The organism is Marivirga sp. (genome assembly GCF_051117495.1).
Taxonomy (GTDB): Bacteria; Bacteroidota; Bacteroidia; order Cytophagales; family Cyclobacteriaceae; genus Marivirga.
The window spans coordinates 1-57671 of the sequence record NZ_JBNPEF010000005.1 but is presented as its reverse complement, the minus strand read 5'-3'; the positions used below and the strand labels follow the sequence as shown (position 1 = coordinate 57671).

Sequence of the window (57671 nt, the reverse complement as noted above, 5' to 3'; positions counted from 1 at the left end):
AATGTTGTGCTTAATTTGCACAAAAACTTAAACATGAATATTACACCTACCGATTTTGATGATTTATATATAATCAAGCCTACTGTTTTTGAAGATTCCAGAGGCTATTTTTTTGAAAGTTTTCACCAAAAGAAATTTGAGGATGCCACAGGTATTCAATGTGAATTCGTGCAAGACAATCAATCCCGTTCTGTTTATGGTGTAATTAGGGGATTACATTTACAAGCGCCTCCAATGGCGCAAGCAAAATTAGTGAGAGTTTTAAAAGGGGAAGTTTTAGATGTGGTGGTAGATTTAAGAAAAGACAAGCCTACTTTTGGAAAATCATTTTCTATACACCTTTCTGCTGAAAATAAGCAACAACTGTTCATTCCAAGAGGTTTTGCCCATGGTATTGCAGTTTTAAGTAAGGATGCAGAATTCTTCTATAAATGCGATAATTATTACAGCCCTGAAAATGAAAGAGGCATCATGTACAATGACGCCTCCTTAAATATTGACTGGAAAATTCCTGCTGAAAAAAGAATTATCTCAGGTAAAGATCAAAAAAATCTAGCTTTTTCTGGCTTCGACCTTCTTTTTTAGGCCTTCTTTAGCTTCTCTGGTTTTGCGTTCGATTTTATCTAGGTATTGAAGGAATAAGCTAATGGCTATAATCAAGGCGGCTATGCCTAACCCAGTTAATCCACCGTAAAAACCTAATGCCAAAAGCCCTAAACTAGCAGGCTGAGAGTAAACCGTAAATCCATCTATTAATTCAAATTGAGGTTGTAGAAATAATTGTTTCTGAATTTCAAGCTTCTTTTCATAGGCTTTTCTTGATTCATTGAATACAGAAATTGGGTTTGTAGTCTGTTCGTCTGCCAAAATCACATTGTTAGAGCCATCCCTATCTCTCTCTCCCAACATTCTAAAATTTTTGAAAAGAATTTCTTTTAAGCTATCTAACTCAGATAATTCTTCTTCAATATTTTGAGCTTCAAGCTTTAGGTTATCATCTTGGATTTGAAGTCTTTTGCGCACATAAGGATTGTTCCTAAAATAATTCAATAAAGGTTCTTCTAGGTCATTGATCAGACTTCTATCTAAAACTTCAACATAAATCCTATAAGTGGATTTATTATCCATACTCAACCTTTCAACAAATCGGTTGATTACCTCCTCATCTTCTATTTCGCCTCTTAATTGTTCCTTGAAAATTTCTAACTCTATTACTTCATCCTCCGATACAAAAGGTTCATAAGAAAATCCAATAATATTATTGGCTGTAGTAGTATCAATTTTCAACACCTTAGCCAATTGAGTGCGGTTTTCCTCTTCCGTTAAAAGATCCAATTTGTCAATAGAGCTTTCCATTAAACGCCCACTTAAATAAGTCGATCTTAGTAAAATAGAACTCTTATAGACGTCTGGGGTAACAAAATGAACTATTATACCGCCAATTCCACCTAAAAATCCTAAAATGACAATCAGCTTGATGTTTCCAATAATCGCATTTTTAATCGCTACAATAAAAAGAATAATATTGAAGAAAATACTTTTGAAAAAATTTCCAATTGCGGAAAATAGTTCTCTCAAATCAATTTCATCTGAACTATTAGTATTTTGTGGTTTTTGATCTACTTCTGACATATTTAATAAAAATTTTTACAAATAAACGGAAGTTTTGGATACTATTGAAATAAATTTTGTAATGAATCCTTTATTCTGTTAGACAATCTTTATTTTTGGATTTAAATAAAAACCTTAAAACATTGAAAACTATCTTAATTACCGGAGGAGCCGGATTCATTGGCTCTCATGTAGTCCGATTATTTGTCAACCAATATCCTGATTATAAAATTATCAATCTGGATGCTTTAACCTATGCTGGAAATCTGGAAAACCTCAAAGATGTTGAGGACAAGCCGAATTATATCTTTGAAAAAGGAGACATAACGGATGAAGCTTTCATTTTTAAGCTATTTAAGAAATATGATTTCGATGGGGTAATCCATTTGGCGGCAGAATCTCATGTAGATCGCTCTATCAGCAACCCGCTTGAATTTTTGAAAACCAATATATTCGGTACCGTAACTTTATTAAATGCGGCCAAGGACAGCTGGAAGGATGATTTTGAAGGAAAGCGCTTTTATCATGTTTCCACGGACGAGGTTTATGGTTCAGTTGATGATGGCGGTTTTTTCACTGAAGAAACCTCATACGATCCACAATCTCCCTACTCTGCCTCCAAAGCGGGTTCTGATCACTTTGTAAGAGCCTACGCCAATACTTATGGATTGCCCATAGTAATAAGTAATTGCTCTAATAATTATGGGCCAAACCAGTTTCCTGAAAAGTTAATCCCACTTTTTATCAATAATATCCAAAATAACAAAGCATTGCCAGTCTATGGAAAAGGTGAGAACATCAGGGATTGGCTTTATGTGATCGACCATGCAAAAGCTATTGATTTAGTCTATCATAAAGGGAAAAACAAAGAGACTTACAATATCGGTGGTTTTAACGAATGGAAAAACTTAGATTTGATTAAGGTCATTTGCAAGACCATGGATGAAAAGCTTGGCCGGGATGCTGGAACTTCCGAAAAGCTGATTACTTATGTGAAAGACAGAGCCGGGCATGATTTGAGATACGCAATTGATGCCCATAAAATAATGGATGAGTTGGGCTGGAAACCAAGCCTCCAATTTGAGGAAGGGATTTCCAAAACCATCGATTGGTATTTGGACAATGAGGACTGGCTGAAAAATGTCACTTCGGGCGCCTATCAAAAGTATTATGATGAAATGTATAAAGAAAGAACCTAGATATTAGAATCTAGACAATTAAACAAGAATCAAAGCTCTAAAAAACCAGGCTAGACTCTAGGTTCTTAAATCTAAAAATCTAATAAAATGAAAGGAATAATATTAGCAGGAGGATCGGGAACAAGATTACACCCATTGACCATCGCATTGAGCAAACAACTCATGCCGGTTTATGACAAACCCATGATCTACTATCCACTTTCCACTTTGATGCTAGCAGGCATAAAGGATATTTTAATTATTTCCACCCCTGAACACACAGGTCTTTTCAAACAATTATTGGGGGACGGTTCACAATTGGGTTGCCATTTTGAATATGCCGTACAGGAAAAACCTGAAGGCTTGGCTCAAGCTTTTATAATAGGAGAAGAATTTGTGGGTAATGATGATGTGGCCCTCATTTTGGGCGATAATATCTTTTATGGCTCTGGTATGTCCACTTTATTGCAATCTAATAATAAGCCAGATGGTGGGATTGTTTACGCATATCACGTTCATGACCCTGAGCGATATGGAGTAGTGGAATTTAATAAAGAAGGCAAGGCTATTTCCATAGAAGAGAAGCCTGAAAACCCAAAATCATCTTTTGCAGTGCCGGGCATTTATTTTTATGACAATAGGGTGATTGATATTGCTAAAAATATTAAACCAAGTCCAAGAGGTGAGTTGGAAATTACCGATGTGAATAAAAAATATTTGGAAGAAGGTAAATTAAAAGTAAGTGTTCTCAACAGGGGTACCGCTTGGTTGGATACGGGTACTTTTTCTTCTTTAATGCAAGCCTCAGAATTTGTAAGGGTAATTGAGGAAAGACAAGGTCTAAAAATCGGCTGCATAGAAGAAGTCGCTTTCCGTATGGGTTTTATAGGTAAATCCCAACTGCAAAAACTAGCAGAGCCTTTAGTGAAAAGTGGATATGGAGAATATTTGATGCGGTTGATTAAGCAATCAAATTAATTTTTTTACTTTTCTTAAACTGTCAGGTTTTTCAAAATATAGTAGTGCTATAAATGGATTTTCATCTTTAAAACTAAGTATAAACCTGACAGGTTTCATAAATCAATATTCTTGAACACCATGGAAGTTTTAATAAGATAACTTTTGAAGCCCATCTCCGTAACCATAAGCTTTCCTTTTAACTTATGGCACAGCAAGATCAATCCTACAAAACCACTTTAGGTAAGGCATTTAAGACCATTATTTGGCCAAGAAGAAAATATATCCTAGTTGGCTTAATTCTTATTATAATCAGTAGAGCTGCCTCATTGGTTTTGCCAGGATCAAGTAAGATTTTAGTGGATGAAATTGTCCCCAATGGAGATTTAGAAATGCTAAAATATCTGATTTTTGCTGTGGTGGGGGCAATAGTCGTACAAGCAGTCACTTCCTTTGCGCTAACTCAAATATTAAGTGTTGAAGCGCAAAATCTTATAGCGCAACTGCGTTCCAAGGTACAATCCCATATTCTTAAACTTCCTATCCGATATTTTGATAATGCCAAAACTGGAGAGCTGGTTTCCAGAATCATGACGGATGTGGAAGGTGTCAGAAATCTGGTCGGCACAGGCTTAGCCCAAATGGTGGGAGGAATTTTAACATCAGTGGTATGTTTGGTCATACTTATTACCATTAGTCCCATGATGACCTTATACGTATTGGTTCCCGTAGCCATTTTTGGTTTCATTTCATTAAAAGCATTTGGAAGGATCAGACCTATTTTCAGAGAAAGAGGAAAAATAAATGCTGACGTTACGGGTAGATTGACAGAGACTCTCGGAGGAATTAGGGTGATAAAAGGATTTAACGCAGAGCTTCAGGAAATCAGGGTTTTTGCTGAAGGCGTAGATCGCTTATTTAAAAACATAAAATCCAGTTTGACCGCCACAAGTTTGATTACCAGTTCGGCCACCTTACTTTTAGGACTGGCTTCAGCTGGGATTATGGGAATTGGAGGATGGATGATCATGAACGATCAACTCACATTTGGGGATTTCCTTGCTTTTACCCTTTATTTGGGCTTTATGATTGCTCCAATAGTACAAATGAGCAATATAGGGAGTCAATTAACTGAAGCTTTTGCCGGCTTGGACAGAACTGAGGAAATTATGAATACGCCTGTAGAAACCGACAATCCTTATCGAACAATAGAATTAGATGACGTAAAAGGACATATCCAATTTAATAAGGTTTCTTTTGCCTATGAAGAGGATAAGAATGTAGTAAGAAATATCAGGTTTGAAGCATTACCCGGATCGGTTACTGCTTTTGTGGGTACTTCAGGTTCAGGGAAAAGCACTATTTCAGGCTTGGTTTCTTCATTCCTAAATCCTGATGATGGTAAAATTTTAGTAGATGGACATGATCTACAAAAAATAACATTGGATAGTTACAGAAGCAAGTTGGGAGTGGTTTTACAGGAAGATTTTCTTTTTGAAGGCACTATTAGAGAAAATATCTTATTTCCAAGACCTAATGCAACTGAAGCACAATTGATGAATGCTGTAAATGCTGCCTACGTAAATCAATTTACCGAGAAGTTTGAAGATGGGCTGGATACCCAAATTGGAGAAAGAGGCGTGAAGCTATCTGGCGGACAGCAACAAAGGATCGCCATAGCAAGGGCTATTTTGGCTGACCCCAAAATATTAATATTGGATGAGGCCACTTCAAATTTGGATACGGAGAGTGAGCACTTTATTCAGTCAAGCTTAAAAGAATTAATGAAAGGGAAAACCACTTTTGTGATTGCCCACCGCTTAAGCACCATCAGACAAGCTGACCAAATTTTGGTAATTGAAGATGGGGAAATAGCTGAAAGGGGTCAGCATGATGAACTTATTGCTAAAGAAGGCAGGTATTTTGACCTATATACCTACCAAGCAAGAATTTGATTTAAGTAATAGCACCATAAGTTCACTCATGTAGTAAAATTCTTCTCATAATTTACATTTCACGACAAAAACATGCATCTAAGGCAATTAAAAGTGGGTTGTATTATTTTTATATTCAAAATCGATAAAAAAGCGCTGTAGTATTTAGAAATAATATTTAACATTTTTTTCACATAAATTGAAATCCAAACAAATCTTACGCTATCAAAAAATACTACTTTAGTTTCTTTATATACAGCAAGTTATATTTGTTACATGATTTTCAATGTATTCAGAACAATAAAAAATTCACGCCTTAATGATAATATTATTAAGGGCGCTATATTCATCTTGCTATTCATAGGAATGCTAATCAAGTATTTATTGAATAGCTAAATACAACTTACCTTTAATCCTTATTCTGGAAAGGCTATATAAGCTTTGGCATATTTTTTGGTTACTTTTGCCTAATCAACAAAAAATATAGCCATGAAAAATCTTTTTAATTTTACCCTCGCAATAAGTTTATTATTTTTAGGAAGCTGCACATTCAACGGTCAAGACGGAGCCCCCGGCCCTCAAGGACCTAGAGGATCACAAGGACCGGCCGGTCAGGATGGAAAAGACGGTGAAGAGGCCTATGTATTTGAATATGTTGATTTAACATTTTCAGCTTCCAATGAATACAGTCTGTTATTAGAATTCCCTAGTGATTTTCAGATGTTGGAATCTGATAAGGTGTTGGTTTATTTTCTATATGATTATATAGAGGAGGATGATCTTGACATTTGGAGAGCTCTTCCGCAAACAGAATTCACAGATTTTGGCACTCTTATCTATAATTATGATTTTACAATTTTTGATGTGAACTTATTTTTAGATTCAAATTTTGACCTTAACTTATTAGGCGCAAGCTATACTGATAACTGGATTGCTAGAGTTGTTGTGGTTCCCGGGCAATTCACTAATGGAAGAGAGACAGATCCAGTGGATTATGAAGATTACAATGCTGTAATGAAATACTATAATTTATCAGATGAGGATATTGTAACTGTAAAATAGTTTAATCTTCTTTTAATTCTGCAAGGCAAGCTCAATATTGAGCTTGCCTTTCGTCTTTCAAAAACTTAACCTTATCTTCTAACCATTACAATTAATCTAAAAACACTATTTATTAAGGTCTTTTTTAATAATTAACCTTACATCTTCAACTATAATTAAAAGCCCTCATAATGTTGCTTTAAAATAGATTTCGATATATTCAAGATTATTTTCTTTATAAAATTTAATTAAAAGTTACAAATAAATTATCTTTCGGATTCAATTGGGGAATTATTAGTATATGGACGGCATTTTAGGTTTTTTTGATAACACAGAGCATATACTTTACAGTATTTTCGGGGCTGTTATCGTAATATTCCTCATTTTTGATTTGGGCTTTTTCAATAAGGACGCCAAAAAGGTTTCTTTGAAATCTGCCACCTACCAATCAATTTTTTGGATCGTAATATCTGTTGGCTTCGGTTATCTGATATATGAATACTATGGCGGTACTGTCGTAATGCTTGAATATTTTTCAGCATATGTAGCTGAGTATGCGCTTTCTGTGGATAATATTTTCGTTATTTTATTAATCCTTCGCTATTTCAAGGTTGAAGAAACTTATTATCATAAAATCCTTTTTTGGGGCGTATTAGGAGCTATTGTATTCAGGGCAATCTTCATATTCTTGGGAGCCTTTTTAGTAGCACAATTTCATTGGATATTATATATTTTTGGAGCTTTCTTGGTCTATAGTGGTGTTAAAATATTCATTCAAAAAGAAGAGGACGATTTAGATCCAGAAAAAAATGTGATTATAAAATTTGCCAGAAAGTACCTGAAAATAACTAAAGGCAATTTCAGTGGACAGTTTATTATAAGAAGGGGAAAGATGATTTTGTTTACCCCTCTATTTTTAGTGATTTTATTAGTGGAATCAACTGATTTGATTTTTGCTGTAGATTCTATCCCTGCAGTTTTTGCTATCTCGCAAAATGAATTCATCCTTTATACCTCCAATATATTTGCAATTTTAGGATTACGAGCTAAATTTTTCTTGCTTGCGGGCATAATTGATAAATTCTATTTATTACAAAAAGGTCTTTCATTTATTCTAATATTTATTGGGGCAAAAATGTTGTTGGAAATTGTTCATATTCATATCAACACACTCGTTTCATTTGGAGTAATTTTTTCTACTTTATTACTATCTATTCTACTTTCATTATTAATTCCACAACGGAAGAAAAAAAGCGATTTAGTTTAATCCTGAAAGCCTGAAGGGAAAGCACTTTTTGGAAGGACTTTCAGCAATAAGGGTAATGTTAAAAATGATCCGGGCAATGCAATTATCACAAAAGCAGGAATAGACTTAAGGATGTCAATCAATTGTATCCTCATCTTTTCTTTTTCTTCTTGCGTTAATTCATCTGTTTTAGATTTTTCAAATAAATACCAAAGTTCTTTACTTTCTTTAATCTCTTCCGCAATGCTTTCTTTATGCTTTTGAAGGACAAAAGATATCCGTTGGATAATAGTCTCACTTATTACTTGAAATGAATGTTTACTTTGTAGAAAATATACTTCTTTCCAATTTTCTATTACAAATGATTCAATGGCTATCAAACTGATATCTAATTCCTCATCTGATATCCCTAAACGCTTGGCAAGTTCACTTAAAAAAGCCCTTTCTTCCACACTTACCACTTTATCGGCCCATATCATTAAAATGGCAAGCTCTAGTACATATTTCTTTAATAACCATGTGTCGGCTTGCCTCAAATCAATTTGATCTAATGTAATTCCGTCCCTGAAAGCTTCTTTTGCTAATTTATTTTGAGATTTCGTCATGTTTGAAGACCCTAAAAAAGTAAAGAACATATTTTTCTCTTCTCTTTCAATTATTTGATTGGCATGTGCGGCAGCTGCTATGACTTTTAACAGTAACATTTTCATAGCATCTTTATGCCATTTCATATTGTGAAATTTCTCGGCCCTCCATTCTCCAAAATAATAAGTATCCAAAAAAAGTAAACTATTTTGAAAAAGACTTGCCCAAAAATGATCCCAACGAGATTTAAGAAAAAGCCTTTTATGCAGAATTTGTTCTGCAAATCTAAACTCATCTTTTTTTGGTTTACCAAAAATGAAAAATGTCTTTTTATTTATTTGCGGATCTAAAACAGTATAAAACTCCCCAATAGACTGACTCGTTTCCAAGTAAAAATCCTGCCAGTCATTTTTGGTTTCCGGTAATTGTTGCTGTTTTAAACTGGCACTATGCAGAAAACTCTCCAACAAGACTATTTTCATTTTCCCCAAACTGTTCCATCTTTGCTCTTTTGGATGACGAATACCCGGGGCATGAATCGGATGTCCATAAATCAAACCAGTGGGCTGTACTATTTTATAAAGTAAGCTATCCTGATCTTGAATTTGATATTGGTTTAAATCAATTGGATGTGGCCCTCTAAATTTTATGTACTCTTTTAACCAACCTTTTTCAGCAGGATTCATAAGCAAATATTTAGCTTTTTTCTAATTACATATAAATTAGCTAAATAAATCTACAATAGAAATTATGAAATTGTATTTATCAACTATCCACCAACTTTATACAACAAAATCATCCTGCAGGCTTGTATTTTGAGAGGCTGAAAATCTTTTGTGCATCCTTATTTTCCATCAGTTCTTGAAGTGTAACTTCCGGATTATTCTCCATATAGGATTTTACAATCTGCCAGCCTACCCAAATCCCTATTCTTCCGGGACATTCTTGGCTAATTTCAAAAGTTTTAGGTCTTTCCCCTATAAACTTGTTTTTCATGAAATGGCTGGTTTCATATAGCAAATCATTCTCTAAAAAGTTTGCCCAAATAATGTGTTCGTTCTTATTAATATCTTTCATTTCTTTAGCCGTGTAGCCAATCAATAATGAATCTGGTGTGCATGGGATGGTCATTTTGGTCATATAATAAGATTTGCCATAAAAAACCATGTCTGCTAGCAGTGTTTGATCCCTTTGATCTGTTTCATTTTGCTTTTGGGTAAGCAACAGCATGGTCATTGGAACGATATATTCCTTTTCGTAGCGCATTAATATATATTCGGGAACACCATTCGGAACATAGGCTGCGTCTGGGCCTAAGAAATAATCAGCCGCTATACTTATTAAACTATCAGAAACGAACAAATCCTTTTGCAGGCCTGCTAAAACTATTTCTAATTCTGGAACCGCCACCTCAGGGTAATAATGTTGGTAGTATTTAAAAGCCTGTTCAAATTCTGATTGTAATTCCGTAAAATCCCCAAATGTGTTTTTAACTTGCTGATAAAGTGTGTCCTTATATGCTGGGTTTGAAAAAATATTGACCATACTATTTGCTACAATTGAATCTGCACCGTATCTCCTCCTTTCGAAAAAGTAATCTGCCACAAATGGGTTTTCTTGAATAAATTCCATGGCATCATTTTGATTATCCAGCTCTACCATATCATCAGCAAGATTATTAAGAGGAATATTTAATTCCAAATTGGAAATATTTGGAGCTTCTTCGCAAAACTTATCTTTTTCTGAACAAGCGGAGAAAACAATCAAACAGATTAAAGAAGTTAGTATGTAATATTTATTACTTTGCATAAGTCATTAATTATATTTGTCTTGAATATCAAAACCCAAAATAAATGAAAAAATTGCTCTTTTCTGCCTTATTCCTTTTTTCAGTTTGCGTTGCGGAGGCTCAAGTGAGATTTGGATTTAAAGCCGCACCCAATATTTCTTTTAATAGAGTGGAATCGGAAGCGGACAATACTGATTTTAATACAGATGGTGTAGGTTTACGGTTCCAGCTAGGTCCAGTTTTCGATTTTGAATTTAAGGAAAACCACTACTTCAGTACGGGCATCATATTTACGTCAAAGCGGTCAACTTTTGTAGCTGATTCAATGAATACAAGCTATACTGAAAATTATAATCCACAATATCTGCAAGTTCCCATTACATTAAAATTATTCACAGAGGAAATAGGATTGGATAAAAAAATCTATTTCCAATTTGGTGGTACAGTTGATTTCATGACTAATAGTGAAGGTGAGGAAGAAAATATTGTACAAAGCTTTAAGTTTTTTGACTTGAATTCCTTATTGGCTATTGGTTTGGAATATGGAATTGGGATAAACACCAAAATATTTGGAGGATTAGTTTATCAAAGAGGCCTTTTGAATGTCATTAATGACAATCTTTATGGCGATAATTTTAAATTAAGAAATGATTTTGTTGGCCTGGAATTAGGGATTATATTTTAATCCCTTAGAGGCAGACTAACTACGTAATATTCATTTCTGCCAATCCTGATGTCATCATCTTGAATCCATGGATTATAAATTCTAAGCGTTTTATAGGAAGTATTTTGAGCTTTAGCATAATCTACCCAATCAGTGGAATTGCGGACTGTATCTGTTCGATACACATAAGGTTCGTATAAATGTTCTTTACTAATATCCAATCCGTAATCCTCAGGACTTTCAAAAATTTGTTTGATTGCCAAGATTCGGAATACGTAGCGTGAGGTTTCATCATTAAGCATTAAATCATAATAATTATCTACTTTTTGATTGTCTAAGGCATTCTGCATACCTCGCATTCCCCTATTGTAAGAAGCTGCCACTAAAGTCCAATTACCAAACTTTTGATAAGCCCTTTTTAAATATTTGCAAGCTGCTTCTGTTGATTTCACTGGATGATAACGTTCATCCACATCTCTATTGATTTCCAATCCGTATTCCTTTCCAGTACTTTTCAGGATTTGCCAAAACCCAACAGCACCAGCATAACTGGTAACATTTTCAAGTCCGCTTTCAATCAAAGCCAAATATTTAAAATCATCCGGAACCCCATTTTTTTTAAGTATGGGTTCAATAACCGGAAACCATCTGTTGGCCCTTTTAAATAAAAATATGGTGTTATTATGCCAATATGAATTGATATGTAATTCTTTATCTAAACGCTCTTTAACATCATCTATATGCAAAGGTACAGCTTCACCAGCAAGATCAATTTTTTCGGGCAATGGAATGGTTTTAGCGTTTTTAAAGGCAATTGGCTTAGTGGGTTCCATTACCGGTTTATGGATTTCATTCTCTCTTTGATTATAATTACCATAAAAAGCCACGATTAAAAAGGTGACCAGTGATGCAATTGATATATAAAGCGCAAATTTGCTATCTGACATAAAGTATTGATTCTATTTAAGAATTTAAAAGTTTGGAGAAAGCATAAATTGAGAGTAAAAGTTATCAATTACTTTTACTGCTTCGGTTGGTGTATCCACAACCGTGAATAATTCCATATCTTCTGAACTCACATTATTTTCAGCCTCAATTAAGGTCTCTTTTATCCAATCTATTAAACCAGACCAGAATTTTTTTCCTACCAATACAATGGGGAATCGACCAATTTTATGCGTTTGAATTAATGTTAAGGCTTCAAAAAGTTCATCCATTGTGCCAAATCCACCCGGCATCACCACAAATCCTTGTGCGTATTTTACAAACATTACTTTTCGAACGAAGAAATAGTCAAATGTTATCAATTTATCAGGATCAATGTAAATATTATTGAACTGTTCAAAAGGCAACACAATATTGAGCCCTACTGATTTTCCATTTTCACTTTTCGCCCCTTTGTTTCCGGCTTCCATAATTCCTGGACCACCACCGGTGATTACCCCATAACCATGGCGCACCAATTTAGCCGCCACTTCTTCTGCTATTTTATAATATGGATGATCGGGCTTAGTTCTGGCAGAACCAAAAACTGAGACACAAGGACCAATTTTAGCTAATTTTTCAAATCCATCTACAAATTCTGACATGATTTTGAAAATAGCCCAAGAATCAGAACTTTTAATCTCATTCCAATCCCGGTCCTTAAAAGCCTTTCTGATTTTATTTAATTCTAATTTATCTTCCTTATTTGATTCACTCATTATTTTAATTGTATAAGATTGATATAATATAATATATTTTTCGCTAAAAATTACTGAATAAGATTACTGATTGAATTCTTAATTTTCGGATTTAGCTCTTTTTTCCTCATAGTCAGAAGGTTTGCTTCGCTTCCATCTTTTATGAGTCCAAAGCCATAAATACGGATTAGCATAGATATCCGTCTCTAGTAATTTCATGTGCTTTTCTGTTATGAAGCCATAATCTGTATTTTTCGGTTCTTCAGTTATAATTTCTAGATCCACTTCATACTTAGAGCGTCCAACTTTTTGAACGTGAACGTAAATCGGTACCAAATCCAATTTTTTACAGAACTTTTCTGGGCCAAAAAACACACCTGTTTCCTGACCTAAAAACTGCATCCAATAAGCGTTATAACCATCATAAGGTGCTTGGTCAGCTGCAAAACCTAACATATAATGCTTATCTCTATATTTAGCTACTAATCTAGATACGTCATTTTTGGGGATAAGAATAGCTCCAGGAAAACGAGATCTGTTTTCTTTCATTAATTTATCCATCAATTTATTTTTCAGAGGCTTATATATTCCTAAACCAATTGGCTGGTTATGCTCCGTCATCATACATAAGCTGAGAACACCCCATTCCCAATTACCATAATGAGGCATAAGCATGGCAAGATTGCGTTCCTCATCTAATATGCTTTGAACCTCTGGAGTTATATTAACTTTCCATCTTTTCTTAATCTGTTTTGACGAAATACTAAAAACTTTAATGCTTTCAATCAATAGATCAGTGAAATGATAATAAAACCGATTGGCAATTTTTTCAATCTCCTTCTCGGATTTTTCAGGAAATGACTTCCTTAAATTATCCATAACCACTTTATAACGGTAAAGCTTCAATTTGATAAACAAAAAGCCTATAAAACTAGAAAGCCCATGATAGAACCAAAAAGGGATTATACTCAAAAGCCAAAAGCCAGCTTTTAAAAAATAGTATTTAACTTTCATCATTTAGTCCTGTAATTGAAGTTTTACCAAATTGCTGTAAGTGCCGTTTTCCGATTCCAAAAGTTCTTGATGTGAACCCTGTTCGGAAATCTGTCCCTCCTTCAAAACAAATATTTTATCTACTTTTCTAATGGTAGCCAAACGATGAGCAATAATAATTGTAGTTCTGTTTTGCATTAGCTCATCCAATGCCTGTTGAACCAAGTTTTCAGATTCTGCATCTAATGAAGAGGTTGCCTCATCCAGAATCAATATTTTCGGGTCTTTCAAAATTGCCCTAGCAATGGCTATTCTTTGTCTTTGGCCTCCAGATAACTTAACGCCTCTTTCGCCCACTAAGGTATCCAAACCTTCTGGAAAATCTTTTATGAAAAGCCATGCATTGGCTTTTTTTGCTGCTGTTATAATTTCTTCTTCTGTAGCTTCTGGTTTTCCATAAGCTATGTTTTCACGAATAGACCCCCCAAATAAAATGATTTCTTGAGGTACTATTCCGATATTTTGCCTGTATCCCGTAATGGGTAAATTCTCGATATTTTGTTCATCTACCGCTATTTCTCCTGAAGTTAATGGATAGAAGCGCATTAAAAGCTGAATAATAGTAGATTTCCCTGCTCCACTGTGCCCGACTAGGGCAACTTTTTCACCAGCCCCTACAGTTAAATTCAGACCTTTTAATACTTGAACATCTTTACGGGTTGGATAAGAAAATTGTACATCTTTAAATTCAATGGCTCCTTTTAAATGTATTTTTTCTTTTTCCTCTATTTTAAATTCTTCTTCCTCTTGCAATATTTCCATGACTCTTTCTGAGGCTCCAATGGCTTTTTGTATTTGGCCGTATAAATCACCTAAGCCGGCAATTGACCCTCCGATAAAAGTTGTATATAAAACAAAGCTTAATAAATCTCCCACACTCATGCTTCCATCTTGCACTAAGCTGGCACCGTACCATAACACTGCCACTATTCCACCGAACATTGCAAAGATGATAAAGGAAATAAACGCCCCTCTATAGGTGGCTGATTTTAAGGCCACTTTCACTACTTTGTCAAGTGATTTTCTGTAGCGCATCACCTCAGTTAATTCGCTGGTGAAAGCCTTTACGATATTGATAGATTGCAAAGTTTCTTCCACTATCACATTGGCAGAAGCCAGCTCTGATTGTGTTTTTTTGGACAGTTTTCTAATAAACCTTCCAAAAACCATAGCTGCGATGACTAAAACGGGGAAAGTGGCAATCATAAAAATTGCGAGTTTTGGAGTCGTATAAAAAATAATAATCGCTCCAATAATTAAAGTAGATACCTGCCTAATAAATTCTGCTAATGTAACTGAAAAGGTATCTTGCAAAAGAGAAACATCGGAAGTAATGCGACTCACTAATTCACCCACTCGGCTTTTATCATAAAAAGTCATGGGAAGACTCATCAATTTTTTATAGAGATTGGCTCGCATATCGGCCATGGCCCTTTCACTCACCTGAGCAAATAAAAATACTCGGAAAAAGGAAAAGAAACTTTGTACTGCCAGTATTCCGATAAGGATTAAAGCTACTGTATTGATCTCATTAAAAACACCAGATGATTTTCCTTGGGCCACATCCACTAACTTACCCATCACATAAGGGAAACCCAAAAGGGTGGTGCTGGAAATTAACAGGAAAAATAAGCCCGCTATGAAATAGCCTTTATAGGGCTTTATAAATTGAAAAACGCCTGTGAGCTTTTTAAAATTTTCTTTATTGAGTGGCTTTTTCTCTTCCTCTTTAAGCGATTCGCTCTTTCTTCTTTTTGCCATTCTTAATTATTGTCTCTATTGAAATGTTTATAACCCCGCAAAGGTACAATAGTTCTTTAATTAGGTTTGTTATAAGTAACAAAATTTGATTTAAAATTCTAATACAATTTTCAGGAAAGATGGATTACAGACAATATTAATTATTAAGTTAATGTCATTTGCTTTCATTTTTTTCTTTTTGTTTGATCAAAAAGAAACAAAAAATCAAGAAAGTTTAATGCTTCTGCCCTCAACGCCTACGCTGGCCTGCTAAACTTTCCTCCTTCCCGCTTTTCCGAGTTCCTCGGAAGTGGTCGGGTTAGATTTTTTTATCTTTTGTAGTATAATACATAGGCATTCAATTGGTATAAAACCAAATTTTTTTAAGTAAATAGAAAGCTAAGCCTAATCAAGAAGATAAAACACAAAAGCGGTCGACAAACAAAATAATTAAAATTTGATAATTACTGCCAATTTAAATTAAAACTAAGTTTGGATTGCACACTTTGCTAGAATTAGTCAGCAAATCCAGTATACCTACTATTTATGCGAAATAATAAAATTCATTATGATTAAAAGTACTTGTTTAATAATAATAAGGTAAAAACTACGCTTAATATTCCCACAATAATATGAATTGACCCATTTAGAAAAATGTCAGCATTTTTTTCCTTTTTTCCTCCATTATAGATTTCTTTAAATGCTCTTGGCTTCTTTCCTATTAAGGGACGGAATGCAAGTTGAAATATATAGACCAAAAGTGCTCCCCAAAACTCGAAAATAACTGAACCAATAAAACTATCCATAAAATGTAATTTTACACAATAAGTGAATAATAGTCAATTAAGGCTTGTTTTTAGCTTCGAACTTTTCTTTTCCTTCATCTAAAAAATCTACAAACTTACTAATGCTTCTTTCATAAGCTATAGGCTCAACCAATAATTCGCCATCAGTATCCAATAAAACATAGTAAGGCTGAGCATTATTGTTAAATCGGGTAATTTGAAAATCTGCATTTTGTTTACCAATAGATTTTTTTACTTTTCCATCATATTCACTGGTGTACCATTCGCTTTCAGGCAATTCGGTTTTTTCATCCACATATAAAGCCAGCATCACATAATCATTCTTCAACCGATTCAATACTTTCGGATCAGACCACACCCTAGCTTCCATCTCACGGCAATTAACACATCCATGACCCGTGAAATCAACAAAAATAGGTTTATTCTGCTCCTTTGCACAGGCTAATGCTTGTTCATAATCGAAATATCCTTTTATCCCATGAGGAAAATGAAGCATATCTCCATATTTTGGCTCTTCACATAGTTGATCTTCTGCACTTATTGCTCCTGAACCCCCACTATTTTCTCTGATCAATGTTGGCAAATCAAAATCATGGGAACTCATAGGAGGCAAATAACCGGATAATGCTTTTAAAGGCGCACCAAATAATCCAGGTATCATATACAATACAAAACTGAAAGTCACTAAGCTCAACATCAGTCTTCCAACCGATAATTTTTCAATCGGACTGTCACCCGGCAATCTCAATTTACCCAATAAATAAAGTCCAAGCATTGCAAAAATGACAATCCAAAGCACCAAATAAATATCCCTATCTAAAATTCCCCAGTGATAGACCTGATCGGCTATACTTAAAAACTTCAGCCCTAAAGCCAATTCTAAAAATCCTAAAACCACCTTTACTGAATTTAACCAGCCACCAGACTTAGGTAAACTATTTAACCATTCTGGGAATATGGCAAAAAGTGTAAATGGAATGGCAAAAGCTAAACTAAAAGCAAACATTCCTAATAGAGGTTTAATGACCATACCTCCTGCTGATTCTACTAAAATACTTCCTACTATTGGGCCGGTACAGCTAAATGAAACTAAAACCAAAGTAAAGGCCATAAAGAAAACGCCTCCTAAACCACCTTTATCGGCTTTAGCATCTACTTTATTGACAAAACTCGAGGGTAAATTAATTTCAAAAAGACCCAAAAATGAAAGCGCAAATATGAAGAAGACCAAAAAGAAAAACACATTAGGCACCCAATGTGTGCTAAGCCAATTGGCAAATTCAGGCCCATTAATTACGGCTATAATAGTTCCTGCTACAACATAAATGACGATAATTGAAAGCCCGTAAATAACAGCTTGACGAATGGCTCCTGATCTGGTTTTAGCCTTTCCAGTAAAGAAAGTTACCGTCATAGGAATCATGGGGAATACGCATGGCGTTAATAAAGCTGCTAATCCAGCTAAAAAAGCCACCACCATAAAGCCTAAAAGAGAATAAGGCGAGTTTGAATCTTTTTGCTGAAGATCAATTAGTTTTTTTTTACCTTCTGTTTCGGATTTATCGGTAGAAGTTTTCTCTTTTTCCTCAGCTTTTGTTGAGCCAACAGCAGGTTTTGTTTTTTCCCCGAAAGTAAACTCCTCATCAAAAGTGATGCATTTGCCATTTATTTCAGAACATACCTGATAGTTATTGGAAGCTTTAACTAGAAATGGGATTTCTTTTATGATAATTTTTTGCTGAAATTCTCCTTTTCCTTTAAAATAGGTATAGTCTCCTTCAAAAATTTCATCATAGCCTTTTGAGGGATCAACAGCAACCAAGCTGTCTAGCAAATCATAGGATTTATCCTCTTCAAACTCAAATTCTGTTACGATAGGGCCAAGATCAGGATCAAAATCTGATGAATACAAATACCAATTATCATCTATTTCCGCTCGGAAGGAAAGAGTAGCCGTATCACCTACTTCTAAATTTTCTTCTAAAATGGAGCTTTCCCAGCTAATGGGCTTAATGACTTGAGCAAAGGTGTTTTGCAAAAATAAACCCACCAAAAGTAGGCCGTAAACTAAATATCTCATAAACTTTTAATAACGCCTGTTCGTCTTACAAAACTAAAACACGAAGATAGTTAATTTTTGTTGGACGTAATGTAACTAATGTCATGCAGGCGATAAAACGTAAATGGTTAATTTTCTCAATTCTAGGATTGATATTGATAGGGGCTGGTTTAAGCTTGGCTATAGATGCCGGTTTTTACCGTATGCAAAACCCAGAAGGGTTGAACTGGATCTATTATGGAACCTTCGCTTTGATAGTATTTAATTCTGGGGTTTGCTTTTTTGGACAAGGAGTTATTTATAAAATTAAGTATGATCATATAATGGAAAAATAAATAATATTCAGAACTCCCTATCCACAAAAGCCCCACTTACAATTGATCTAATTCTTGATAATAATTTTTATTGCTGTCTAATACTTCCATTTATTAGCCAAAGCCACTAAAGACAACATAACCGGAACCTCTACCAGAACTCCCACAACCGTTACCAAAGCTGCCGGGCTTTGCAATCCGAATAAGGCGATGGCTACTGCCACTGCTAATTCAAAGAAATTGCTGGCGCCAATCATAGCAGCTGGAGAACAAACCGCATGTGATAATTTTAATTTTCTTCCTGCAAACCAAGCAATGAAAAATATAAAATAAGTTTGAAGAATCAGTGGAACGGCAATCAATAAAATGATAATTGGATTATCCAAAATATTAGGTCCTTGGAAAGCAAATAAAAGAATCAAAGTCAAAAGTAAAGCAATAATGCTAACGGGTTTGAATTTTGGTAAAAATACTTCCTGAAACCACTTTTCTCCTTTTTGGGCTACTATTATTTTATTGGTAATCACGCCAGCCACTAAAGGAATTACAACAAAAATAATAATGCTTGCTGCCAGTGTTCCATAAGGAATGCTAACATTAGTTATACCCAAAAGAAAGCCGACCAAAGGAATAAAAGCCACTAAAATGATGAGGTCATTAACCGAAACCTGCACTAAAGTGTAATTAGGGTCTCCATCTGTTAAGTATGACCAAACAAAAACCATGGCCGTACAAGGTGCAGCGCCCAATAAAATAGCGCCCGCTATATATTCACCAGCCATTTCAGGCTCAATAAAAGCTGAATACAAATGCTCAAAAAATATCCAAGCAAAAAATGCCATCGTAAACGGTTTTATCAACCAGTTAATTATAACAGTCATAATCAATCCTTTTGGAGCTTTTCCAACTCCTTTGATGCTTGAAAAATCGATTTGCAACATCATGGGATAAATCATCATCCAAATCAGAATAGCAATAGGAAGATTTACTTTATAAATTTCCATCTCGCTGAGAAAGGAAATGTCATCTCCAGCTAAATATCCTATTAAGATTCCAACTCCTATGCATAAGGCTACCCAAACGCTCAAATAGCGTTCGAAAAATGCCATTTTCTTTTTTCCTGATTGTTCCATCATGATTTTTTTAGATTAGAAAAAACATACAACATTTCTGTAGCGATCTGCGTGCTCCGCTCTTCATATTTTTGTTCCTTTTTTGGACTGTTGTCAAATACTTTGGGATCCTCATAATTCAAGGCTATTCTTTTTTCCGTCCCCGGAATAAAAGGACAATTTTCATCGGCATCAGAGCAAGTCATAATTGCAGCAAATCCATTTGAAGGATTAAAGGGATGGTCATATGTTTTGGAAAAAGCGATAATTGGATGACTTTCTGAGCTATATTTAACTGCGATTATTGGATTGTTTTCATTAGAAAGATGAATCGATTCAAAACCAGCTTCCTGTAGTACTTTTAAAACCATAGGATAGACCGCTGTTGCAGCAGTTCCTCCAGAATAACATTGTATTTGATTCAATTGAAAATAATCCGCCATTGCCTGTGCCCAGATTTGAGAAAGATGACTTCTGCGAGAGTTGTGAGTACAAATAAAATTCAGTGAAATATTGCTCCCCAAATTGATTTTCTCCTGTAAATATTCAATAAAAGGATTTAAAACTTCTTTTCTTTCAGCTGGGATAGATTCAACATCTATTTTTTCAATGTAGTCTGTAAGTTTCTGGAACATTTTTATAATGAATTAGGCAAAAAATCTATTATATCTTAAACCTGTCAGGTTTACTTGAATTTTTTATCATGATTTTCGGTCGGTGTGCTACCGACCGAGGTAGAATACATGGTTGGTGGCACACCAAGCATTTAAAGCTCGATTCAAAACCTGACAGATTTATTAAGTTTTTAACAACATCCACCACCTGGTTCACATGCATTTGCAGCTGAACCTGAAACATCTGCCAATTGTACTTTCTGTTTTGACTCAGGAATACCACATTTATCTTTTGCTAAACAATCGGTTTGAGTATTGACCAAAACAAAATGTGCTCCATTAAACTCCAAATTATATTTTCCAATGGTGGTTCCTTGATACTCAACCTCCACTTCCATATTCTCATCAATTCCTAATTTATCTTCAGATAATGTGATGATATCGTGAAGTTTTTGGGCACCAAGCCTATGGTCATAATCCCCAGCTTCCCATAATTGGAAATTCACGCTTTCCTCATTTCTCATGGTACCACCACAATCAATAAAATTGCGAGTAATGATCCCTACTTCTGTAACGTGAAAATGCGCTGGAACAAATTCTCCATTTGGTAATTCAAATTTTACTTGATCTAAATTAGTAAGTGCTGATTTGGTTTCTGAAAGTTTCATTTGATATGTTTTTTTAAGTTCTAACTATTTATTGTTATATTGCTATATTACGATTATAAAATACAAAAAAATATTAGCAGCAGTCCTGCTGATTAGGGTTTTGATATAAATCAAATATTCCGCTGAAAAGATTTTTCACCTCTTCCCATCTTTGAGGATTAATACAATAACTTACAGACACACCCTCAATAGTACCTTGAATAATGCCCACTTCTTTCAGTGCTTTTAAATGCTGACTAATGGTAGCTTGCGCCAATCCCAATTCAGATACCAAATGTCCATTTATACAGGCATTAGATTTCAATAAATACTGAATGATAGCCAGTCTTGCCGGGTGAGCAAATGCTTTGGCAACATTGGCCAAGTCATTTTGCTCTTCAGTGAATAAATCAGATTTCGTTACGCCCATTTTAAAAATATTATATTGCAATATTACGATGTATTATTCATAACGCAAAATATTACCTTGAGTTCATCAGTTCTTGAATTTTTTGATTAGTCCTACTTTGTCAAGTTAAATAACGATAAAAGAAAATCACCCCCTTTCATGTGTATATAATTTTTTAAAGTTGCCATCCCGATAAATCGGGACAGGCTATGTAATAGTCAAAGTTCAAATGCCAAGTCCACTAACCTTCAATGACCTGTTATATTCATTTCGGTTAATATGCAGAGGTTATGACTATTTCAGGTGTTTTCACTTGAAAGTTCCTGTGAGATAAAATTTATAAAGAAGTTAGTTGTTTAGGTGAAAACACCTAAACAGGGGAATTATATCAAGATCTGTCAGGTTTTTTCTAGCCTAAATATGACAAAGTAGGATTAGCATTAAATTGTTACGATATATTGAAATCGCAACCACATAATTAGATAAGCGTGTATTATTAAAATGATATATTTTTAACAATTTCTTCTCTGAGTAATTTATATACAGAGTACCGTATTCAAATTACTCAATTTTTTAATGATAAAGAGAATATGATAATATCAGTTTTATCCATCTTTGTTTTAGCCTTTTTGGTGCCATTGCTCCATAAATTTTTAGGCAAAAAATTATCATTTCTCCTTTCTATTGCCCCTCTTTCTATTTTTATAGTGCTTTTATATCATTACTTGACAGGAATATCTTCCCCACTAAGTGAAAGTTGGGAATGGAATTCTTATTTCAAGTTAGAATTAACCTTTTATCTGGATGGATTAAGTTTACTCTTTAGCCTTTTAGTTAGTGGAGTCGGGTTTTTAATTTACATCTATGCTGGTTTTTACATGAAAAATGCAGCCAACAGTGGTCGTTTTTTCATGATCTTAACATTCTTTATGGGTTCCATGCTCGGACTGGTTTTAGCCGATAATTGGCTCAGTATTCTTGTATTTTGGGAATTAACCAGTATTAGTTCATTTCTTCTCATTGGCCATAATCATGAGAAAAAATCTGCTCGATATGCTGCTTGGCAAGGATTTTTGGTCACTGCTTTTGGTGGATTGGCATTATTGGCGGGACTTGTTCTAATCGGTAATATTACTAATGAGTATAGCATTTCAAATTTAAGCCAACATCAGGAATTACTAACTCAGCATTCACTTTATATTCCCATTTTAATTTGTGTAGCGCTAGGAGCATTCACAAAATCAGCACAATTCCCATTTCATTTTTGGCTTCCCAATGCCATGGCGGCACCCACACCAGTCAGTGCCTATTTACATTCTGCCACTATGGTAAAAGCAGGGATTTATTTTTTCGCTAGATTTTCTCCCATTTTAGGAGGCACAACAGAATGGCAAATACTGCTTTCTGTTGTAGGTGGAATCACCATGATTACCGGTGCCGTTTTAGCCTTTAATTCCGATAATATTAAAAAGCTTCTAGCATATTCAACCATTAGTGCATTGGGGATTATGACCATGGCTTTTGGAATTGGTACGAAGACAGCTGTTTTTGCCGGAACAGTTTATATTATTGCTCATGCACTCTACAAATCCACGCTTTTCATGCTGGCGGGTATTTTGGATCAGCAAACTGGCACCAAAAAAATATCGGAATTCCCTAAAATGCTCTATCAAAAGCTCCCCATTGCTTTTGTACTTACTATTCTTGCTTCCTTATCCCTTGCAGGAATAGCTCCTTTTTTAGGCTTTGTTGCCAAAGAGTTGCTGTTGGAGACGACCTTACACAGCCCAATTTTATCAGCTTTTTTTACTGCTACATTGTTAATAACCTCCACATTATTTGTTGCACTAATGTTTGTATTAGTCCATAAGGCATTTTACAAGGGTGTGCAAAATAGAAAAGTCAAAGTCATCCCCAAAGCCATTTATTTAGCTCCGGCTGTCACCGCTTTGGCAGGATTAACTTTCGGGCTTTTTCCTGATACTTTATCGAGTTTAAGTTCTCTAGCTTCCATAAGCATGCAGCCAAATTTCGAAACAAAGCACTTGGCGCTTTGGCATGGGTTTAACACCGCATTTATATTAAGCTTAGTGTCCATTTTGGCCGGTGCAGGCTTATATTTTCTAAGCTTAAAAGTAAATTGGAATTTTAAATTGGGCTTTTTGAAAGCTCTCCAACCCTCAAAAATTTATGACTACCTGTTTAAAGGAGTGATTAGCTTAGGGAAATGGCAAACCACAAAAATCCAGACTGGCTACTTAAGGAACTATGCCATGATCACCATGTTGACTATTTTAGTTTTGACAGGATTTACTTTCTTATCTCAAGATGGAATCAGAATCAATACAGCTTCCATCAACATCTATGCTTTCGAATTAATTTTAGGCTTAATAGTGCTGTTGGCTTTAGGATTTACGCTTTTCACTCGCTCCAACATTTCTGCTCTTTTATCATTATCGGTGGTGGGCATTGCCATTTCCATTATATTTTTGGAAGCTGGTGCCCCTGATTTAGCCATCACATTTTTTCTGATTGACGCATTGACCATTACCATTTTTGTGCTTATTCTGCATAAGTTACCCAAAAAGATGTTTCGCAAAAAAAACTTTGCCAGAACCCGAGATGCCTTTATAGCTTTAGGGACTGGGCTTTTAATAAGTCTGATTCTTTTATCGATTACATTCGAGCCATTGAATTCAAAACTCAAGACATTTTATGCAGAAAACAGCTACTCTGTGGCCAATGGAAAAAATATGGTCAATGTCATTTTGGTTGATTTTAGAGTATTGGATACGCTGGGGGAGATTACCGTTTTAGCCATAGCCGCCTTGGGTGTTTTCGCCATTGTAAATTATACCAAAAACCAAAAACCGCTATGAACTCATTTATATTAAAAAATAGTGCCCGCATCATTGTGCCATTTATGTTGCTATTTTCTGTTTTTTTGCTCTTTAGAGGACATAATTTGCCAGGGGGTGGATTTATTGGTGGCCTGATGGCCGGAGCAGCTTTCATTTTAGATGCTTTTGCTTATGATGTTGTGCACAGCCTTAGAAAGCTAAGAATCCCGCCTACAAAAATTATGGCCTCCGGACTATTATTGGCAGTTTTTAGCGGACTTATAGGATTAATATCGGGAGACGGCTTTTTCAAAGGCTATTGGCTCAATATTGACATAGCTTTTCTACCAAAACTTGGAACTCCTGTGCTTTTTGATATTGGCGTTTATGCCTTAGTACTGGGAATGATCTTAGAATTGGTTTTACCCAACATTAAAAATGATTGATAGATGGAATTTCTTTTATCCATATTGGTAGGGTTATTATTTGCGGCAGGGATTTACCTTTTATTGCACAGAGATTTTGTGAAATTGGTAATCGGCATAGTCATTATGGGAAATGCTACGGCATTGTTCATATTTGTAGCAGGAAGAATAATTCGAGACAATGCTCCATTCATTCAGGAAAACGGAATGCCTCCTGAAAATTTTGCGGATCCGGTACCGCAAGCTCTGATTTTAACGGCCTTGGTCATTGGTTTTGGAATTCAAGCTTTTGCTTTAATCCTATTCAAAAAAGTATATGACCTCCCAAAAGTAGATGAAATCGATGATCTTAAAAGATAATTTAAATGGGAAACGAGAAAACCATCATTTTACTTCCATTAATCATACCATTAGTCACGGCTATCATTAGTCTTTTTTTTAGGAAAAATAAATCCATCAATAGCTTAATCTCAATAATTGGCAGTATTGTCCTAATCTTGGCCACTGCCTTTTTTATATTTCCACTCATTATTGAAAATGGTATCCTGACTACCCAAATTGCTGGCTGGGAGGCACCTTTTGGAATTACAATAGTGGTTGATATGTTTTCCGCCATGATGCTTACAATTGCTTCATTTGTGGGGCTCATGGTAAATATTTATGCTTTCCAAAATATTAATGACAGAAAAAAAGAATTCGGCTTTTTCGTTTTTTTTCATTTTCTGATGATGTCGGTCAATGGTGTGTTTTTAGCTGGTGATATCTTCAATTTATATGTTTGGTTTGAAGTTATGCTGATTTCCTCCTTCGTTTTGTTGGTATTGGGAAATGGAAAGGAGCAGTTAATTGCCACTGTTAAATATACTGTTCTAAGTTTTATAGCATCAGCATTTTTGTTGGTCGGAGTGGGAATGATTTATGGAATTACAGGCAGTTTGAATATGGCCGACATTGCCCTATTTTTTAAGGAAAATCCTGATGAACCCCTTCTAACGGTGACTGCCATTTTATTTATGCTTCCATTTGCCATTAAAGCCGCTATATTTCCATTATATTTTTGGCTTCCAGCCTCCTATCATACTCCTGACGTAAGCGTGACAGCAGTTTTCTCAGGCCTATTAACCAAAGTGGGTATTTATGCATTAATCCGATGCTTTACACTCATTTTTATACATGATGTTGACTATACCCATACGATTTTATTAGTTGTAGCAGGCTTTACTATGATCAGCGGGGTCTTGGGAGCTCTTTCAAAAATGGATATGCGCAGGATCTTATCATTTCATATTGTTAGTCAAGTAGGTTATATGGTTCTTGGTTTGGCACTTTTTACCCCTTTGGCAATAGCAGGTTCAATATTTTATATGATCCAGCATATATTGGCTAAAACTAATTTATTTCTGATTACTGGAGTGGTAGAAAAAATCAAAGGAAGTTCAAATTTAAATAAAGTGACCGGCCTTTATCATCATTTTCCTATTCTATCGATTATATTTTTATTGGTTGCCCTTTCTTTAGCTGGACTACCTCCTTTCTCAGGATTTTGGGCAAAATTCATATTGATTAAAGCGGGTTTTGAGGTGCAAGAGTATTTGGTGATTGTCATAGCATTAATCACAGGATTACTAACATTATTTTCGATGATGAAAATTTGGGTAAATTCATTTTGGGGAAAAGAACAAAAACAGCCGGATAAGTATTTAAATGAAAATGAGAGCAGTCTATTTAAAAATAATTTAGCCTTGCTTTTACCTGTATGCATGATGGCATTACTTACTTTATCCATTGGATTATTCTCTATGCCTTTGATGAAATTTGCAACCATAGCAGCAGAACAGTTGATGAACCCTGATGGATATATTGAAGCGGTATTGGGCTCCATAGATTAACAATCTCTAAATAAAACGTTAATAAAAAGAAATGCAAAAGACTTTATTACTACATATTATAATCAGTATAGGATCTTATTTAGGACTGCTTTTTTTAGCTGGTTTTAGCCTGTCAGGTTTTGAACATCTTATCCTTTTTTTCTCTATATTATTGATTTTATGGGCATTAACCTATTTATTCTATCGCCCATATTTCAATACTTTCAAAGCAGGCATTAATTTGGCTTTTTACTTTCTTAAGGAATTGATTGTTTCCAATTTCAAAATGATCTATTTCATACTTTCTTCTGGGCATAAATTCAAACCGGCTATATTGGAACTTCCCTTGAGTTTAAAGTCTGATTATAGCATTACGCTTTTGGCAAATCTCATAACATTAACTCCAGGCACCATCACTTTAGAAATAAGTAAGGATAAAAAATATTTATATTTCCATATAATCAATGTCCCAAACGAAAATTTAGAGGAAGCCAAACAAAAGATAAAAGATGGGTTTGAGAAAAGAATAATAAATATATCATCATGAGCTATTTTGAAATTTCTTTATGGGGAGCACTTCTGGCATTGGTAGTGGCATTATTTATTGCATTGATCCGCTTTATTTATGGTCCAACTTTTATGGATAGGGTAGTGACGTTTGATTTGATGACCGCCAACTTAATTGGCATTATTGCCATTTATGCCATCGTTTCGGATGACGAACTATTGCTGGATACAGCAATGGTTTTAGCCATGATTGGTTTCTTTTCGATTATTGCTTTTGCCTATTATGTTAAAAAAAGAACTGAAAAATGATTACTGAAATCATCATACTGATATTTATTTTTTCAGGTGTATTCTTGATGTTTATCGCTTCCTTGGGCTTGTTTAAAATGCCAGATTTATACACCCGGATGTCGGCCGTCACAAAAGCGGTTACTTTCAAAGTGGGATTAATTTTATTAAGTACTATGATATACTTTAACAGTTTTCCGGTAGTCCTAAAGGCTATTTTGATCATTTTTTTATTGCTATTGACCACTCCGGTTTCTTCACATTTATTGGGGAAGGAAGCTCACGAAAGAAAAACGCCCCTTTGGAAAAAGACCATAACGGATGAACTAGAAAAAAGAAAAAATAAAAAAGATTAGCCGTATTACTCTTCCTCCACATCATCATCATCATCTCCTTGCTCTAAGGTTTTATTGATCTCACCTATGATCATATTCAACTCCTCAGAGGGAGGTCCTAATTTTTGAAATAGATTTTTTAAATCATCCGGGTCATTAGAAAAATGGGAAATATTGATCAAGCCCATAATTCTAGCCAAAGGACCACGGACTTTATGAGCATTGATATTGGCATAATCTATAATCTGTCGGTTTTTAGAATCAATTAATTTTGACCGCTCTTCCACTAAAGCTTCCAAATTTCTATTGATCGCTTCATACTCCTCATTTTTTGCAATTAACTCCTCTTGGGTTTCTTCTAATTCTTTATTAGTAGATTTTAATTTTTTCTCGTATTTGGAATTACTTCTATTATACCACAACAAAGTTGAAGTGGAAAAAAATGCAACAAATAATGGGGGCAATTTAAAATCAGTGAAGTCGGTGACCAGTTCCCTCATTGCTTCAGGTGGCTCGCCATAATAAAGCAATAATTTATCTACAAAAAGGGTAACCATTAGGTAGTATATAAAGAATAAAACTATATATGGTTTATGCTTTTCAATATCAAACAAAAGAAAAGGCACTGAGCAAAATATTGCTCCTGCATATTGAAACCAGATGAATTGCCCAGGATAAAAATCTCCAATTAATATCGGAATACCCAAAAGTATTAGGCTTGGAAAAAACAGAAAAATGCTCTTTGATAGATTATATAACCGATTATGATTTAAAAAGGGGATCAACAGCATCAATACTAATACTCCCGCCCTTCTGTAAGCTGCCAAATAGTTTTCAGTAATAAAAACATCATTTAGCCCCACCAATAACATGACCGTTGCCAAAAACAGAGACATAGCATTTGTGAGAAACACTTTTCTCTTCTGGTCGTCATCCAATTGAGAATGGATTCCTGCATTGGTCCAGTTTTTTAAATTTTCCAGCAACTTTAAAGTTTAATTAAGATTAGTTGAACTTAATTTAAAAAATAATGTTGGCATTTCCCTAAAATTACGATTAACACAAGCTTTCTTTCTTTGAATTCGGTTTTTTATTCATTGGCTTTCCATTTTTTAGTACCTTTGCCGATTGTAACAAATAAAAAAATAAGTGACCTTAATAAAATCAATTTCCGGCATTAGAGGAACCATCGGAGGAAGAACGGGAGACGGATTAACACCCGTTGATATTGTGAAGTTTAGTAGTGCTTATGCCGCTTGGCTAAGAACCAAAAGCGATAATAATAAAGTGGTGATTGGCAGGGATGCCCGGCCCACGGGTGAAATGGTGTCAAAACTTGTATCGGCAACTTTGCAAGGCATGGGCATGCATGTGGTCGATTTAGGGCTTTCTACCACACCAACTGTGGAAATTGCCGTGGTTTTAGAAAAAGCGGCAGGTGGAATTATTCTTACTGCAAGTCATAATCCTGTTCAATGGAATGCTTTAAAATTATTGAACGATAAAGGAGAGTTTATATCCGGTGAGGATGGACAAGCTATTCTTGATTTAGCTGAAAGCGGTGACTATAATTTCAGTGAAGTAAAGAAAATCGGAAAATACACCACTCAAGATCATTACATCCAAAAGCACATTGATATGGTAATTGATTTGCCACTAGTCGATGTTGCCGCTATCCGTGAAAGAAAATTTAAAGTAGTGGTTGATGCGGTAAACAGCACTGGAGGAATTGCGATACCGAAGCTTTTAAAATCCTTGGGAGTTTCAGAAGTGAGAGAATTATATTGCTACCCTGATGGGAATTTCCCGCATAACCCAGAGCCTTTACCCGAGAATATTACCCATATCAGCAATGAATTGGCAAATGGTCAATACGATTTAGGCTTTGTTTTGGATCCTGATGTGGATAGATTGGCCATAGTAAATGAAGACGGAACTCCTTTTGGAGAAGAATATACTTTGGTGGCAGTGGCTGATTATATTTTAAGTCAGCAAAAAGGAAATACCGTTTCCAATCTATCAAGCACTCGTGCACTAAGAGATGTGACCGAAAAAAGAGGTGGCAATTATGAAGCTTCTGCCGTTGGGGAAGTAAATGTGGTAACCAAAATGAAGGAAACAGAAGCTATTATAGGTGGAGAAGGAAATGGTGGTATTATATATCCTGAATTACACTACGGAAGAGATGCATTGGTAGGTATTGCATTATTCTTAACGCATTTAGCCAAATCAGGAAAATCTTGCTCGCAGCTTAGAGCCACTTTCCCAAGTTATCATATTTCCAAAAACAAAATTGAATTAACACCTGAAATTGATGTTGATGGAATTTTAGAAGCCATTCAAGAGCGTTATAAAAATCAACCCATTAACACTATAGATGGTGTGAAGGTAGAATTCGATAAAGAATGGGTTCACTTGAGAAAATCCAATACAGAACCTATCATAAGGATTTATTCTGAGTCAGATTCCGAATCAAAAGCAGAACATTTGGCGCAAAAGATGATATCTGACATTAAAGAAATTATTTCATATAAAGAACATTAAATATTATGGCAGGCATATATTTAGATAACGCAGCAACTACCGCTTTGGATCCTGAAGTATTCGAAGCAATGAAGCCTTATATGCTGAATCATTATGGCAATCCTTCTTCTATTCATACCCATGGAAGGGAAGTAAGAACGGCCATCGAAAAGTCAAGAAGGACTATTGCCGAGTTACTCAATACTTCTCCTTCTGAAATATTTTTTACCTCTGGTGGCACAGAAGCTGACAATACCGCTTTAAGATGCAGTATTGAGCAAAAAGGAATCAAAAAAGTATTGACTTCCAAAATTGAACATCATGCCGTATTGCATACCTTGCAACATTTAGATCAGGCTGGTCATATTGAGTTGGATTACGTGCCTTTAGATGAAAACGGAAGCGTGGAAATTGAGGCTTTAAAAGAGTGGTTAAGCAAAAATCCTGATAGCCTTGTTTCTTTAATGCATGGCAATAATGAGATTGGCAATATCCTGGATATTGAAGAAGTAAGCTGGTTATGCAAACAATATGGAGCTGTATTCCACTCAGATACCGTGCAAACCATGGCACACTACAACCATGATTTACAGGAAATCAAAGCTCAACATATTGTAGGTGCTGCTCATAAATTTCACGGACCTAAAGGAGTGGGTTTTTTGTACATCAATAATGATCACAAAATCCATCCCTTTATTCATGGAGGGGCACAGGAAAGAAACATGCGTGGCGGAACAGAAAATGTTTATGGAATAGTTGGTTTGGCCAAAGCTATGGAAATTGCCTATAGAGATATGGAAGAACATCAAAACCATATCCAAGGATTGAAAGATAGAATGATTCAAAAACTAAAGGCTAAAGTTGAGGGCGTGGCTTTCAATGGTTTGAGTGCTGATCCGGAAAAAAGCCTTTACACAGTTTTGAATGTTTGTTTGCCCCCATCCGATATGAGCGATATGCTATTGTTCAATTTGGATATAAAAGGCATATCTGCCAGCGGAGGATCTGCTTGTAGCAGTGGAAGTGATGTGGGTTCCCACGTTATAGCTGAATTAGGAAAAGCCGCTGACAGACCAAATGTTAGATTTTCATTCAGCAAATACAATACGCAAGAGGATATTGATAAAGCTGTGAATGCCGTAGCCGAGATATATGAAAAAAAGACAGTTGGGTAGATACAAAATAGAACTTTTCCAAAGTTTGAGACTTTGGAAAAGTTGATTTTGAGTAATTACAATTTTAGTAAAGCTTTCAAAAATCCCATATTTTCGCCTTTTTCTTTTACTATCATCAAAGGTATATCACTATCGTATTTCACTACTTTTTCTGCGACACTTCCCAAAAGAATAGAAGCTAATCCTGTTCTTCCTTTAGAGCCCATTATTATCATATCAGCTTTCATGTCAGAGGCAAAACCAAATATTTTATCAGCCGGTGAATCGTCATTATCCAATACGAACTTACAATCTAAATCTTCCGGAAAATTATTTCTTTTGACAAAATCCCTAAAGTCAGTTTTAGCATGACCTTTCATGATGGTGGCAAATTCATCATAATTTTTACCGGTTTTATGATAGCCTGAGGGCACAGTATATACATTTACCAAAGTCAAACTTATATCTTTTCCCTCTGAGATGGCCACTGCTTCCTCTACTGCAAGTTTAGCATGCTTAGAAAAATCAACTGACACTACTATATTATTCAGCTTGAATTCAAAATCTTCCGGCACCATCATTAAAGAAGTTTGAGCAACCTTAGCAATTTTTTGAGGCACGATTCCACCGCCCTTCAATTTTCTTTTCCTGCCCATCACCATCATGTCAATATCCTTAATATTGACCCATTTCAGGATTTGCTCTGATGGATCACCCTCTTTAATTTCTACTACCTTTTCGCAATCATAATTAGTTTTCCAGGCAGTTTCAATTTTTTTTTGAATAGAATCAGCAATGGATTCATCACTTGGAGCCATCAAATCAGGATAGTTTTTTCTTAACTCTTCCGGTAGTTCTAAATTTTTTGATACATGAACAAAATACACCTTCTCACTTTTCAAAAATTCAGCTAAATGAGATGTATAACTTATCAATATATCATCCATTTCGGTAAGGTCGATTGCTACTAAAAGTCTTTCTATTTTATACATTTTCAATCAAGTTTTTTTCAATATTCAGTTGGTTGGGTAATTTAATAATTTATCTAACGAATTATAGCTGACATAGTGGTAATTTTGCCTTGCTTTTTTATAAATGTTCAGTGCTAACCTTTTGCCGGATTCAGATTTTATAAGTTCACCATAAATTGGCATCAGGAATTTTTTCCTTCCAGTATTTATTAAAAAAATTTCCATGGCACCATAGGCAGGTCTGTATTCCTTTTTTATTGCCAAAAGAATCCACTCCGTTAATATTTCTGCATTTCCATTATTGGTGAAATCAAACTTATTATCTAGCGCACTCACTTCATTATATCCAATGGAATCCGGTAATACATGAAAAAAGTGTAGATATTCGTGCGTGCTCCATTTTTCTGTATTTAAAGTATCAATATTCTCAGTAGTCAACCAGTCTGCTATTGATTCTTCCACTTTTTTAAACCTTTCAGAATTAGGCTTTGGCAAATTATCAGGTAATCCAGGACCATAAACCCAATTAGAAAATAAATTGCTTGGGGTTTCCAGTTCATTTACCCCAAATAAGTTTTGCTCCAGATATAATAGAAATTGTTCAGTATTAATACTGTTGAAGGCATGTTCCTTAAAATATTGCTTCAAAAATGCATCAAAATTTTCTCTTCCTGAGACTTCTTCCAATAACTTTAGAAAGAAATAGCCTTTATCATAAGCAATAGCAGTCATACCCACATCAGGATTTCTGCCATCTAAATCCAATTTCAAATGAGTATCTTTCTCATTTCCATTATTGATCAATTCCTTTGATTCTTCTTTAAGTTCTTTAAAGGAAATGGAAGCTAACATTTCAGCATAATCTTTCCCATAAAGCGCTTCCATGATGCGGTATTCAAAATAAACGGTGAAGCCTTCATTAAGCCAGAAATCATTCCAAGTGGTATTAGTTACCAAATTTCCTGACCAACTATGAGCCAACTCATGAGCGATTAATGAAACCAATGATTTATCTCCAGATAGAATAGTAGGGGTAGCGAAAGTCAACCTAGGGTTTTCCATTCCTCCAAAAGGAAAACTAGGAGGTAGGACCAAGACATCAAATTGCTCCCATCTATATTTTCCATAAAGATTTTCTGCTGTTTCTACAAAAGACTGTAGATCCTCTAAATCTGTTATGGCCTTTTCCATGGTAGTTGGTTCGGCATAGATTCCCGTATTGCTTCCCGTTTTATAATATTCCAAGTTCCCTACTGCCAAAGCCATTAAATAGGCAGGAATAGGCTGTTGCATTTTAAATCTATAATTTCCTATACTGTCAATTTTCTGAGGATTTTCAGCACTCATTAGCGCTAAATTTCCCTCTGGAACTTTCACATTTGCCTCATAAGTAAACCGAATGCCAGGTGAATCCTGAATGGGGATCCAAGAACGACATAAAATAGCTTGGGATTGGGTAAATAAAAATGGAGCATCCCCTGCAGTTTGTTGTGCGTTTAACCATTGTAAAGCTTCGGCATTTGAAGAGGTTTTGTATTGAATATTGATGGTTTTTGAATCTTTAGAAATAGGTATATGTAATGCTTGCCCTAAAATTTCGTCATATTCTTCCAATTCAAAATCCACAGTGTCATTTTCATTTCTCCAAACTTTTTCAATTTGCAGATTTTTGGTGTCCAGAATTATTTCTTTTGCATTGGGGTATTTACGAATATCATATTGTGCTACTGCTTTAATTATTTTGGTTTCAAAATCAATGTTAGCACTCCAAATTAAATGGGTTATTACAGCTTCTTTTGGATTTGCAAATGAATGATGGTCATTTTTTTCAAAATCGGTCGTAGCTATTCTATTGTTCTCCATTTCATTATTTTCATTACAAGAAAACAAGGCTAATATTATACAAAATAATAAAGCTGATTTTTTCATTATATAGTATGGATAAGTATTAAAATATCCTTTAAGTTTATAAAATTGTAAAACAAAGACTAAATTAGTTAAATGAAATTAGCTTATCTTAATAGTAATTCATTAACTTTAGTCAATACTTAATATTTTTATTTAAAGTAAAAAAACTAATAATTATCGAAATTTATAACAAGATTTTGAAGTTAACGTATTTTGTTATCATATTTGGCGGTATATGTTTAGAATGTCAGGCACACATCAGCGACCCACTGTAGTAATAGATATAGAAAAGGGGTTTTTTGAGATTTCAGGTTCTTCCATCCCGGAGAACCCTATGGATGTTTTCACTCCTATTTTCGATCATTTGAATCGATATTTGGAAAATCCTCTTCCCGTAACAGAATTACATTTCCGTTTAGATTATTTTAATACAAGTACCTCCAAACTAATGTTGGATATGATCCACAAAATGGAATCCTTGATTGATAAAGAAGGTAAAGAAGTGAAAATTAAGTGGTTCTATCGTGAAGCTGATGATGATATGATGGAGATTGGAGAGGACTTTGCAAATCTCTGCAGATTACCTATTGAGATTATTCCTTATAGTTAGACAGCCCCCAAATCCCCCAAAGGGGGATGAGCGCACGGAATATAGCCTTTAGTGATAAATAATATGTCAGATATTCTTATGTCAGGGCATTTGGCGGTTAAGGAATATTAAATCCCTAATGATTGATGTCCGATTTTTTCAAAGTCCCACATAAGCACAGAGTTGATTGTAACTTTGTGATCAAAATAGAAAAGCCTTAGGCTTTCATTTGGAGCTTACACTTCACCTAAAAACAGCTCCAACTTTTCAATAGTCACATGATCCATAACTACTATTTTGTACCATTTTGGATTTTGATGATTATCTGGAATTAATCCATATTTTTTACAAACGGCCTTCTTTAAAAATTGTGCTTTGATTGTGACTATGTTGGCATCAGGATATCGATAATATTCAATATTCTTATTTTTCAATGCCTTACATAACCATTCAGTTCTATGGTTTAAAACCAAAGTTTTCTCAAACCACCCATTCGGCCCATAAGTCATTAAAATCATCCAGATGGCTATTGCATTTGCCCCGGATCGGGAACCTATTAAAGTGAAATCCTGACCTTCCACATAACTGGCTTCTTGTGTATTAGCAAAATGCATCCAATTTTTGCGAATTAAGAAAATCCCGGTCCCATAAGGTGCCTGCAACATTTTATGAGCGTCTAATGTGATAGAATTTACATGTGGATTACTGAAATTCAGATTATTGTCTGGTTTTGCAAAAGGATAGAAAAATCCACCGTAAGCTCCGTCAATATGAAGTTTGAACGGTAATTTCTTTTCAGTAAAAGCATCCGTATAAACCTTGACATCATCTACCGAACCAAACATGGTGGTCATCATATTGGCCATAATGATAAAGTATTTTTTTCCATCTGCCTGAGCTTGAGAAATGGTTTTTTCCAGTGATTCTCGACTGATTGAACGGTCATTTTCATCTACAGCAACTTTGTAAAAATCAATCTGCAAAACATTAGAGGCTTTGGCGGAGGAATAATGTGCATCTGAAGAACTCATCAATGCAATCTCATCAATACTAGCTTGATGTTCTTGCATAAAATAATTTCTATAAATCCAAACTGCCTGCATATTGGCTTCGGTACCACCTGAAGCTACATATCCGTCATAATCAGTAGTGCAATGCAAAATATCTTCTGCACAAACTTTAATTACTTCTTTCTCTAGTTCCTGTGTACCTTTGAAAAAACTTTCTGATTCGCCTAAAGTATGGCAACCAATATGGTTAGGGTTATGAATTAAAGTGGATAAATAGGGAGCATCCTCCAAAAAGGGGGCGTTTTGATAGAACACCTTATCATCTAAATGAGAAGCAGGTAATCCAATAATATTTTCAGTATAATAATCTACATTTTCTGAAAGGGCAGAAAATATCCTTTTTCTAATCTCTAGCTGAGACAGTTTTTTCCACTTTTGCATGAATATGAAATTTTAATGTGTTTGAAATTGATCAGATTCCTCGTGCGGAGATCTTGGATAGGTTTTACAAAAATAGATATTTTAAATATAATTCCAATATCATATAATTTTGATTAAGGTTTTTCACAGAAAAACTAAATTTATAAATTAGCGTCAAGAACCAATCAATCTTAAAGAAATGAAATACAAGCTTGTCCCCTATAAAGATTATAAAATTGCGAGAATATCCTTAATTATTCTTAGCTCAATCGTATTACTAAGGACAATAGCATACGGTAGTGGAGCTTTATATGCATTAATCGAAAATTATTTTATAAAATAAGATGAAATACAAGCTTATACCCGAATCAAGATATTATCTATTATTAACCATTTCTATTTTTGTAGGTGCAATAATTTTAGCTTATGGATTGGGTTACCTCGCAGGAATGATATCGAAGCTATTTTAACCCTACTTTGTCAAGTGGGCACTGATGCTACCGATTTGTGTCTTCACAAATCGAACTTGTAGCTGTGTTAGAACTGTGAAGACACATCTCTTGGCGATGATTGAGGAATATGTCAAAGTAGGATTAATTAGTTGGAAAAATTCAAGAAAAGAGCATTTTATCGGTTTTTTGTTGGCTTATTTTCAGTGTTGATAATTGAATTCACCCTAAATCAGGACAAATATATTGATGCTTTTAATAAAGGGTATGAAAAAGCTCATCAATTAAATTTGAACCCAGATTAATACTTTCTTTAATTTTCAAAACCATCAAGCTTTAATCAGTTTAATGGCAGGTTATTTTTGTCCTTCGTAAAATTTCCTCTAATCGATTTTGAATTAAAAATCAGTGCTTGAGAAATCAAGCCCAATATTATCAGTAACCCTAACTCTAAATAGGATAAACTTGCATTACTGGTAACTATAGAGCGTGAATTATTATACAATGCTTCCCCTTCCTTCATTTGAATTTTTGAAAGCTTATTCAACAGAATTATATTTTTATTATATAAACTGTTTAATTGAGCAATTTCGAATTCAGGGTTTTCCTCTATAACTCTCAGTTGATTGTTATTTTTAAGCAATTTTTTAAAAACCTTCTGTTCTCCAACAGTTAAATAAGTGGTTTGATAATCTTTTAGCAAAAAATCAATTTCATTATTGATGGATGCAATTTCATTTTTAATTTCGGAACTTTGTTTTACTGTATATTGGGTAAGCAAATATTTTTTTTCATGTGTAGCTGAAGCTAATTTGAAAATATAATTTTCTACCACAAGCCTGTCCTTATAAACCGAACCAAAAGTTTCCCCTAGTTCATTTATGTTTTTATTTTCCCAACGATTGTTTACTAAAACTAATACTAAAATAATGATAAGAGCGGATGCCAATTTAAGCTTTTGTTGTACGAAATAGGAAAAATGCATAGTGCCTGAATTTTAAATAAAGATAAGATAGGTAATTCTTTAGACACTTAATAGTAAGAAAGCAAAAATAGTTACATACGTTAGAAAACAACCTCATTAAGGCTATAATCAAATTAAAGATGTAATTGTATTACTTTATTTTGATTATTACTTTTTCATATTACCGCAACCCATAAAAACTTAAAGCAATACTATCTCCTTCACTACTTCTTTCCCCAATTCTTCCCTAAATAAATGAATGATTTTTTCTTTGTTCATGTGAAGTTCTTGTTTGAGTGCACTGGATTCTACTGTAACAAAAAGCTTACTATCTTTCATGAAAACGCCTTTGGTTCTGCTAGCGATTGCCTTTCCCATTAATTTTGGCCACAGATTAACTACTTGCGTTTGATCAACTTTTCTGTTCAGGTGATAAGCGTCAAACATTTCATTGATTACCTGTCCAAGCGGGGTAGCTTCCGATTTCCTGATACTGGCGGGATGTGGATTTTTCTTTTTATACATTTTCTTTAGCTGTTAAGTCCAGTTCAAAAAATTTCTTCTCGGTGTTAATATCTTTCAAATACTCCTTACTTCTTTCAGGTCTGGCATCAGTCAGAAATATTTGACCGAATCTGCCATCTGCCATCATTTTCAATAAATAAGCAATTCTTTTATCATCTAATTTATCAAAAATATCATCTAGTAAAAGAAAAGGCTTCTGATTTTTGGAGGATTTCAAAAGTTCAAATTGCGCTAATTTTAGGGCAATAACAAATGATTTCTGCTGTCCCTGCGAACCAAACTTCTTAACAGACTTTCCTTCTGACAAAAACACATAATCATCTTTATGAATTCCCATAGTAGTCCTGCCTTGGCGGAAATCTTTTTGATGTTGCGATTTGAAATCCATCTGAAAGGAATTTGTTATACGGGTATCATAATTGATGCTAACTTCTTCCTGTCCATCGGACAAATCTTGATAGAACTTTTGAAAAATCGGCAAGAAATTTTGCATTAGTTTATTTCGCTCCTCTGAAATCTTCAAAGCCAAAGGAATCATCAATTCATCATAAGGAGCTAGTTGGTCAGTGGAAAATCTATTTTTCTCCAAAAAGGATTTCAATAATGCATTTCTTTGCTTCAAGAGATGATTGTATTTCACTAACAATTTTAAATATTCTTGATCGAGCTGGCAGAGTAAATTATCAAAAAATTTTCTGCGCATTTCACTTGCCTCTCTTACGATGTCTGTATCCTGTGGAATAATCATCACCAAAGGAAGTTTTCCAATATGCTCACTTAATTTTTCATATTCTTTTCCTGCCCATCTCACCATCTTTTTTTCACCCAAGCGGACTGCACAAAGCATTTCTACATTCTTATCTTCTACTTCAAAATTAGCTTTGATTGAGAAGAAACTCTCTTCATGTAAAATATTATCTTTATCTACCGCATTAAATGCACTTTTGGTGAACGCCAAATAATAAATAGCATCCAGCAGATTAGTTTTACCTATGCCATTTCGCCCCAAAAAGCAATTAATCCCATCCACAAATGAGAAATTTGCTTGCGGATAGTTTTTGAATTGGGCTAATCGGATATTTTGGAGCTTCATTTTTCGCACTTGTGGGTTTTTTCGTTATTTTCGCATCCCGTAACAATGGAAACAAAGTTAAGTTATTCTTTTGTGACGAGAGAAATACATCAAAAAAAGAAAAAGCATTATGGCTACAAAGAAATCAAAAACTGCCAATAAAAAGAGTTTCGATAAAGAAACCTATATGGAATGGTTCAGATCCATGTCCTTAATGAGAAGATTTGAGGAGAAGGCTGGTCAATTATATGGCCAACAAAAAATAAGTGGTTTTTGCCACCTTTACATTGGACAGGAGGCTTGCGTAGCCGGTGCTGTTAGTGCGTTGAAAAAAGGTGATAAGTACATTACGGCTTATAGAGATCATGCTCACCCAATTGGTTTGGGAACTGACCCAAAAGCGGTAATGGCAGAATTATTTGGAAAAGAAACAGGAGTGTCCAAAGGAAAGGGAGGCTCCATGCACATGTTCGATAAGGAAAACCATTTCTTTGGTGGTCACGGAATTGTAGGTGGACAAATTCCATTGGGCGCTGGTATTGCTTTTTCTGAGCAATATAAAGGAACCGATAATATCTGTATTACATATATGGGCGATGGCGCGGTTCGCCAAGGTGCTTTCCATGAAGCCTTGAATATGGCTATGAGTATGAAATTACCAGTGATTTTCGCTATTGAAAATAATGGTTATGCCATGGGAACTTCTGTAAAAAGAACATCTAATGTAACTGAATTGCATACTTTAGGTGAGGCTTACGATATGCCTTCCAAAGGAGTGGATGCCATGAATGTGGAGAATGTTCATAATGCAGTGGCAGAAGCTGCTGAAAGAGCAAGAAAAGGAGATGGACCAACTTTATTAGAGTTCAGAACTTATCGATACAAAGGTCACTCTATGTCTGATCCTGCTAAATATAGAACTAAAGAGGAGCTGGAAGAATACAAGGGGAAAGATCCTATAGAGCAGGCTAAAGAAGCTATTTTGAAAAATAAATATGCTACTGAAGAGGAGTTAAAAGAAATCGATAATCAAGCAAAGGAACAAGTGAAAGAATGCGTGAAATTTGCTGAAGAATCTGATTTCCCTCATGTTGATGAAGTTTACAGAGATGTTTACGCTCAAGAGGATTATCCTTTTATAGTGGATTAAATTCCGGTCGGTGAGCCACCGACCGGGGAAACCTATGCTTGCCGGTATTTGTGTCTTCACAAATACATTGCAATGAGGTTAATGAATATTTAACCGACAAGGGATACGATTGTGAAGACACAATCGTGGGCGGAAAAAATGGTCGGTGGTACACCAACCAGCATATAGGATAGGTTTTCTATTTGCATTCCCCGTTTTGGTGTTTTCACCAAAACTTTAGGATATTATTAATTTAAATCCCAAAGCTTTAAACTATTAAAGCAATGAATTGGGTATTAATAAATAAATTTTTATAGCTTTGCGGTCTTAAAATAGTGGCAATGGCAAAAACAAAATCTAAAGAGAAACAAGGTTCCGAGTTTTATGAAAACCCTGAGGTATTAGCTCAGCAACTTTCGAAAACAGAAGAATTCATTGAAAACAATAAAAAAATAGTATTTGGTTTAGGGGGAGTAATCGCTTTAATCATTGTAGCCTTTTTTGGTTACCGTTACTATATGAACAATCTGAACGAGGAAGCTCAGAAAGAAATGTTCCAAGCCGTTTATTGGTTTGAAAATGAGGAATACGATTTAGCCTTAAATGGTGATGGTAATAATTATGGCTTTTTAGCTATTGTTGAGGATTACGGATCGACAAAAGCAGGAAATTTAGCCAGCTACTATTTAGGTAGCATTTATCTTCAGCAAGGTGAGTTTGAAACCGCCATTGATTATTTAGAAGATTTTAGCAGTGATGATTTATTGGTTCAACCTAGAGCTTATGCCTTAATTGGCGATGCTTACATGGAATTAGGTAATTATTCTTTAGCAGCTGATCAGTACGGTAAAGCAGCTAATTACAAAAGCAATAAAGAATTTAGTCCTCTATATTTGATGAAGCAAGGATTAGCTTATGAAAAAGCAAATGATTTAGAGGCTGCTATGGGAAGCTACCGAAAGGTGGTTGAGGATTTCAGTAATTCTAAACAGAAGACTGAGGCAGAAAAATACCTATCCCGATTAGAGGCTCAAAAATAATTTAAATAGAAAAAATTAATTTATAAAAGGGATAGGTTTAGAAAAGCCTGTCCCTTTTTTGTTGGATAGTATTAAATATGATATCCTTGTGATTTTTCCAGCCATTGGCTGATCAGACTATGGCTGAAAATCGAACCTAAGAAACGGGAAAAAATATTTTCTTTGCGAAAACTCTGCGTCTTTGCGACTCTGCGAGACTTTTTAAGCGTCTTTAGACGCCTGCGGACAAGTTTTATTATTAATGAGAAAACAGAAGTACGAACTTGCAGTAAGCTTTTTTCTTTGATTTACTTTTATAAAAACCTAAAAAATATGGCATCAAATCTTAAGAACCTTAGCGAACATTCCGGTAAAAACATGAAAGGATTGCAAGACAAAAAATTTGCAATCGTAGTTTCAGAATGGAATGAAGAAGTAACGGAATCATTATACAATGGCGCTTACGAAACTTTGATAGATAATGGAATACCAAAGGAAAATATTCAAAAACATTATGTACCCGGAAGCTTTGAATTAAGCTTAGCAGCCCAATGGATGGCAGAAAGAAAAGATATTGATGCTGTTATTTGCTTAGGCTGCGTGATTCAAGGAGAAACGAAACATTTTGACTTCATTTGTGATGCTGTAGCTCATGGCATAACCAATGTCAGCCTAAAGTATAACAAACCCGTTATATTTGGTGTTCTGACTCCCAACACACAACAACAAGCTTTGGACAGAGCCGGAGGAAAGCATGGTAACAAAGGAGATGAAGCTGCATTTACCGCATTAAAAATGTTAGGATTAGCAAAAGGATTATGATTATATTAAAATTTGGCGGCACTTCCGTTGGTACGCCTCAAGGCATGAATCAGATTCGTGAAATCATCACGAAAGACCACAATAAAAAATTAGTAGTCCTTTCTGCTCTCAGCGGTGTAACCAACACTTTGGTAGAGATAGGTGAAAGATTGCGCAAAAAAGAGCATGATCAGGCTACGAAAGTCATCAAAAAGCTTCAAAAGCGATATGATGAATTTTTGGAAGAACTTTTTGAAACCAATGTTTTCAAAAACAAAGCCAATAGTATCATTTCAGACAGCATGGATTTTATTAAATCATGTTTAGAAAAGCCTTTTACCAATTCGATTGATAAAGAACTATTAGCTCAAGGAGAATTGATGTCCACCAATATCTTTCACTTGCATTTGCAAGAACATGAATTAAACAGTGCTTTAATCAATGCCTTGGATTTTGTGAGAACGGATGCTTTTTCAGAACCGGATGAAGCTTTTATCAATAAGGAATTATCGGATATTTTGATGAAGCAACCCGCTGAAACCAATCTAATTATCACCCAAGGATATATTTGCCGCAACGCTGAAGGCAATATAGACAACTTAAAAAGAGGAGGAAGTGATTACACAGCTTCTCTGGTTGGAGCCGCATTGAATGCAGATGAAATCCAAATCTGGACGGATATTGATGGTATGCACAATAATGATCCGAGAGTGGTGGATAAAACCTTTAGCATTCCGCAGTTGTCATTTGAAGAAGCGGCAGAGCTGGCCTATTTTGGAGCTAAAATATTGCATCCGTCTTGTATCAGACCGGCTCAGAAAAAAACCATCCCAGTTCGACTTAAAAATACTATGAAACCGGAAGCGCCTGGTACGTTAATCCATACCAAAGAAGGCAGCGGGGAAGGCATTAAAGCCATAGCAGCCAAGGATGGGATAGTGGCCATCAAAGTAAAATCACTTCGTATGTTGATGGCTTATGGCTTCTTAAGAAGAGTGTTTGAAATTTTTGAGAAATATAAAACACCTATTGATGTAATTACTACTTCAGAGGTGGCCATATCGGTTACCATCGATAATATTTATTATTTGGACAGCATTTTAAGTGAATTGCGCCCTTTCGGGGAAGTAGAAGTAGATCAGGAGCAAAGTATCATTTGCTTAGTGGGCAATATGGTAGCCGAAAAACCAGGCTTGGTCAGCAAGATTTTTGCAGCACTTCAGGATGTTCCGGTTCGTATGATTTCTTATGGAGGTAGCCGCCATAATATTTCTGTAGTGGTGGATACTCAGTATAAATCTGAGGCTTTGAAGAAGTTGAATGATGGGGTTTTTTGAAAAAGTATTAATTAGTAGGTTATAGGTTTTAAGTCAAACCTATAACTTACTTTCTCTAATTATTTTCAATCGGTTTTAAATAATGACAGATCATTTCATTATTAGTGATTTCAGCTTTTTCTTTGGTAGCATAGTGATATTTGCCATTTACAAAAGCTCTTGGCCTATGTTCTGTTTTCTCTAAAAATGTAAAGGACTCTTTTTCCAAATCTAATGCGTAAATTTCATGAGCTTGGTCTTTATAAAATTTGACAGCATAAGCTTTTTTAGTTTTGTAATCATAAAAACAGCTCCAACTTTCATCTTTTTTTTCTACTTCAGGAAAATCTATTTCCCTTCTTTCATTTGTCTCTAAGTCAAATAAAATCATCTTATTGGCTCTCTCAACAGGAATTAGTAGTTGATTACCTAAATCCATTACTCTCGATCGTATTCCAGACCCTGAATAAGCTTGCTTGATCTCACTTTTGTGGTTATTAACTAATGTGAATTGCTTGCCATCTTTAAACAAATATAGTGAGTAGCCTATATCTCGTCTTCTATTGCCCTCTGGTCTTTCCAAAAAAATCAAATCATCAATTTTCAAAAATTGACCGTAGATCATACCATCAAGATCAGCATAATCGGGTAGATTATAGTCTCCTTCTATTAATTCATTTTCCTCTATAATCTGCAATTTACCAGCCTTTATTTCAATTGTTTTGTAATATTTTAATACATTGATAAAAAACTCATTGGTGCCAGTTACGATTAAATTTTGGAGGAAATAGTCTTTTGAATTACCTAAATTAAGTGTATCTAGTGGCAGGTTCTCATGATTGAACAACACTAAATAATTGTCATTATCAATTATATGTCCCACTGAATAGAAGGGATTAATAATAAATAATTGTGTAATGTCAGTATTCTCGTTGCAGTAATAAAGGTGATCTAAATTTTGTGTATGAGCTTTAGTAATATTAAGCCCCAAATTAATCGATAGCAAAAACACTAAACTCCAGTAAGTCTTCTTCATTATTTTCATCATTTGGATTTTCTTTCAATATTAGTACTCCCTTTGAATGGGGATACACTTTGTTGAAATTGTATTTTTCTTTTGGAACTTTAAATTCTTTGAGTGTTTTGAAGTTCTCATTTAATACTAATATGGAGAAATCAGAATGGAATGGGTTGTTTAAATTCCCACCCAAGTCTTTTAGCTGTTGGTTATGCCTAACACTCACGATAAATCTATTAATTTCGGGGAGATAAATCGATTTATCATATCTACCTGCCTGTATTTGATAGTTTCTTTGGTGATTAATGTCATTTATATCGCCATTAAAGTCAATTATATTATTCTCTAAAAATTTACTTGTCCTGCAAAAAAGTTTTAGACTATCAGATGCACCTAATTTTCCAAAAGAAAAGAAACTACTAGCCATGTAGGAAATTAAAATATTACCTGATGGTTCAATTTTCACAATATTGTATTCATGGGAGTCAATAATTGGAGAAACCTTTTTACCTTTTATGTCTTCTGGAATTAAACTACCAATTTCTTCATATTCTCGTTTTTTTAAATTGTAAGAAACCAAAGTTGGTGAGCTAAGATAATGGCTATCTGTATTGTAAACGGGAGCGTAACTTGGTATATAAAGGTTTTTTGAGAGATCATCATAATGGATACGAGGAGGACCACTTTCTATTCCTGACAGCAATTCATCTTCTACCCATTTATCAGCTTTTTCAGAATTTAAGTCGTACTCATCTGTTAGGGCACCATTGAAGTTTATAATTTGAATTTTCCCAAAATTGGAAAGCAATATTATACTATCCTTATTATGAAAGTAAAAATCAGCCACATCAATAGATCCCTCTGATCCATCGTTTATAAAACATAAAGATTTATGAAAATTTTGATGAGTTAGGTTAATGATATCTATACAATTTTGCGAATAGTCTAAGCCAAAATACCAATCTGTATTATCAAAATATGCTGTTTGTGAAAATTTATGGCTATACTGCTTACCTTCCACATCAATCTTGATTTCTTTAATAATATTAGGTTTTATCAGTTCGTGGTCTGAATTGCATCGATTTTCAACTGTATTTGAATTACAACTTGAGAAAAGTATAAGAAAAAAGATTATAGAGAGAAAATATTTAAAATGATAATGGTGGTTCATTAAATGAAATAAGGTTGAATATTAATATAAATCAAAACGCCAAATTAATAAATCTAAGTATAAATTTGATCTAATTTTAATGCAACTTTTGTTTCATTTTATTTCAAAGAAACAAATAATTAAATGGAAGATTCTTAGTTAACATACTCATCCTTAAAGGTCTTGATTGATTTCTTGTCTCCAAGCAAAATAATTACATCACCTTCATCACATACCACTTCAGAATTTGGATTAAACACAAAGCCTTTTTCTTTGTCTTTAAAAGCCAAAACGGTAGCACCAGTCTTATTTTTAACATCCATTTCTCCTAAGGAGAGATTTTTAAATTTATCTTTAAGCAGATTGTGATTTATTTCCTCTAAGGTATATTCTGAGTCTTGATCGCCATTGAGAATTTCTAAAAACTGAACTACACTTGGTCTTGTAACCAAGGATGCCATATAAGAGCCTCCTACTCTATCCGGCATTACTACATGATCTGCTCCAGCTCTTCTTAATTTCTTTTCTGTATTTCGTTCTGTTGCCTTGGCTATTATTTGTATTTGTGGATTAAGCTCTTTTGCTGTTAAAGTGATAAATACATTATCGGCATCGCTGGGAAGGGTGGTAATAATAGTACTCGCTCTCTCAACTCCAGCTTCCACTAAGACAGATTCTAAAACTGCATCGCCATGCAATAGCTGATAGCCTTTTTCATTGTCAAAATTATTAATGACATCCGCATCTTTTTCTATAAAAACAATATCCTTCTTTGAAAGACGAAGACCGTTTCCGGCAATCTCTCCATTTTTGCCAAATCCACAGATTATGATATGATTATTTAATTTTTTCAATGCCTTTTTATCTGTATAGGTTTTATAAATTTCCTTAAATCGCCCTTCAAATAAGAAAGAAGAAATTACGGAAGCTGTATAAGCAAATAAACCTAAATTTACGATAATATAAAATACCGTGAATAATTTCCCATCATCGCTCAAAGGTTGAACCTCTTTAAATCCAACTGTTGAAAAAGTAATAACGGACATATAAACACCGTCCCGAAAATCATAGCCTTCAATTAACATAAAGCCTAAACTGCCAAGCATTATACTGGCTATAATCATTAATAAAGCATAGATAAGTTTCCTTAAGGCTGACTGCATGCTTAAATTTAGCTAAAAGAAATAATATTTATTTCATCACCTCCACCCCTTTCCAAAAGGCCACATAATTTTCAAATTTTTTGGCCATTTCCTTGGTGTCCGGATAATACCAAGCGGCATCTTTATTCTCTTTTCCATCTACTTTTAAGCTATAATAAGAAGCAGTTCCTTTCCAAGGACAAACTGTATTGTAATCAGTCTTTTCGAAATATTCTTTTTTGATGGATTCCGGAGGGAAATAATGATTTCCTTCAATAATGATGGTATCATCACTTTCTGCTACAACTTGATTGTTCCAAATGGCTTTCATAATTCTTAACTTTTGATGATTTTTTAAATTTACCCTACTTTTGCACATTTGTTCTATTTTCCAAACCTGTCAGGTTTGTACATGAAATGAATAATAAATACACAATCATTTTACTCCTATAACTCATAGAAACCTGACAGGTTTTATTTCCATAATTAACATGAAAAAATAGGGTTAATACATAAATTGAAAAATATTAAAATATCTTGAACTAACGGATTTAACTAAAATTTGATGTCAATTAAGCATATTTACGACCTGATTATTATAGGAGGTGGCCAAAGTGCACTGGCCTGTGGCTACTATTTGCGCAGAACAGAACTCAATTACATTATTTTGGACAATCAAGAAGAATGTGGAGGGGCTTGGCAAAAGGCTTGGGATTCATTAACGCTCTTCTCTCCGGCTGAACACAGTTCTTTGCCAGGTTGGCTCATGCCTAAATCTAATAATGAATTTCCCACTAAAGAAGAGGTCATCAATTATGTATGTCAATATGAAAAGCGGTACAAGCTTCCTGTTGAAAGACCAATTGAGGTAAAAAATGTTGAAAAGAAATCGGATTATTTTAAAATTAATACCAATCGTGAAAGCTTTTACAGTAAAAGGCTAATATCCGCCACTGGGACTTGGAAAAATCCCTTTATACCAAATGTAGCAGGTAGAGGTATTTTTAAGGGAATACAATTGCATTCCGCTTTCTATCAAAGTCCAAAAGATTTTGCAGGACAAAAGGTATTAATAATGGGGGAAGGAAACTCTGGTGCCCAGATTATAGCAGAAGTCTCCAAAGTGGCTGATACCCAATGGGCAACCCAAAAAAAACCTGAATTTTTGCCTGATGATGTGGATGGCCGTGTATTATTTGATCAAGCATCTGCAAAATATTATGCCGAGAAAAAAGGGGAGAAGTTTGATATGTCCAAATATAATTTAGGCAATATCGTAATGGTTCCTAGTGTGAAAGAAGCCCGAGAAAGAGATGTTTTACACTCTGCAGGAAGGTTCACATCATTTACTGAAAAAGGAGTCATCTGGGAATCTGGAGAAGAGGAGGAGTTTGATGCTGTAATTTGGTGTACTGGTTTTGGATATGCCACAGACCATTTGAAGAATATAGTAACCACTGACGAAAAAGGAAAAATCAAAACTAAAGGAACAAGATCCACTGAAGAAAAAAAACTTTGGTTAGTGGGCTATGGAGGTTGGACAGGTTTTGCTTCTGCTACATTAATTGGGGTAGGCAGAAGTGCTAGGGCAACTATTAAAGAAGTCCAAGAAAGCTTGAAATAAGGTTGTCAATCACAATTTTGCTCATCTTACAAGCCTAACAATCATTCGTTTGTTTTAATTACATGTGTTTTCTTATACAAAGATTATATATAATTTATTTAACAAAATGATAACATATTTGGTTGTTTAAGGAGTTATATCAATATTATTTCTCATATTAACATAAAACCAAAATTTAAAATCTATGAAAAAACAGTATCTAGTAATGATTATTCTATTCTTGATTGGATCGTTTTCATACGCCCAAAATAAAGTAATAGAAGGAACGGTAGTTAGTGCCAGTGATGGATTACCATTAATTGGAGCTACAGTGGTAAAAAAAGGTTCTACTTCAGGTGCTACAACTGATTTAGATGGAAAATTTAAAGTTGAAATTTCCAAACCTGAGATTTTAGTAGTTTCATTTATTGGCTTCGCAGAAAAGGAAGTTGCCGTTAATCCAGATCAAAGCGGAGAGTTAACTATCCGACTGGAAGAAGATATTACCAAATTAAACGAGGTAGTGGTTTCTGGTTTAGCATCAAGTGTTAAAAGATCAAATTTAGGAAATGCAGTGGCCACGGTTTCCTCCGAAGAACTGACAGGCATTACCAACCAACCTACTATGGACAATGCCCTTTACGGCAAAGTAACAGGAGTAAATATCACTTCAAGTTCAGGAGCTCCGGGCGGTGGAATAGCCATGAGACTAAGAGGTGTTACCTCCATTACGGGAAATAACCAACCTTTATTCATTATAGACGGTGTTTATGTAAGTAATGCAGAAATTCCAAGTGGTTTGAGAAATGCATCTGGAGCGAATTCAGGAAATGAAGAAAATGCCTCTAATAGAATAGCCGATTTGGCACCAAGCGATATAGAAAATATTGAAGTATTAAAAGGCCCTTCAGCCGCTGCAATTTATGGTGCACGTGCCAATGCTGGGGTGGTTATTATTACTACAAAAAGAGGTAAAAGAGGAGAAACAAGAGTAAATCTAACTCAAGATATTGGTTTTAGCACCATTCAAAGAAAGGTTGGAATTGGACAAAGGGATTGGACACCTTCTTTAGTCGAAGAAACATTTGGCTCCGATGAAGTGGCCAGATATAATGCTGCTTTAAATGGACGTGGATTAATCGATTATGAAGAAGAAATTTATGGCGAAACAGGATTAATCACAGATACTAAAATTAGTGCAACTGGCGGAAGTGAGAAAACCAAATTCTATGTTGGGGCTTCATTAAGAGATGAAGAAGGGATTATTAAAAACACCGGCTATACTAGAGCAAGTGTCCGTGCAAACATTGACCATCAATTTAATGATAGATTCAAGTTCACTACTTCCAGTAATTTTGTAAATTCTACAACACAAAGGGGATTCACTGGAAATGAAAATGAAGGGGGCTTAAGTATGGGATATAACATGGCCTTTACTAGACCATGGGCAAATTTATTCCCTGATGAGTTTGGTAATTATCCGGATAATCCAAATGCGGCAGGTAATATGTTGTTAGTAAGAGATCAAGCAATAAATGATGAAGTCATTAACCGCTTTATACAAGGCGCCAGTATTGATGTAAGTTTATATGAATCTGATGAATCATTTTTGAAATTTAAATGGAATGGTGGTTTTGATAGTTATAATCTTGAGACCTATGTTTACGTACCAGAATATCATCAAGCCCAGAGAGGTTTGCAAAACGGATTTATTGGGGTTGGTAAAAACAGTATATTTAATACCAATAATCAGGGTTTCTTGGTTTGGGATAATTATCTAGGTGGTGGTTCACTACAATTGACTTCACAAGTTGGTTATACTTACATTACTTTCGATAGAGATTTAGTATATAATCAGGCAACTCAATTAATACCCGGACAGACGACTCTTGGCCAATCAGGTACACAAGAATTGGATCAAACTTTGGAGAATGTTAAGGAGTTTGGATACTTTGCGCAACAAGAAGTTAACTATGAAGATAAAATCATAGCTACTCTAGGAATAAGAGCTGATAAATCCACATTAAATGCGGACCAAAATCAGTTTTACTACTTTCCTAAGGCATCAGTAGCATTAAATTTAGCTAATTTCGATTTTTGGGCCTTAGATTTATTCAATCAGTTTAAATTAAGAGCCGCTTATGGTGAAACAGGTTCAAGTGCAACTTTTGGTTCTCTATATACGAGCTTTCAAGCAGTTAACATTGGTGGATCTCCTGGTGTTTCAGTAGGTGGCTTAAGAGGAAGTGAAGACTTAATTCCTGAGACTGCTTCAGAATTTGAAACTGGCATTGATATGACGCTTATTGATAACAAGCTGTCTCTAACAGCCACTTATTATAATAGAAATATCAACGACCTAATTCTACAAAGAGCATTACAACCGTCAACTGGTTTTGCTTTGGAAGTAACTAATTTGGCTGATTTGCAAAACCAAGGATTGGAATTGGCTTTAAACGCTAGTCCAGTGCAAAATGAAAATTTCGTTTGGACCTCAACTACAAACTTTTGGTTTAACAGATCTAAAATTACAAGATTAGATGTTCCTCCTTTTGCTCCAGCTGGTTCAGGTTTTGGGTTAGGTTTAGGGACTGCTTTTATTGAAGAAGGGCAACCAGTAACTCAATTGAAAGGTACCATCGATGGAGAAGTAGTAACAGTGGGGGATGCAGAACCGGATTTCCAAACTTCATTCTTCAACAACTTTACCATATTCAAGAATTTTGATTTCAGTTTCTTAATTCATGTAAAGCAAGGAGGGAATAACTTAAACCTCACTACTTTCCTTACTGATTTAGCTGGATTAACTGGGGATTTAGATGACCCATCAGGGCAAGAAAGAACTTCTAACCCTAATACGGATAGGTTTATTGAGGATGCCTCTTATATGAGATTAAGAGAAATAGCTTTATATTATAGACTGCCTGAATCAGCTGTTAGCGTATTTAATGGCGCTGTAAATAAAATAAAAATTGGAGCATCAGGAAGAAACTTATGGACAGTAACGCCTTATACAGGTTACGACCCAGAGGTTTCAGCTAAGGGCGGAACAGGGCTTTCTACTGGTTTGGATGTAAACCCTTTCCCATCCACTAAACAAGTTTATTTTCACGTAGCATTAGAATTTTAAACTAAAAAATCATGAAAAATATTAATATAAAATCAATAACATCAGGATTAATGGCAATTTCAATGCTGTTTTTGTTTTCATGTGAATTTGAGGATCAAATTGACCCTAATAATCCCAATTTACAACAGTACAACCAAGATGCAACAGTCAATGAATTGAACAACATTGTGGTCGGAATGGAATCAGGAATGCGTAATGGCCTTCCTCTTTATGTTACTTCAACAGGAACTATTGCCAGAGAATTATATTTGTTCAATGCCGACCCGAGAAATACGGAGGATTTATTGGGTAAAAATGGTGGTCAATTAGATAACAATGTATTCTATTTGAATGGACCATATAACGGTAGTTATACCAATGTGAAGAATGCAAACATTTTATTGAATGCACTAGACAATACAGAATTCGTATCAGATCAGGAAAAAGCAGGCTACCGTGGTTTTGCTAATACTGTAATAGCATTACAAGAATTGCGTGTTTTGAATATGCTGGATGAAAACGGTATCAGGATTGATGTAGCTGACCCCGATAATTTGGGACCATTTGTAACTAAGGATGCAGCACTAGCTCACATTGCAGATTTATTAAATACTGCCAACACTCAATTGGGAAATGCAGGAGCCTCTTTTCCATTTGATTTATCTTCTGGATTCAATGGCTTTAACACACCTGCTACTTTTGCTCAATTTAATAGAGCTTTGGCAGCTAGAGTAGCTATCTATAGAGAAGAATGGGGATCAGTTGCTGGATTATTGGCAGATTCATTTTTTGACCCGAATGGCGATTTAACCATAGGACCAAAACATAGTTTCTCTACAGCTTCTGGTGACCAACTGAATGGTTTATTCAAGATACCGGGCAATAATGGGGATATGATAGTTGTCCATGACAGATTTATTGATAATGCAGAAGAGAGTGATTTAAGAATAGTCAGAAAAATGGCAGTAAGGGAAAATGCCGCCTCTCAAGATGGATTAAATGGTGAGTATGAAACCGCTTTATATCCTTCTCCGACTTCTCCAATTGACATCATCAGAAATGAAGAATTAGTCCTAATTTCTGCAGAAGCTAAACTTCGATCTGGAGATATACCAGGTGCAATTGCAGATTTAGATATTATTAGAGATTACGCGGGATTGGATCCTTACACTGGGGCTGCAACAGAAGCGGCTGTAACAGATGAATTGTTAACACAAAGACAATATTCACTTTGGTGTGAAGGACATGCCATGGTGGATTTAAGGAGATATGGAAGACTAAATGCCAATAATTTACCAATTGATAGATCTGGTGACCAAGTATTTACTGAATTTCCTGTTCCATTAACAGAAAATGATTAATAGAAATCATTAAAATAATATGAAAATCCCCATTTTGATTCATTTCGAAATGGGGATTTTTTTATTTTCTGCCCTTCCCAAAAAACTCGATATATTTCCCATCTTCTTGTTTACAAAAGTTGAAATTATTAGTTTTCTTAAATTATTGATTCAACTGATATGATATCCAAAGGCTGGAAATTTCTTTTTGCAATTATATTTTTTCTAAATATTAGTGAGTCATTTGCTGAAAAGACAATTTCCATTAAGCCAAACCAATCTTTTGAAGGATTAGGCAAACAAATTCAATTTTTGGAAGATCCCGAACATCATCTTTCTTTTCAAGATATAATATCGCCAAAATATCAGTCTCTTTTTGAATATGGAAAACAAGAAATTCCTACTTATGGGTTAAAGGATATAACCCTTTGGGTGAAGATTAAAATTGACCATCCAGATAAATTCGAAATGCCTTACATTTTGGAAATCGCTTATCCTACTTTCGATTCCTTAAACTATTATATACTTCAAGAAGCTAAAATAGTGGAAGAGGGTTTCATGGGTGATAGGATAAAATTTTCAAAAAGAGAGATTCGGCACAAAAATTTTATTATCCCACTAAATTTAAATAAAGGGAATACCACTACCCTATATCTAAAAATAAAAAATAAAGGTTCCATTATCTTACCTATCAATATCAAGCCCAAGGAACAGCTGTTTTCAGAAGATATTTCAGAGGAAATAGCTTATGGTATTTTCTATGGAATCATGATGGTGATGTTGTTGTACAATTTATTTTTGGCCTTTTCAGCACGCTCTATCAATTACCTCTATTATGTTGGCATTATAACCGGTAATATTTTAACGCTTTCGGCTTTGAACGGCCATGCATTTATGTATTTATGGTATGAGCTACCCTGGTGGGCAAATCATGTGATAGTTTTTGGAATTGGATTATGGATTCTCTCCGGAAATCAGTTTGCTTCCAGTTTTTTGGAAACCAAGAAATACTCTCCCAGATATCATTGGGTCTTTAAAATCATGAGGACAGTCGGCATATTAATTATTATTTTAGCTTTTATCGCTGATTACGCAATAAGTCTAAAAATTGCCAACTATACGCTCGTCATAAATTGTTTGGTACTGTTATTTAGCGGTATATACTTTTGGACAAAGAAAATTAAAGTAGCCAGTATTTTCACCTTAGCCTGGACCGCATACTTAATCGGGGTTTTACTCTATACTTTAAGAAACTTGGGATTTCTACCCGTTAATGCCATTACAACCCATGTATTGGAAATTGGGGCAATTACAGAGGTGATTTTATTATCCGTCTCGCTTGGTTATAAATATCGATTATTGGAAGTCGATAAAAAAGAAGCTCAGGAAAATGCTATGGATTTGATGGCTCAGAGCCAAAAACTAGTACAGCAACAAAACGAGGAATTAGAAAAACAAGTAAGCCTAAGGACTGCTGAGCTGGAACAAAAGCAAGAAGAAATTTTAACGCAAAATGAAGAATTAAACTCAAAAAATGAAAGATTGGTAGAAGCTCAGCAGATAATTGAAGCACAAAATGAAAAATTAAAAGAATATACTGATGATTTGGAAGCTCAAGTTGCCAAAAGAACTACTGACTTGGAATCAACCAATACAGAATTAGCCCAGAATGTTCAGAAATTAGAGCAATATGCATTTATGACGGCCCATAATCTGAGAGCGCCAGTGGCGAGATTATTGGGGCTTACGCATCTACTTGAAATCAGTCCTGATACAGAAAAATCAGATTGGCTCAATATCATATCCAAAATTAAGGAAGAAGGGGATAGTTTAGATGCTGTCATAAAAGATTTAAATGCCATACTGGATTTAAGAAAAGAAGCAGAAAAAGATAAAGAATGGATCAATTTGAGCCAAACTTTAGCGCAAACCAAAAGAATATTGAAAAATTCGATTGAATTAAGTGAGGCAGAAATTGAGTTTGAAAACAGTGCTTTCAATGAAATAAAATGCAACCCTACATATATCGACAGCATTTTCTATAATTTAATTTCAAATGCTATAAAATATCGATCTGATAAAAGAAGACTTAAGATTAAGATTACCACAAAATCCCATGAGGATTATAAAACCATAATTTTTTCTGACAATGGAGTTGGCATTGACTTGGAAAAAAATAAGGATAAAATCTTTGGAATGTATAAGCGATTTCACACCCATGTAGAAGGAAAAGGATTAGGTTTATACCTTGTAAAAAGTCAAATGGAAATTTTGGGTGGTGAAATTAAGGTGGAAAGTGAATTGGATAAAGGAACTACTTTTACCTTAATCTTTCCGCTTGCTTAATTTCAGGGAGTATTCCACAGACCCTATATTAAAATCTCGTTGCGTACAAATTCCCATTTCATTATAACTTATAATTGTTTTTTCACCCTCATTACTCATCATCATAAAACGGTTTTCCTCTGGCAATTTGGCTATTTTTTGATATTGATGCGTAATTTCGGAAAAAACAGAATCTCTTTTCTCAGGAGGGTTGAAATAAAGTTTAACAGTACTTTTTAAAATTGCTTTCTCATACCAACTTTTAGTTGTATCCCTAGTAGTCCTATAATATTTTCTACCGAGAAGTTGCTCAATTTTAGCTTCCTCCACTATTTCACCGTTCCTCTTATCCACAAAATAGGCTTGACGCAAAGTATCATTTTGATAAATTGCCTCTATTAATTGCACCATTTGAGTAGGTCTAAAAAGTTTATACTCTAAATCCATCACAGCCGAATAATAAACTTTGCCACTATCCAATGATTTTTTGGTCACCAACATATTTCCTACTGGTTTTCCATGTATGGAAACATCATAAACCAGTTCTTGGGAATATAAATTGAAACCCGTTATGGAAATTAAAAGTATAATGAAAATTATTTTTATCCTGCCCATTCTTCTCTGTCTAAACTTCTATATTGAATGGCTTCCGCCAAATGTTCAATTTTAATATCTTCACTTCCTGCTAAATCTGCAATTGTGCGAGAAACTTTCATAATTCTATCATACGCCCTGGCGGAAAGTCCCAGTTTTTCCATTGCATTCTTAAGCAACGCCTTTCCTGCTGAGTTTATTACACAAACTTCCTTTACCATTTGTGAGGGCATCAAAGCATTTGAATGCACATCTGCCATACCATCAAACCTCTTTTCTTGAATTTCTTTGGCCGCAATTACTCTTTTTCTAATGGTCTCACTGCTTTCTGCTTTCCGGTCAGCCGTCATCTGGTCAAAAGAAACTGGTGTAACTTCCACATGTAAATCAATCCTGTCCAAAAGTGGCCCGCTGACTTTATTCAAATATCTTTTAACAGAACCAGGAGGACACACGCACTCTTTCTCAGGATGATTGTAATACCCACATGGACAAGGGTTCATACTGGCCAGCAACATAAAATTGGCCGGAAAATCCACCGAAACTTTTGCCCTTGAAATGGTCACCCTGCGCTCCTCTAAGGGTTGTCGCATCACTTCCAAAACAGTTCTTTTAAATTCTGGCAGTTCATCTAAAAAGAGCACCCCATTATTGGCTAAAGAAATTTCACCGGGTTGAGGAATCCCACCCCCACCAACTAAAGCAACATCTGAAATTGTATGATGTGGTGCTCGATAAGGACGCGTGGCAATCAAAGAAGCATTAGCTCCCAACCTACCGGCAACTGAATGAATTTTGGTAGTTTCTAATGCTTCAGTTAGGCTCAAAGGCGGTAAAATAGAAGGAAATCTTTTAGCCAGCATTGTTTTACCTGCTCCGGGAGGCCCTACCATAATCACATTATGACCTCCAGCAGCGGCTATTTCCAATGCCCTCTTGATATTTTCCTGCCCTTGTACATCGGCAAAATCAGCTTCATAATCGTTCAAATTAGTGAAGAAGATATCACGCGTGTCCATTTCTTCTGGCTTTATATCAGAAGTACCTTCCAAAACTCCTATGGCTTCATTCAGGTTTTGAACTCCTATGACATCCAAATTATTCACAATGGCCGCCTCAGCAGCATTTTCTTTTGGAAGTATGAATCCTTTAAAACCTTTTTTTCTAGCTTCTATGGCAATAGGTAAAACTCCTTTTATGGGTCGAAGCGTGCCATCCAATGCCAGTTCGCCCATGATCATATAATGCTCTAATTCTTCTGTAAAAATTTGCTCTGAGCCCTTCAGGATTCCTAAAGCAATGGGTAAATCATAGGCCGATCCTTCTTTCTTAACATCAGCTGGGGCCAAATTGACCACTACTTTCTGCCGTGGCATTCTGTAACCACTATATTTTATGGCGGCATCTATTCTATGCTCACTTTCTTTTATGGCATTATCGGGTAAACCTACCATAAAAAACTTCATCCCTTGGCTTACATTCACTTCTATGGTGATTACATTGGCATCTACTCCATAAACTGAACTTCCATAAGATTTAGCTAACATACCCTAATCTCTTTTCAATCAGTAAAATAAAAATGTGAATTATTTTGATGTGAATTTCTTGAATTCGGTCTGCATATCCATCATGTGGAACTCGGATTTCCACATCGCATTCTTTGGCTAGCTTCCCTCCACCCTTTCCGGTCAACCCTATGATCTTCATGCCTTTGGCTTTAGCTACTTTACAGGCTTCTAAAATATTTTGGGAATTGCCACTAGTACTAATGGCCAATAAAACGTCCTCATTTCTGCCCAATGCTTCAAGAGCTCTGCTGAAAATAAAATCAAATCC

At 34.9% G+C, this 57671-nt stretch carries 53 protein-coding genes; 26 read left to right on the top strand and 27 right to left on the bottom strand.

The window, feature by feature from the left end:
- Positions 1-33: 33 nt before the first annotated feature.
- Positions 34-585 carry a dTDP-4-dehydrorhamnose 3,5-epimerase gene (gene rfbC, locus ACFE0M_RS03860; protein ID WP_434544425.1) on the top strand — a complete coding sequence of 184 codons (552 nt, stop codon included), beginning with the start codon at positions 34-36 and terminating at the stop codon, positions 583-585.
- Here rfbC and ACFE0M_RS03855 read toward each other — a convergent pair.
- A complete protein-coding gene (locus ACFE0M_RS03855) occupies positions 553-1632 on the bottom strand; it encodes a hypothetical protein (RefSeq protein ID WP_434544424.1) in 1080 nt (359 codons plus the stop codon). The genes rfbC and ACFE0M_RS03855 overlap by 33 nt on opposite strands.
- Positions 1633-1754: 122 nt before the next feature.
- Between ACFE0M_RS03855 and rfbB the strand changes: the two genes are divergently transcribed.
- The 5 genes from rfbB (at position 1755) to ACFE0M_RS03830 (ending at position 7988) form a co-directional block, all read left to right on the top strand.
- Entirely contained in the window at positions 1755-2810 is a 1056-nt protein-coding gene (rfbB, locus tag ACFE0M_RS03850; RefSeq protein ID WP_434544423.1) for a dTDP-glucose 4,6-dehydratase, read from the top strand.
- A gap of 87 nt (positions 2811-2897) precedes the next feature.
- Positions 2898-3767: a glucose-1-phosphate thymidylyltransferase RfbA gene (gene rfbA, locus ACFE0M_RS03845; protein ID WP_434544422.1), complete on the top strand. Its 870-nt coding sequence runs from the start codon at positions 2898-2900 to the stop codon at positions 3765-3767.
- Between the two features lie 185 nt (positions 3768-3952).
- Entirely contained in the window at positions 3953-5701 is a 1749-nt protein-coding gene (locus ACFE0M_RS03840) for an ABC transporter ATP-binding protein (RefSeq protein ID WP_434544421.1), read from the top strand.
- Positions 5702-6169: 468 nt separating this feature from the next.
- Positions 6170-6742: a collagen-like triple helix repeat-containing protein gene (locus tag ACFE0M_RS03835; RefSeq protein WP_434544420.1), complete on the top strand. Its 573-nt coding sequence runs from the start codon at positions 6170-6172 to the stop codon at positions 6740-6742.
- A gap of 280 nt (positions 6743-7022) precedes the next feature.
- Positions 7023-7988, top strand: a complete 966-nt coding sequence (locus tag ACFE0M_RS03830) for a TerC/Alx family metal homeostasis membrane protein (protein ID WP_434544419.1) — start codon at positions 7023-7025, stop codon at positions 7986-7988.
- On the opposite strand, the gene ACFE0M_RS03825 is transcribed toward ACFE0M_RS03830, so the two are convergent.
- Complete coding sequence (locus ACFE0M_RS03825) at positions 7985-9238, bottom strand: DUF533 domain-containing protein (protein WP_434544418.1); 1254 nt, start codon at positions 9236-9238, stop codon at positions 7985-7987. The two genes, ACFE0M_RS03830 and ACFE0M_RS03825, sit on opposite strands and share 4 nt — an antisense overlap.
- A 109-nt stretch (positions 9239-9347) precedes the next feature.
- Positions 9348-10361: a gliding motility lipoprotein GldB gene (locus ACFE0M_RS03820; protein WP_434544417.1), complete on the bottom strand. Its 1014-nt coding sequence runs from the start codon at positions 10359-10361 to the stop codon at positions 9348-9350.
- Positions 10362-10405: 44 nt separating this feature from the next.
- Here ACFE0M_RS03820 and ACFE0M_RS03815 point away from each other — a divergent pair, with 44 nt between their 5' ends.
- Positions 10406-11026, top strand: a complete 621-nt coding sequence (locus ACFE0M_RS03815; protein WP_434544416.1) for an outer membrane beta-barrel protein — start codon at positions 10406-10408, stop codon at positions 11024-11026.
- On the opposite strand, the gene ACFE0M_RS03810 is transcribed toward ACFE0M_RS03815, so the two are convergent.
- The 6 genes from ACFE0M_RS03810 to ACFE0M_RS03785 all read right to left on the bottom strand — a co-directional run bounded on the left by ACFE0M_RS03810 (position 11023) and on the right by ACFE0M_RS03785 (position 18366).
- On the bottom strand, positions 11023-11952 hold the full coding sequence (locus ACFE0M_RS03810; protein ID WP_434544415.1) for a lytic transglycosylase domain-containing protein: 930 nt from the start codon (positions 11950-11952) through the stop codon (positions 11023-11025). The two genes, ACFE0M_RS03815 and ACFE0M_RS03810, sit on opposite strands and share 4 nt — an antisense overlap.
- Before the next feature lie 24 nt (positions 11953-11976).
- A complete protein-coding gene (locus ACFE0M_RS03805; protein WP_434544414.1) occupies positions 11977-12708 on the bottom strand; it encodes a TIGR00730 family Rossman fold protein in 732 nt (243 codons plus the stop codon).
- Positions 12709-12786: 78 nt separating this feature from the next.
- Positions 12787-13704 carry a lysophospholipid acyltransferase family protein gene (locus ACFE0M_RS03800; RefSeq protein WP_434544413.1) on the bottom strand — a complete coding sequence of 306 codons (918 nt, stop codon included), beginning with the start codon at positions 13702-13704 and terminating at the stop codon, positions 12787-12789.
- Entirely contained in the window at positions 13705-15501 is a 1797-nt protein-coding gene (locus ACFE0M_RS03795; protein ID WP_434544412.1) for an ABC transporter ATP-binding protein, read from the bottom strand. It lies immediately after the preceding gene.
- Between the two features lie 551 nt (positions 15502-16052).
- Positions 16053-16286 carry a hypothetical protein gene (locus ACFE0M_RS03790; protein ID WP_434544411.1) on the bottom strand — a complete coding sequence of 78 codons (234 nt, stop codon included), beginning with the start codon at positions 16284-16286 and terminating at the stop codon, positions 16053-16055.
- Positions 16287-16323: 37 nt separating this feature from the next.
- Positions 16324-18366, bottom strand: a complete 2043-nt coding sequence (locus tag ACFE0M_RS03785; protein WP_434544410.1) for a cytochrome c biogenesis protein CcdA — start codon at positions 18364-18366, stop codon at positions 16324-16326.
- Positions 18367-18449: 83 nt separating this feature from the next.
- On the opposite strand from ACFE0M_RS03785, the gene ACFE0M_RS03780 reads away from it, so the two are divergent.
- A complete protein-coding gene (locus ACFE0M_RS03780) occupies positions 18450-18680 on the top strand; it encodes a hypothetical protein (protein WP_434544409.1) in 231 nt (76 codons plus the stop codon).
- 77 nt (positions 18681-18757) lie between these two features.
- Here the strand turns inward: ACFE0M_RS03780 and arsB are convergent, their stop codons facing one another.
- The 4 genes from arsB to ACFE0M_RS03760 form a co-directional block, all read right to left on the bottom strand.
- Positions 18758-19795, bottom strand: coding sequence for an ACR3 family arsenite efflux transporter (gene arsB, locus ACFE0M_RS03775; protein ID WP_434544408.1), 1038 nt, complete (start codon positions 19793-19795; stop codon positions 18758-18760).
- Positions 19792-20406, bottom strand: a complete 615-nt coding sequence (locus tag ACFE0M_RS03770) for a protein-tyrosine-phosphatase (protein WP_434544407.1) — start codon at positions 20404-20406, stop codon at positions 19792-19794. The genes arsB and ACFE0M_RS03770 overlap by 4 nt, the downstream gene beginning before the upstream one ends.
- A 170-nt stretch (positions 20407-20576) precedes the next feature.
- A complete protein-coding gene (locus ACFE0M_RS03765) occupies positions 20577-21053 on the bottom strand; it encodes a DUF6428 family protein (RefSeq protein WP_434544406.1) in 477 nt (158 codons plus the stop codon).
- A 73-nt stretch (positions 21054-21126) separates the two neighbouring features.
- The gene (locus tag ACFE0M_RS03760; RefSeq protein WP_434544405.1) at positions 21127-21462 is read right to left on the bottom strand and encodes an ArsR/SmtB family transcription factor; all 336 of its coding nucleotides are present in this window, start codon (positions 21460-21462) and stop codon (positions 21127-21129) included.
- 569 nt (positions 21463-22031) lie between these two features.
- Here ACFE0M_RS03760 and mbhE point away from each other — a divergent pair.
- The 7 genes from mbhE to mnhG are packed head-to-tail and all read left to right on the top strand — an operon-like array spanning position 22032 to position 27725.
- The gene (gene mbhE / locus ACFE0M_RS03755) at positions 22032-24320 is read left to right on the top strand and encodes a hydrogen gas-evolving membrane-bound hydrogenase subunit E (RefSeq protein ID WP_434544404.1); all 2289 of its coding nucleotides are present in this window, start codon (positions 22032-22034) and stop codon (positions 24318-24320) included.
- Positions 24317-24727 carry a Na+/H+ antiporter subunit B gene (locus ACFE0M_RS03750; protein WP_434544403.1) on the top strand — a complete coding sequence of 137 codons (411 nt, stop codon included), beginning with the start codon at positions 24317-24319 and terminating at the stop codon, positions 24725-24727. The genes mbhE and ACFE0M_RS03750 overlap by 4 nt, the downstream gene beginning before the upstream one ends.
- Before the next feature lie 3 nt (positions 24728-24730).
- Complete coding sequence (locus ACFE0M_RS03745) at positions 24731-25066, top strand: NADH-quinone oxidoreductase subunit K (RefSeq protein WP_434544402.1); 336 nt, start codon at positions 24731-24733, stop codon at positions 25064-25066.
- Between the two features lie 5 nt (positions 25067-25071).
- Complete coding sequence (locus ACFE0M_RS03740; protein WP_434544401.1) at positions 25072-26595, top strand: Na+/H+ antiporter subunit D; 1524 nt, start codon at positions 25072-25074, stop codon at positions 26593-26595.
- Positions 26596-26626: 31 nt separating this feature from the next.
- Positions 26627-27121, top strand: a complete 495-nt coding sequence (locus ACFE0M_RS03735) for a Na+/H+ antiporter subunit E (protein WP_434544400.1) — start codon at positions 26627-26629, stop codon at positions 27119-27121.
- Positions 27118-27390, top strand: a complete 273-nt coding sequence (locus ACFE0M_RS03730) for a monovalent cation/H+ antiporter complex subunit F (RefSeq protein WP_434544399.1) — start codon at positions 27118-27120, stop codon at positions 27388-27390. The genes ACFE0M_RS03735 and ACFE0M_RS03730 overlap by 4 nt, the downstream gene beginning before the upstream one ends.
- Positions 27387-27725 carry a monovalent cation/H(+) antiporter subunit G gene (gene mnhG / locus ACFE0M_RS03725; protein ID WP_434544398.1) on the top strand — a complete coding sequence of 113 codons (339 nt, stop codon included), beginning with the start codon at positions 27387-27389 and terminating at the stop codon, positions 27723-27725. Before ACFE0M_RS03730 ends, mnhG begins: the two co-directional genes overlap by 4 nt.
- A gap of 5 nt (positions 27726-27730) precedes the next feature.
- On the opposite strand, the gene ACFE0M_RS03720 is transcribed toward mnhG, so the two are convergent.
- Complete coding sequence (locus ACFE0M_RS03720) at positions 27731-28690, bottom strand: hypothetical protein (RefSeq protein ID WP_434544397.1); 960 nt, start codon at positions 28688-28690, stop codon at positions 27731-27733.
- Positions 28691-28853: 163 nt separating this feature from the next.
- Between ACFE0M_RS03720 and glmM the strand changes: the two genes are divergently transcribed.
- Positions 28854-30248, top strand: a complete 1395-nt coding sequence (gene glmM / locus ACFE0M_RS03715; protein ID WP_434544396.1) for a phosphoglucosamine mutase — start codon at positions 28854-28856, stop codon at positions 30246-30248.
- A 5-nt stretch (positions 30249-30253) separates the two neighbouring features.
- The gene (locus ACFE0M_RS03710; RefSeq protein ID WP_434544395.1) at positions 30254-31402 is read left to right on the top strand and encodes a cysteine desulfurase family protein; all 1149 of its coding nucleotides are present in this window, start codon (positions 30254-30256) and stop codon (positions 31400-31402) included.
- A gap of 56 nt (positions 31403-31458) precedes the next feature.
- Here ACFE0M_RS03710 and ACFE0M_RS03705 read toward each other — a convergent pair whose 3' ends face one another.
- On the bottom strand, positions 31459-32373 hold the full coding sequence (locus tag ACFE0M_RS03705; RefSeq protein WP_434544394.1) for a universal stress protein: 915 nt from the start codon (positions 32371-32373) through the stop codon (positions 31459-31461).
- A gap of 24 nt (positions 32374-32397) precedes the next feature.
- Positions 32398-34215 carry a M1 family metallopeptidase gene (locus ACFE0M_RS03700; RefSeq protein ID WP_434544393.1) on the bottom strand — a complete coding sequence of 606 codons (1818 nt, stop codon included), beginning with the start codon at positions 34213-34215 and terminating at the stop codon, positions 32398-32400.
- Positions 34216-34495: 280 nt separating this feature from the next.
- On the opposite strand from ACFE0M_RS03700, the gene ACFE0M_RS03695 reads away from it, so the two are divergent.
- Entirely contained in the window at positions 34496-34870 is a 375-nt protein-coding gene (locus tag ACFE0M_RS03695; protein ID WP_434544392.1) for a DUF1987 domain-containing protein, read from the top strand.
- Positions 34871-35085: 215 nt separating this feature from the next.
- Here the strand turns inward: ACFE0M_RS03695 and ACFE0M_RS03690 are convergent, their stop codons facing one another.
- From ACFE0M_RS03690 to recF, 4 genes are all read right to left on the bottom strand, one after another.
- A complete protein-coding gene (locus ACFE0M_RS03690; protein WP_434544391.1) occupies positions 35086-36300 on the bottom strand; it encodes a pyridoxal phosphate-dependent decarboxylase family protein in 1215 nt (404 codons plus the stop codon).
- Positions 36301-37068: 768 nt separating this feature from the next.
- Complete coding sequence (locus tag ACFE0M_RS03685) at positions 37069-37713, bottom strand: MCP four helix bundle domain-containing protein (protein ID WP_434544390.1); 645 nt, start codon at positions 37711-37713, stop codon at positions 37069-37071.
- A gap of 180 nt (positions 37714-37893) precedes the next feature.
- Entirely contained in the window at positions 37894-38217 is a 324-nt protein-coding gene (locus ACFE0M_RS03680; RefSeq protein WP_434544389.1) for a DUF721 domain-containing protein, read from the bottom strand.
- The gene (gene recF / locus ACFE0M_RS03675) at positions 38210-39310 is read right to left on the bottom strand and encodes a DNA replication/repair protein RecF (RefSeq protein WP_434544388.1); all 1101 of its coding nucleotides are present in this window, start codon (positions 39308-39310) and stop codon (positions 38210-38212) included. The genes ACFE0M_RS03680 and recF overlap by 8 nt, the downstream gene beginning before the upstream one ends.
- A 109-nt stretch (positions 39311-39419) precedes the next feature.
- Between recF and pdhA the strand changes: the two genes are divergently transcribed.
- From pdhA to ACFE0M_RS03655, 4 genes are all read left to right on the top strand, one after another.
- Complete coding sequence (pdhA, locus tag ACFE0M_RS03670; RefSeq protein ID WP_434544387.1) at positions 39420-40439, top strand: pyruvate dehydrogenase (acetyl-transferring) E1 component subunit alpha; 1020 nt, start codon at positions 39420-39422, stop codon at positions 40437-40439.
- Positions 40440-40759: 320 nt separating this feature from the next.
- On the top strand, positions 40760-41458 hold the full coding sequence (locus ACFE0M_RS03665; protein WP_434544386.1) for a tetratricopeptide repeat protein: 699 nt from the start codon (positions 40760-40762) through the stop codon (positions 41456-41458).
- A 312-nt stretch (positions 41459-41770) separates the two neighbouring features.
- Positions 41771-42259 (top strand): 6,7-dimethyl-8-ribityllumazine synthase, encoded by a 489-nt coding sequence (ribH, locus tag ACFE0M_RS03660; protein ID WP_434544385.1) that lies wholly within the window; start codon positions 41771-41773, stop codon positions 42257-42259.
- Positions 42256-43575 (top strand): aspartate kinase, encoded by a 1320-nt coding sequence (locus tag ACFE0M_RS03655; RefSeq protein WP_434544384.1) that lies wholly within the window; start codon positions 42256-42258, stop codon positions 43573-43575. Before ribH ends, ACFE0M_RS03655 begins: the two co-directional genes overlap by 4 nt.
- A 55-nt stretch (positions 43576-43630) precedes the next feature.
- On the opposite strand, the gene ACFE0M_RS03650 is transcribed toward ACFE0M_RS03655, so the two are convergent.
- The 4 genes from ACFE0M_RS03650 to ACFE0M_RS03635 all read right to left on the bottom strand — a co-directional run bounded on the left by ACFE0M_RS03650 (position 43631) and on the right by ACFE0M_RS03635 (position 47195).
- Positions 43631-44590: a hypothetical protein gene (locus tag ACFE0M_RS03650; protein WP_434544383.1), complete on the bottom strand. Its 960-nt coding sequence runs from the start codon at positions 44588-44590 to the stop codon at positions 43631-43633.
- Complete coding sequence (locus ACFE0M_RS03645; protein WP_434544382.1) at positions 44547-45593, bottom strand: DUF4221 family protein; 1047 nt, start codon at positions 45591-45593, stop codon at positions 44547-44549. Before ACFE0M_RS03645 ends, ACFE0M_RS03650 begins: the two co-directional genes overlap by 44 nt.
- A 284-nt stretch (positions 45594-45877) precedes the next feature.
- On the bottom strand, positions 45878-46885 hold the full coding sequence (locus ACFE0M_RS03640) for a potassium channel family protein (protein ID WP_434544381.1): 1008 nt from the start codon (positions 46883-46885) through the stop codon (positions 45878-45880).
- A 28-nt stretch (positions 46886-46913) separates the two neighbouring features.
- Entirely contained in the window at positions 46914-47195 is a 282-nt protein-coding gene (locus tag ACFE0M_RS03635) for a DUF427 domain-containing protein (RefSeq protein WP_434544380.1), read from the bottom strand.
- 234 nt (positions 47196-47429) lie between these two features.
- Here ACFE0M_RS03635 and ACFE0M_RS03630 point away from each other — a divergent pair, with 234 nt between their 5' ends.
- The 4 genes from ACFE0M_RS03630 to ACFE0M_RS03615 all read left to right on the top strand — a co-directional run bounded on the left by ACFE0M_RS03630 (position 47430) and on the right by ACFE0M_RS03615 (position 55262).
- Complete coding sequence (locus ACFE0M_RS03630; RefSeq protein WP_434544379.1) at positions 47430-48488, top strand: ArsO family NAD(P)H-dependent flavin-containing monooxygenase; 1059 nt, start codon at positions 47430-47432, stop codon at positions 48486-48488.
- Positions 48489-48672: 184 nt separating this feature from the next.
- Complete coding sequence (locus ACFE0M_RS03625; RefSeq protein WP_434544378.1) at positions 48673-51597, top strand: SusC/RagA family TonB-linked outer membrane protein; 2925 nt, start codon at positions 48673-48675, stop codon at positions 51595-51597.
- Between the two features lie 11 nt (positions 51598-51608).
- The gene (locus ACFE0M_RS03620) at positions 51609-52937 is read left to right on the top strand and encodes a RagB/SusD family nutrient uptake outer membrane protein (RefSeq protein ID WP_434544377.1); all 1329 of its coding nucleotides are present in this window, start codon (positions 51609-51611) and stop codon (positions 52935-52937) included.
- A 159-nt stretch (positions 52938-53096) separates the two neighbouring features.
- Positions 53097-55262 carry a 7TM diverse intracellular signaling domain-containing protein gene (locus tag ACFE0M_RS03615; protein ID WP_434544376.1) on the top strand — a complete coding sequence of 722 codons (2166 nt, stop codon included), beginning with the start codon at positions 53097-53099 and terminating at the stop codon, positions 55260-55262.
- Here the strand turns inward: ACFE0M_RS03615 and ACFE0M_RS03610 are convergent.
- From ACFE0M_RS03610 to ACFE0M_RS03600, 3 genes are all read right to left on the bottom strand, one after another.
- Positions 55242-55856: a DUF6134 family protein gene (locus tag ACFE0M_RS03610; RefSeq protein WP_434544375.1), complete on the bottom strand. Its 615-nt coding sequence runs from the start codon at positions 55854-55856 to the stop codon at positions 55242-55244. The two genes, ACFE0M_RS03615 and ACFE0M_RS03610, sit on opposite strands and share 21 nt — an antisense overlap.
- Positions 55844-57382 (bottom strand): YifB family Mg chelatase-like AAA ATPase, encoded by a 1539-nt coding sequence (locus ACFE0M_RS03605; protein ID WP_434544374.1) that lies wholly within the window; start codon positions 57380-57382, stop codon positions 55844-55846. Before ACFE0M_RS03605 ends, ACFE0M_RS03610 begins: the two co-directional genes overlap by 13 nt.
- On the bottom strand, positions 57372-57671 hold a 300-nt coding region (locus ACFE0M_RS03600), incomplete at its 5' end, for an SIS domain-containing protein (protein WP_434544373.1). The genes ACFE0M_RS03600 and ACFE0M_RS03605, both read right to left, overlap by 11 nt.

What these genes read in the sequence shown, in the direction of transcription:
- arsB (WP_434544408.1), bottom strand. Translation starts at nt 19,795, where the DNA reads ATGATGGAACAATCAGGAAAAAAGAAAATGGCATTTTTCGAACGCTAT.
- ACFE0M_RS03810 (WP_434544415.1), bottom strand. Translation starts at nt 11,952, where the DNA reads ATGTCAGATAGCAAATTTGCGCTTTATATATCAATTGCATCACTGGTC.
- ACFE0M_RS03685 (WP_434544390.1), bottom strand. Translation starts at nt 37,713, where the DNA reads ATGCATTTTTCCTATTTCGTACAACAAAAGCTTAAATTGGCATCCGCT.
- ACFE0M_RS03770 (WP_434544407.1), bottom strand. Translation starts at nt 20,406, where the DNA reads ATGTTCCAGAAACTTACAGACTACATTGAAAAAATAGATGTTGAATCT.
- ACFE0M_RS03650 (WP_434544383.1), bottom strand. Translation starts at nt 44,590, where the DNA reads ATGAAGAAGACTTACTGGAGTTTAGTGTTTTTGCTATCGATTAATTTG.
- ACFE0M_RS03620 (WP_434544377.1), top strand. Translation starts at nt 51,609, where the DNA reads ATGAAAAATATTAATATAAAATCAATAACATCAGGATTAATGGCAATT.
- ACFE0M_RS03820 (WP_434544417.1), bottom strand. Translation starts at nt 10,361, where the DNA reads ATGCAAAGTAATAAATATTACATACTAACTTCTTTAATCTGTTTGATT.
- ACFE0M_RS03605 (WP_434544374.1), bottom strand. Translation starts at nt 57,382, where the DNA reads ATGTTAGCTAAATCTTATGGAAGTTCAGTTTATGGAGTAGATGCCAAT.
- ACFE0M_RS03680 (WP_434544389.1), bottom strand. Translation starts at nt 38,217, where the DNA reads ATGTATAAAAAGAAAAATCCACATCCCGCCAGTATCAGGAAATCGGAA.
- ACFE0M_RS03765 (WP_434544406.1), bottom strand. Translation starts at nt 21,053, where the DNA reads ATGAAACTTTCAGAAACCAAATCAGCACTTACTAATTTAGATCAAGTA.
- ACFE0M_RS03640 (WP_434544381.1), bottom strand. Translation starts at nt 46,885, where the DNA reads ATGCAGTCAGCCTTAAGGAAACTTATCTATGCTTTATTAATGATTATA.
- ACFE0M_RS03735 (WP_434544400.1), top strand. Translation starts at nt 26,627, where the DNA reads ATGCAAAAGACTTTATTACTACATATTATAATCAGTATAGGATCTTAT.
- ACFE0M_RS03625 (WP_434544378.1), top strand. Translation starts at nt 48,673, where the DNA reads ATGAAAAAACAGTATCTAGTAATGATTATTCTATTCTTGATTGGATCG.
- rfbC (WP_434544425.1), top strand. Translation starts at nt 34, where the DNA reads ATGAATATTACACCTACCGATTTTGATGATTTATATATAATCAAGCCT.
- mnhG (WP_434544398.1), top strand. Translation starts at nt 27,387, where the DNA reads ATGATTACTGAAATCATCATACTGATATTTATTTTTTCAGGTGTATTC.
- ACFE0M_RS03750 (WP_434544403.1), top strand. Translation starts at nt 24,317, where the DNA reads ATGAACTCATTTATATTAAAAAATAGTGCCCGCATCATTGTGCCATTT.
- recF (WP_434544388.1), bottom strand. Translation starts at nt 39,310, where the DNA reads ATGAAGCTCCAAAATATCCGATTAGCCCAATTCAAAAACTATCCGCAA.
- ACFE0M_RS03815 (WP_434544416.1), top strand. Translation starts at nt 10,406, where the DNA reads ATGAAAAAATTGCTCTTTTCTGCCTTATTCCTTTTTTCAGTTTGCGTT.
- ACFE0M_RS03805 (WP_434544414.1), bottom strand. Translation starts at nt 12,708, where the DNA reads ATGAGTGAATCAAATAAGGAAGATAAATTAGAATTAAATAAAATCAGA.
- ACFE0M_RS03615 (WP_434544376.1), top strand. Translation starts at nt 53,097, where the DNA reads ATGATATCCAAAGGCTGGAAATTTCTTTTTGCAATTATATTTTTTCTA.
- ACFE0M_RS03790 (WP_434544411.1), bottom strand. Translation starts at nt 16,286, where the DNA reads ATGGATAGTTTTATTGGTTCAGTTATTTTCGAGTTTTGGGGAGCACTT.
- rfbA (WP_434544422.1), top strand. Translation starts at nt 2,898, where the DNA reads ATGAAAGGAATAATATTAGCAGGAGGATCGGGAACAAGATTACACCCA.
- ACFE0M_RS03705 (WP_434544394.1), bottom strand. Translation starts at nt 32,373, where the DNA reads ATGTATAAAATAGAAAGACTTTTAGTAGCAATCGACCTTACCGAAATG.
- ribH (WP_434544385.1), top strand. Translation starts at nt 41,771, where the DNA reads ATGGCATCAAATCTTAAGAACCTTAGCGAACATTCCGGTAAAAACATG.
- ACFE0M_RS03835 (WP_434544420.1), top strand. Translation starts at nt 6,170, where the DNA reads ATGAAAAATCTTTTTAATTTTACCCTCGCAATAAGTTTATTATTTTTA.
- ACFE0M_RS03745 (WP_434544402.1), top strand. Translation starts at nt 24,731, where the DNA reads ATGGAATTTCTTTTATCCATATTGGTAGGGTTATTATTTGCGGCAGGG.
- ACFE0M_RS03830 (WP_434544419.1), top strand. Translation starts at nt 7,023, where the DNA reads ATGGACGGCATTTTAGGTTTTTTTGATAACACAGAGCATATACTTTAC.
- ACFE0M_RS03665 (WP_434544386.1), top strand. Translation starts at nt 40,760, where the DNA reads ATGGCAAAAACAAAATCTAAAGAGAAACAAGGTTCCGAGTTTTATGAA.
- pdhA (WP_434544387.1), top strand. Translation starts at nt 39,420, where the DNA reads ATGGCTACAAAGAAATCAAAAACTGCCAATAAAAAGAGTTTCGATAAA.
- ACFE0M_RS03825 (WP_434544418.1), bottom strand. Translation starts at nt 9,238, where the DNA reads ATGAATCCTGCTGAAAAAGGTTGGTTAAAAGAGTACATAAAATTTAGA.
- ACFE0M_RS03635 (WP_434544380.1), bottom strand. Translation starts at nt 47,195, where the DNA reads ATGAAAGCCATTTGGAACAATCAAGTTGTAGCAGAAAGTGATGATACC.
- ACFE0M_RS03695 (WP_434544392.1), top strand. Translation starts at nt 34,496, where the DNA reads ATGTTTAGAATGTCAGGCACACATCAGCGACCCACTGTAGTAATAGAT.
- ACFE0M_RS03630 (WP_434544379.1), top strand. Translation starts at nt 47,430, where the DNA reads ATGTCAATTAAGCATATTTACGACCTGATTATTATAGGAGGTGGCCAA.
- ACFE0M_RS03655 (WP_434544384.1), top strand. Translation starts at nt 42,256, where the DNA reads ATGATTATATTAAAATTTGGCGGCACTTCCGTTGGTACGCCTCAAGGC.
- ACFE0M_RS03795 (WP_434544412.1), bottom strand. Translation starts at nt 15,501, where the DNA reads ATGGCAAAAAGAAGAAAGAGCGAATCGCTTAAAGAGGAAGAGAAAAAG.
- ACFE0M_RS03840 (WP_434544421.1), top strand. Translation starts at nt 3,953, where the DNA reads ATGGCACAGCAAGATCAATCCTACAAAACCACTTTAGGTAAGGCATTT.
- ACFE0M_RS03780 (WP_434544409.1), top strand. Translation starts at nt 18,450, where the DNA reads ATGCAGGCGATAAAACGTAAATGGTTAATTTTCTCAATTCTAGGATTG.
- ACFE0M_RS03800 (WP_434544413.1), bottom strand. Translation starts at nt 13,704, where the DNA reads ATGATGAAAGTTAAATACTATTTTTTAAAAGCTGGCTTTTGGCTTTTG.
- ACFE0M_RS03610 (WP_434544375.1), bottom strand. Translation starts at nt 55,856, where the DNA reads ATGGGCAGGATAAAAATAATTTTCATTATACTTTTAATTTCCATAACG.
- ACFE0M_RS03785 (WP_434544410.1), bottom strand. Translation starts at nt 18,366, where the DNA reads ATGAGATATTTAGTTTACGGCCTACTTTTGGTGGGTTTATTTTTGCAA.
- ACFE0M_RS03690 (WP_434544391.1), bottom strand. Translation starts at nt 36,300, where the DNA reads ATGCAAAAGTGGAAAAAACTGTCTCAGCTAGAGATTAGAAAAAGGATA.
- ACFE0M_RS03760 (WP_434544405.1), bottom strand. Translation starts at nt 21,462, where the DNA reads ATGGGCGTAACGAAATCTGATTTATTCACTGAAGAGCAAAATGACTTG.
- ACFE0M_RS03710 (WP_434544395.1), top strand. Translation starts at nt 30,254, where the DNA reads ATGGCAGGCATATATTTAGATAACGCAGCAACTACCGCTTTGGATCCT.
- ACFE0M_RS03700 (WP_434544393.1), bottom strand. Translation starts at nt 34,215, where the DNA reads ATGGAGAACAATAGAATAGCTACGACCGATTTTGAAAAAAATGACCAT.
- ACFE0M_RS03855 (WP_434544424.1), bottom strand. Translation starts at nt 1,632, where the DNA reads ATGTCAGAAGTAGATCAAAAACCACAAAATACTAATAGTTCAGATGAA.
- ACFE0M_RS03740 (WP_434544401.1), top strand. Translation starts at nt 25,072, where the DNA reads ATGGGAAACGAGAAAACCATCATTTTACTTCCATTAATCATACCATTA.
- ACFE0M_RS03730 (WP_434544399.1), top strand. Translation starts at nt 27,118, where the DNA reads ATGAGCTATTTTGAAATTTCTTTATGGGGAGCACTTCTGGCATTGGTA.
- mbhE (WP_434544404.1), top strand. Translation starts at nt 22,032, where the DNA reads ATGATAATATCAGTTTTATCCATCTTTGTTTTAGCCTTTTTGGTGCCA.